The organism is Exiguobacterium aestuarii, assembly GCF_020171655.1.
Lineage (GTDB): Bacteria > Bacillota > Bacilli > Exiguobacteriales > Exiguobacteriaceae > Exiguobacterium > Exiguobacterium aestuarii_A.
The window spans coordinates 56136-112314 of sequence record NZ_JAIVAC010000002.1 but is presented as its reverse complement, the minus strand read 5'-3'; the positions used below and the strand labels follow the sequence as shown (position 1 = coordinate 112314).

Sequence of the window (56179 nt, the reverse complement as noted above, 5' to 3'; positions counted from 1 at the left end):
TAGATCATGTACCAACACATAGGCGACTCGAACAGGACCATGAACACCGACGATGAGGTTCATTTCGATGTCGGCCGAATTCGACGGACCGGAGATGAAATTGACACCGTTCGGGGAATGGAGACCATCTCGATCGAGTGCGGCAAGCTGTTGTGCCGTTTGCGTCATACGTGGAACAAGGACAGATTTCGGGATGATCGCAATATGGTCTTGCGGTAACAGACTGATCGTCCGTGATTTTCCCGGCTTCGCATATTGGACGATTGTTGCACTTTCCGCAAACGCTGCATCTGCGATCGTGATGCCGATGTCGGCACGTGCGGCGAGCTCTCGGCTCGTGTCCGGCTTTGTCGAATCCCACCATGCGAACGTCTCACTCGTGGAGGGAGCCCAAGCGGAAATTCGGTCATCGTTTTCCGCGAGGATCCGTGTTCCTTCGTAACGTTCAATCAAGAGACGGAGCGTATCATCGAGATTCGCAGATTCACATTCCACCAAATCAGTATGGATTCGTGTCGCGACCATGCGAAACGTCTCGAGTAGCTCTTCTTCGCTCGCATCTTTTAACACGTCGTCTTGTGGGCGATGTTTGTACTCGCGTTTCGGTGGGGTGAGGTCGACCTCACGCCCGAGCTGTTTGGCGATGCGTTGTAAAAAGTCTTCACGGTTTGTGATTGTACCAGGATTCATCAGGCGTTCCCCCGTTTCTTGAACCAATCTCGGACAGTTTGTTTATTCGGTTGCGGCAAGTCTTTCGAGTCCGTCCAAGCCGGCAGTCCTTTTTCGATCTGACCGGATGTGGCGAACGGTGATGTCGTAAACGGTGCGACATGTTCCGCTGCTTCGAATAAGAACGGACTTGATGCTGTGACGGCAAAACCTTTCATCGCAATCCGTTCCACGAAAGGTGATTGTTTCTTTTCCTCTACGATGACGCGGCGGTGTTCAATCAACAGCTCGTGTAACGGAATCTTCACGGGGCATGCCTCTGTACAGGCACCACAAAGACTCGACGCATAAGGAAGTTCTTTATAGTTCTCGTATCCATCTAGGAGTGGGGCTAAGACGGCACCAATCGGACCAGGATAGATTGAACCGTACGCATGACCGCCGATGTGACGATAGACAGGACAGACGTTGATACAGGCCGCGCAACGGATGCATTGCAGGACCGATTGGAACTGTGTACCGAGAATGCCAGAACGCTTATTGTCGACGATGACAAGGTGGAATTCCTCAGGACCATCGACTTCACCGACCGCGCGCGTCCCGGCGAATGTCGTGATGTATGACGTGAGGCGTTGACCGACCGCGCTTCGACAAAGCATATTGACGAGTACTTCGAACTCTTCATAAGAAGGGACAACGCGTTCCATCCCCATGACAGAGATGACCGTGTCAGGAAGTGACGTCACCATGCGTCCATTCCCTTCATTGGTCACAAGCCCGACGGCTCCACTCTCTGCAATGGCAAAATTACAGCCGGTGATGCCGACTTCTGCCTTTAAAAAGTCTTTTCGTAGTTCTTTTCGTGCATAGCGCCCGAGTTCAGTCGGATCGTTTGAACCGGCATAGCCGTGAGCGGTGAACGTCTCATGAACAGCGTTGCGGTCTTTGTGCAGGGCGGGGGCGACGATGTGAGACGGTGGATCTTCGTCGAGTTGTAAAATCCATTCCCCAAGGTCGGACTCGACGACGGTACATCCTTCTTCCTGAAGCGCCTCGTTCAAACCGATCTCTTCTGTGACCATCGATTTTGATTTCACGACATGTTTGGCTTGTTTCGAACGAACGACTTCCCGAATGTAACGGTTCGCTTCTTTTGGCGTCTCTGCGAAGAAGACGCTCCCACCTCGTTTTGAGACATTCTCGCTCAATTGATACAAGTAATAGTCGAGATGCTCGAGCACGTGTTGACGAATCTCTTCCGAGTGGTCACGGAACGCTTCCCAGTCTCCGAGTTCACCCGCAGCATCCAACCGTCCATCCCGCAGCCGGTTTTGAGCTGAACTGACGGCTTGCCGCATGAACGCATCCTCAATCCCGTCCTTGCGACGGTCCTGAAACTTCTCATCTAACCGAATCCCCATGCTCATGCTTGCTTCACTCCTTCGTTCAAGACTTCGGCAATATGCATCACTTTAATCGGATGCCCCTGTTTATGAAGGCGTCCGCCGATGTTCATCAGACACGATGCATCTGCCCCAATCAAAACGTCTGCACCGGACTGTAAAATCGATTCGACTTTCTCATCCACCATCTGCACTGACACGTCCGGCATCTTGACGGAGAACGTCCCGCCGAACCCGCAACAGTTATGTACGTTCGCAAGGGGAACCATCGTCAGTCCATCGACGTTTCCTAGCAACTTTCCAGGCGCCGCTTCAATTCCAAGAAGGCGGGTCATATGACAAGACGCATGATAGGTCGCTTTGGCGGGGAATTTGGCGCCGACATCAGTGACTTCGAGCACATCGACGATGAACTGCGTCAGCTCAAACGTTTTGGCGGCATGTGCCTCTGCCCGAGGACCCCATACCGGATCACCTTGGAACAAATGCGGATAGTCGCGCATCATCATGACACATGACCCCGATGGTCCGACAATATATTCCGCATCTGCTTGTTCGAACGTTTCAATCATGTGTTTAGCGATTTTTTTCGTTTCCTCATGATAGCCGCTGTTATAAGCAGGTTGCCCACAACACGTCTGTTCAAAAGGGAACGTCACCTCACACCCTAAATGTTCGAGCAGTTCGACTGTCGCTTGTCCGACGGATGGAAACAACGTATCTGATAAACAAGTGACGAATAAAGCTACATTCGGCATAGCCATTCCTTCTTTCTTCTCATGATAGCGATTTCACCGTCATTATTTCATAATACGTAGGAAAGTGACAGGAAAATGGGGAGGAAAACTGATTAATTTGTAAAATCCTGTCTAATTGATAACGTATCTCACTGAATGATAATTCATCCGTAGTCTGATATAAAACAGCATTCCGCTACGTATAACAGAAAAAGACCCTCGTCACATGACGAGGGTCTTGTATCTAAATTATAGGAAGAACATTTCCAAGATGAAAAGTGCGCCGAACAAGTATATGAGCGGGTGAACCGTCTCTTTGTTCATCGCTTTGAAGATCGGGTACAAGATGAACCCGAATGCGATCCCACGTTCGATACTTCCTGAAAGCGGCATGATCAAAATCGTCATGAAGGCCGGGAAGTATTCGCTAAAGTCGCTCCAGTCGATATAACGGACGTTCGTCAACATGAGCGCCCCGACGATGATAAGTGCAGGAGCTGTGATCGCCGCAACGCCAGAGATGGCACCGATGAGCGGGCTGAAGAAGAGCGTCAATCCGAACAAACCAGCGACGACGGCCGTTGTGAGACCCGTACGTCCACCTTGTGCGACACCGGCTGCAGACTCGATGTATGCCGTCGAAGGACTCGTCCCGACGAGTGAACCACCCATTGTGGCAAGTGAGTCGGCAAAGAGTGCACGGTGACCATTTTCAATCGTTCCGTCTTCTTTTAAGAGACCAGCTTGTTTCCCGACACCGACAAGTGTACCTGTCGTATCGAACAATGTGACGAGGAAGAACGAGAGGACTGCACCGAATAATCCATATTGAATGACATCACTAAATGCTGTTACCGGGTTGACCATGAGTCCTTCTGGAAGTGTCGGCATTGCCGTGACACCGTTGATTTGTAAGATGTCCATGAAGTAAGCCACGATTCCAGTGAGTACCATCCCGATCAATAACGAACCGGGGACATTGCGCGAGAAGAGAAGTGCCGAGACGATTAAACCACCGAGTACGAGTAACACTTCTGGTGAGGATACGTCACCGAGACGCACCAAGTTTGCCTCATCTGCGACGATTAATCCCGATAACTTCAATCCGAGCGAAGCGATGAAGAGACCGATTCCGGTCGTGATCGCATGTTTCAACGAAGTCGGGATCGCCTGAATCAGTTTTGTCCGAATCGGAGAAAGCGACAAGATTAAAAAGAAGACGGACGAGACGAAGACGACGCCGAGTGCGGCGGATGGTGCGATTTGTTCTTGGGCGACGAGCGTGTAAGCGAAGAAAGCGTTGAGACCCATCCCGGGTGCCACAGCAATCGGCAAGTTCGCATAAAATGCCATTAAGCCTGTTCCGATGAGGATGGCGATGATCGTCGCTGTGAAAGCTTGAGCGAACGGGATTCCTGCGTCAGATAGAATCGCCGGGTTGACGACAGAGATGTACGCCATCGTCACGAACGTTGTGATTCCGGCTGTCACTTCTTGTTTAACATTCGTACCATGTTGTTTCAATTGAAAAATATTCATCGATAAAACTCCTTATTTCGGCCTATTTCCGAACATTAATTGAGAAAAATGTATAAATTAACGTTATCAACTTGATGACTATACAAAAATGTTTGATTCCCGTCAATTGTTTTGAGTAAAAAACATGAAAAATGAAAGTTACCAATAAATAATGTTCGGAAATAAACTTTTTTCAAAAAAGACCTTGCTCTGAAACGCGTTTCAGAAGATACGGTATAGACAAAGGGAGGGGAACCGATATGAAACCGACAACGTGGAAGACATGGTGCAGTGGAATCGTATACGAACTCGTCATCAATCAGTTGTATACGCCGTTTGGAAAAATGTTGTGTACCCGTTTCCAGGAAGAGTTTCTTCACTTACCGTTAGAGGAGCGCTTCCGTCTCGTTCAAGCGATTCGAAGTCAAGTCGTCGAAAGAGGTGACAGTCAGCAAGCAGAGTGGGTACACTATATGCAAAGACTGACAAGTTGAGGTGGGGCGAATGGCAAACATTCGAGATATCGCGAAGCACGCTGACGTATCGGTGACGACGGTCTCGCGCGTGTTGAACGAGCATCCGTATGTATCGAAGGAAAAACGGACCCGTGTCCATGCGGCGATGAAAGAACTCGGGTATTTGCGAAATCAACAGGCGTTGACGTTGTCGACGGGGAAAACACAACGCGTCGTCGTCATCTTACCTTATATGGATCATCCGTATTACGGTCTCTTCGTCAACGGGCTTGCGAAAGCGGCCCTCGAGCACGATTATCGACTCGTCATGTGGCAGACGGAGTATAAGCTGAGTGAGGAGCGACAAGCACTCGATTTATTGAAGCATCGCGAAGTCGATGGGGCGATCGTCTTGTCGCACGAAATGTCCTTTAAGGAAATGGAGACGTATCGTGCATACGGACCGATTGCCGTAGCGACCGTCGGCGCACCGGAGACGATCTCATCCATCCATGTCGACCATTATGCATCGTTCGTGTCAGGTATTCATGTGCTACAGGAGCATGGATATGAAGAGATTGGAATCATCTTGTCAAGAAGCCATAGTCCGAGCTCCCTTGCGCGTCAGCAAGCCTATTTCGATGAAGTAGCGCATGCGCGTGAGCAATGGATTTGGACCGGTTATTTGACGAGTGAGGACGGTATTCGGTTAGCAGAAACGTTCCTCTCTCAAAAAGAGCGTCCTCGAGCGCTCTTTTTCTCGTCTGATTATGTCGCTCTTGGATTTTTGGGGGAGATGCAACGACGGAACATCTCCATTCCTGAGGAAGTCGCCATGCTAGGGTTTGACGGACATCCGATTAGTCGGGCATTCGGACTGTCGACGATGCTTTCTCCGAATGAACAGATTGGTCGTCAACTGTTTGAAACGACGCTCGCTGAAATGAACGGAGCCATTCCAGAGATTCACGGGATGACCGTCAGCTATCAAGCGGGAATGACACTTTAGGCAACATCCTCGCTCGACTCTTTTGAAACGTTTAGAATGAAAGAAGTAGTCGAGAGGAGGAAATGTGATGAAGATTCAAGTAACAGAAGAAGCGCTCCAATGGTTTAAAGAAGAAATGGAAGTCGAAGCGGGTCAAACGGTTCGTTTGTTTGCAAAATACGGGGGCTCGACAGACTTGACGCACGGTTTCTCCGTGGGAGTCATCACAGAAGACGTGAACAATGCGGCTGTTGAGACCGAAGAAGACGGCATTCGTTTCGTCGTGGCGGAACAAGATGAGTGGTTGTTCCAAGGACAAGACGTGAAAGTCGAACTTCGCGGAGAAGAAATCGTCTTCGTTCAAGCCTGACGTTTCAGTTTGTTTACGTTTGATGAAATGTCGTTTGACGAAATCTGGCTTGGGGAACAGATTACGACAAGTCGGATTTTCGAAAGGATGACACGATATGTCAGACAAAGAAAAGCGTGAACAAGAAGAAAAAGAGAAGTTGAAACGAGATCAACCGGATATCTCCCACGAAGAAGATTCAAAAGGAAATCATTCCGACCTCGAGGAGACAGATGAAGACGAACAATCTTAAGAGCCGAAACGGCTCTTTTTGTTTGGGGAATTGAAAGAAATGCCGTGGACGTTATAATGGATAAGGGAAAACTATTTAGTGAGGAGAATGAGATATGAGTACAGTACTAGTCTTCGGACATAAAAATCCAGATACCGATACGATCACATCAGCGCTCGCCTATGCCGAGTTGAAAAAGAAATTAGGGATGGACGCAGAAGCGGTCCGTCTTGGCGAAGTGAACGGGGAAACGCAATATGCACTCGATCACTTCCGCGTAAAAGCACCACGTTTGATTGAAAGCGTAAAAGGTGAAGCAGAAGAAGTCATCTTAGTCGACCACAACGAGTTCCAGCAAAGTGCAGACGGCATCGAAGACGTGCGGATCCTTGAAGTCATCGATCACCACCGCATCGCGAACTTCCAAACGGCAGACCCGCTCTACTATCGTGCCGAGCCAGTCGGATGTACAGCGACAATTTTATTGAAGTTGTATAAAGAGCACGGTGTTGAAATCGCAGCGGACATGGCCGGTTTGATGCTTTCAGCCATCATCTCGGACTCACTTCTCTTCAAATCACCGACATGTACGGACGAGGATATCAAAGCAGCGAAAGAACTTGCTGAGATTGCTGGTGTCGATGCAGAAGCATACGGGCTTGAGATGCTCAAAGCCGGTGCAGACCTTAGCCAAAAAACGATTGAAGAACTCATCTCACTCGATGCGAAAGAATTCGCGATGGGCGACTATCGTGTCGAGATCGCGCAAGTGAACACGGTCGATGCGAATGATGTCTTGAACCGTAAAGCGGAAGTCGAAGCGGCGATTACCAACACGGTTGCAGCGAAAAACTTAGACTTGTTCGTATTCGCCATCACGAACATTTTGACGAACGATTCAGAAACCATCGTTGTTGGACCAAAACCAGAACTCTTCGAGCAAGCGTTTAACGTGACGCTCCAAAACGGATTGGCGACACTTCCGGGTGTCGTCTCACGTAAGAAGCAAATCGTGCCATTCTTAACGGAAGCGGCGACAAAATAAAAACTCGAAGCCGTGGCCTCGAGCGGAACTGCAGACGTTCATACGTCTGCAGTTTTAATTTTGTTTGAGAAGAGTCTTTTTCAAATAATATTGTTGATGCTCTACTGTCGGGTGGTGCTCGATCACCCCAACGACTTCATAACCGAGCCCGATATAAAAGTCAGGTGCCTGGAAACTGAACGTGTCGAGTTGTATGAGACCGCACTGATGCTCGATGGCGCACTGTTCAATACGCTTCATCAATTTCGTTCCATATCCTTCTCCCCGAAGCTGTTCGTCCACCCATAAGAAATGAATGTGCATCGTGTACCAAAACACCGTACCAGTCACCCCACCGACAATCTGATCGTCGTCATCTCGAACGATGAAACTCACATGTTCGACGGGGTGCTTCACTTCATCCGGTAATTGAGATGCATTATATTCAATCAATCGCTGTCGAATATATTCGCGATCTTCCTGATTCCACTGTTGAACAATCTTCATCCACTCACCCTTTCCTCATTAAGAACCTGTACTTGCAAAAGCACGCAGTCCAAACAACCAAAATCGATAGGCGATGACGAGTGAGAGGATTGCGACAAGCGGGGTTGCTAGTGCAAACATGGTGAACCCACGTCCTTCAAAGAAGTACATCGCCGGATAAAATGCCGTGAAGCCGAACGGGATAATGTACGTTAAGACGAACATGATCACCTTCGAGTAAATCGTCATCGGGTAACGGGCGAAATCACTCAAACTGAATACGGCGAACACGACGGGCAAACTGTCAATCATCCAAAACGAGAACGTCGCAAAGAACAAGTTGACTGCGATATAAATCATGCCGCTCGCGAGGACCATGATGAGAAGGACAATCACGTCCATCACACTCCACGACATCCCGAGTTCGTTCGATGCGAGCCAGAGTACGCTCCCCCCAATCAAGAGTTGACCGAATCCGTCTTGCTGAACCCGCTCCGCGACGATTTGGAACAGCGGATTCACGGGACGCATTAGAATACGGTCCAAGTTTCCCGTACGGATGTACTGCCAGCCAATCGTCCAAAGATTATCAAAAAAGATATGATGGACAGCCCGACCTAAAAACGCGATGCCATAGATGAACAAAATCTCGTAAAAGCTCCAGCCGTTCAGCGATTCGATATGCTGAAAGACAATCGATAAAAAGAAGAGGGCGGCAAATTGTTGACCGAAGACCGATAACACGCCAATCAAGAAATCCATCCGATATTCCATCATCACTTTGAAGTGATTTTTGGCATAGAGCCAATATAGTTTCGCATATCGTTTCATCCGCCAAACACCGTCACTTTCCGAACCGCATACGCGAATAAGAGTCGTACAAATAGAAAGAAGGCCCCGACCCACGCAAGTTGAATCAGAATCGACGGCCATATACCGGATGCTTGTATGTCACCTGTATAGATGGCGACGGGCACATAGACGAGTGAGGCGAACGGTAAATACAAGCTGATCGTCTGGAACCAGTCAGGGAAGAGTGTCAGCGGGATGATTGCCCCGGACATGATGGTAATGATCGCCTCCTGTAAAACAGAAAGTCCCCATACGTTCACCGTATAAAAGGACAACACGCCGACGAGCAAATCAATCAGTGTCGCAAGTAGAATCGCGAGTACGACGCTGATTGAGAAGGCGAACACACTCTCGAGGGACGTCGGAGGGTCAACCCCGATAAACAGCATCGCAATGACGAGGAGCGGCAGTGTCGATCGGAAAAATGTCGACGTTTTCGTCCCGATATCTTGAGCGAGTAACTTATCCAGTAAATGATAGGGGCGGAGCAGTTCGACGGCGACACCACCGTGTTTGATGAGGTGAGCAAGTTCACGTCCGGCACCGCCACGGAATTGATCGAGCATCGTCGCAAGTACTGCATACGTCAACATCATTGAAAGCGAGATGCCTGATACATCGGTCTTATTTTCGTAAACCGCTTGCCAAAAGAAATATAAAATGAACAGGCGCATCGTCACCGAGAACATGCTCGCCCAGTACCAAGCCGTATAGGCCATATCGACTTTGATTTGTGAGGCGGCGAGCGCTACATATTTTTGAAGCCTCATGCGCTCACCTCAGGCTGATAAAGGTTTCGGATTAACGTCTCCATTTTCGGTACGACAACGGATAAGTCTTTCACTTGATTGCAGTTCACGATTTCACGAATCAACTGTCCGCTTGAAATCTCATGGTGGTTAAATGCCAGTTGAATCGAATCTGTCTCTGAAGCGAGTTCCGTGACGAGTCCTGTCACCGATGGCGGAATGACGAATGTCGTTCCTTCGTCGAGTGTGATTTCAAGCGTGCGTTCATTGTTGAACGTCTGCTTGAGCGTCTCAATGCGGTCATCATAAATGATTCGTCCCTCATCCAGGACGATGACTCGATCACACACTTCTTCGATATCCTGCATATCGTGTGTCGTCAAAATGACCGTCGTGCCCCAAGCATCACTGATTTCCCGAATGAACGCCCGAATCGTCTCTTTAATGTCAATATCGAGACCGATTGTCGGCTCATCCAAATACACGACACGAGGACGGTGCAAGAAGGCCGCTGCGAGCTCACATCGCATTTTTTGTCCGAGTGATAATTGACGGACAGGCACGTCGAGAAGAGGTTCCAGCTGGAGTTGTTCGATAAACCAGGCAATGGTTTCCTCGAACTCTGAACGCGGCACTTCATAGATTTCCCGAAGTAAGTCGAATGACTCCCGAACAGGAATATCCCAAAACAATTGCGTCCGTTGACCAAAGACCGCTCCGATTTGACGGGCGTTTTGGATTCGGTTTTCGTGTGGATCGATGCCAAAGACACGGACGGATCCGGCATCCGGACGAAGGACGCCGGCAAGCATTTTAATCGTTGTCGATTTTCCAGCACCGTTAAAGCCGATGTATCCAACGCGTTCGCCTGGAGCGATGGACAAGTCGATTCCTTTCACGGCTTCTTTGATACGATACTTTCTTGAAAATAGGGCTTTAATGGCGCCTTTTAAGCCGGCATCACGTTCTAAAATTTGATAGTGTTTCACGAGATCGCGGACCTCGATGGCTGTCTGTGACATACGTTCCTCCTTATTCGTGCAAGCGTTTTCCTTCATCAGAATAGCATGTGAATCTGGGATTTCCTACCTGTACAAAAAAAGACCGGACGATGAAGTCCGATCTTAGGATGATTTTGTTTGTCTTCCATACGTCCCTAAGCGCCATAGCTTCTCAAATGGTCCGTAACGGTGATTCTTCAGCCACCACATCGAGAAGAATGCCTGGACAATCAAGATTGCGATACTGAGGAATAACCCTTCGGTTAAAGAGAGCGCCCCGTATGCACCGAGTGCGATCACCGGTAAGAACACGATCAGCGTATGCGTCAAATAATTCGTGAGTGCCATCCGTCCGAGCGCTTGAAGCGGCGCGAACGTACGACCTTTACGAACGGCTACCGTGAACAGACAGACGTAAGTCGTGGCGAGTAACTTCCCGGAAATCAAGACGGCGAACAAGTTCAGCCAGAAGTATGGATACCCTTCACCGTAATGATGCCAAATGATCACGCCGAAGAATGGAAGGGCGAGGACGGCACAGATGATGGCCGTACGCATCAAGCTTTCTAAACGCCACGTCAGAAGTTTTCGTTCACGTCCGATATACAGTCCGAATAAGAATAGACTGAGAATCTCGAAACCGACCGCGAACGAGTTGGAGAAGGCGTTAAAGATTTCGATGGAATATCGATAATCGAACCAGGCACCGAAGCCTTGATTGAATACATCGGGGAACGGGATGCCGCCATAATAACTTCCACCCATGCGCCATTCACTCAACGCGGAAGTTCCATACAACAGAAGGATACTGCCGATTAACAAGCTCCATGCCCACGTCAGAATGGCACGGTTGCTCAACTTATAGAAAAGGGGAAGCAATAAGCCCCACATCGCGTACGTATGGAGGATATCACCTGACCAAATCGCCAAGTGTGCGAGACCGAACAAGAAGAGAATCAAAATCCGGCGTATGTAACGACTGACCGATTCGCCCCGAGCGTAAGAACGCTCGAGGAAAATCGAAAAGCCGATCCCGAATAAAAGGGAGAAAATCGTATAAAACTTCGTCTGCACGAACAAGTCAAAGAGCGTGCGGACAAACAAGTCGCTCCCATAATAATCGGGGCGACCGAATATCCAGTCGCTCCCGAGCATACTCGGGATATTGACGAGGAAAATGCCGCAGAGGGCAAACCCTCGGATAATATCATACAAAATAATCCGTTCATTCGTTTGAATTGGGGTCGCCATACGACACGTCCTTTACTGAATTAGAATACTTTCGTCGTCCACGACTCACAGTTCCAGACGTCTGTGACGATATCCTCATAGAATTCTGGTTCGTGACTGATGAGGAGGACACTTCCTTTGTACTCTTTCAACGCACGCTTCAACTCTTCCTTCGCATCGACGTCCAAGTGGTTCGTCGGCTCATCGAGTAAGAGAAGGTTTGTTTCGTTGTTGAGGAGTTTACAAAGACGAACTTTCGCTTTTTCACCACCACTGAGGACGGAGATCTTACTTTCGATGTGTTTCGTCATGAGTCCGCACTTCGCGAGCATCGCGCGTACTTGTTGTTGGTTGAGTGATGGGAACTCGCTCCAAATCTCTTCGATACATGTGTTGTTGCTCGTTGCTGCTTCTTGTTCGAAGTAACCCATCTCCAGAAACTCACCGCGCTCAACGGTTCCTTCAAGCGGATTGATCAATCCAAGCAAGCTCTTTAAGAGCGTCGTCTTCCCGATTCCGTTCGCTCCGACGAGGGCAATCTTTTGACCGCGCTCCATCTGAAGGTCGAGCGGACGTGAGAGCGGCTCGTCGTATCCGATGACGAGACCTTTGGCATCAAAGATGAGTCGTCCCGATGTACGGGCCTGCAGGAAGCGGAATTCCGGTTTCGGACGCTCTGCACTCAATTCGATGACATCCATCTTATCGAGTTTCTTCTGACGTGACATCGCCATGTTTCGTGTCGAGACGCGCGCCTTGTTCCGGGCGACGAAATCTTTCAAGTCGGCAATCTCAGCTTGTTGACGCTTATAGGCTGCTTCAAGCTGCGAGCGTTTCATCTCGTACACTTCCATGAACTTGTCATAGTCTCCGACGTAGCGGTTCAACTCTTGGTTCTCCATATGGTAGACCAAGTTGATGACACTATTTAAGAACGGGATATCGTGTGAGATCAAAATGAAGGCATTGTCATAGTTTTGGAGGTAGCGTTTCAACCACTCGATATGAACTTCATCCAAATAGTTGGTCGGCTCATCGAGGAGCAAGATATCTGGCTTCTCGAGAAGCAACTTCGCAAGCAATACTTTCGTACGCTGCCCACCTGACAAGTCCGTGACGTCCCGGTCGAGACCGACATCTAAAATACCGAGACCGCGTGCGACTTCTTCTACTTTCGCATCGATGATATAAAAGTCGTTCGAGTCGAGCGTCTCTTGAAGTTCACCGACTTCAGCGAGCATGTCTTCCATCTGTTCAGGTGTCGCGTCACCCATCTCCATGTAGAGTTCGCCGATGCGCGTCTCCATGTCAATCAAGTATTGGAAAGCACCTTTTAAGACGTCACGAATCGTCATCCCGCGCTCGAGCACCGCATGTTGATCGAGGTAACCGACACGGACATTTTTCGCCCATTCGATTTTCCCTTCATCCGGTTGCAGTTTGCGTGTGATGATGTTCATGAACGTTGATTTTCCTTCACCGTTCGCTCCGACGAGACCGATGTGTTCCCCCTTTAAGAGGCGGAAAGAGACATCGTTCAAAATAGCGCGGTCACCAAAGCCGTGGCTCAAGTTTTGTACCGTTAATATACTCATAATTCGTTTTCGTTCCTTTCAAAGTAAACTACCCGATATTGTAGCATGAATCCAATCAAATTAGTACGCCAGTCCGACTGACTCCCGTACATGTTCATTCTCTTCGATGGCGTGAAGCATGAACTGGGCGACATCTGCCCGTGAGATGTGTTTCCCGTTATCCGGTACCTCATCGATGGCCGTACGATAAGTCGAGGTGCGAGGACCGTCCGTCAATTGCATCGGTCGTACAATCGTATAATCGAATGACGAGTTGCGCCACAGGTCCACGGCTGCCCGATGATCACGGAGCGGTTTTCGGAGCATGAACGTAATGGCTTTCCCTGCAAGTCCCGGTATCTCATTGTCGATTCCAGCTGAGGCCAAATAGACGACGCGTGAGATGCCATTCGTCTTCATCGCAGGGACGAGCTTGTCCGTGACACTCGCTAAAAAGTCCGGATTGCTCAAATCCGTTCCGAGACAGCTGATGACCGCATCATGACCATGCATCGCTTCTGTTAACGCATCGATGTCATATAAGTCGCCTTCGATGATTTCAAGTTGTGGGGTCCGAATCAACTTTTTCTGTTCACGTACGAACGCGGTGACGTCATGACCGTGCTCGATGGCTTGGTCGATGAATTGATGTCCGGTCCGACCGGTTGCGCCTAATACGAATAACTTCATAAGGGCAAGGCTCCTCTCTCATATCCAATACATACAGTATACAGCAGTTTCAGAAAAATCGAACATTTCACCGTTTGATTCCAACCTATTGCATTTCTCGTCAGCTCGTCTACAATAAAGTTTATCTTATATAAATAGATTCGCACTCGTATATCAGCGGAAATATGGTCCGCAAGTCTCTACCGAACTACCGTAAATGGTTCGACTACGGGTGGCGCTTGTCGTATGCTGTCGTTGATTTCCATGCGGTTCGTTGCCTCCCGATGAGGGGTGACGAATCGCATTTTTTAATGGAGGGAACAACAATGAAGCAGTTAGAAGACAAAATCCGTGAAGAGGGTCGGGCCTTATCCGACCAAGTGTTGAAAGTTGACGCCTTCTTGAATCATCAAGTCGACCCCGTGCTCATGCAAGCCATCGGCAAAGAGTTCGCAGAACGCTTCAAAGACGCTCAAATAGACCGAATCGTCACACTCGAATCGAGCGGGATTGCGCCAGCGATGATGACGGCGCTTGAGATGGGCATCCCGTTCGTATTCGCGCGTAAGCGGAAATCGCTGACGCTCCAAGACGACCTCGTCGAAGCGGATGTTTATTCGTTCACGAAACAGGAGACGAACCGCATCAGCTTGAGCCGACGTTTCGTCTTACCAGGCGAACGCGTTCTCGTCATCGATGACTTCCTCGCGAACGGGGAAGCGGCGCTCGGACTGACACAACTCGTCGAAGCGGCAGGTGCAGAAGTCGCAGGTGTTGGAATCGTCATCGAAAAATCGTTCCAACCAGGCCGCGATAAACTGATTGAGCGTGGTTATCGCGTCGAATCGTTGGCACGTATCGCGAAATTAGAGAAAGACCACATCTCATTCGTGGAGGTCGTTCGATGAATACATTTAAGACGGCAAGTCTCGGGTTTCAGCATCTGCTCGCCATGTACACGGGAGCAGCCATCGTCCCGCTCATCGTCGGTGGTGCCATCGGACTTGGTCCAACCGAGCTCGCCTATCTCGTGGCAATTGATTTATTCATGTGTGGGGTGGCGACGCTTTTACAAGTATGGACGACACGCTTCACGGGTGTCGGATTGCCAGTCGTCCTCGGATGTACGTTCACGGCGGTCGGTCCGATGATCGCCATCGGAAGCTCAAATGGGATTACGGCCATTTATGGCGCTTTGATTGCCAGTGGGTTCATCGTCATCCTCATTTCCGGATTTGTCGGGAAGCTCGCACGTTTCTTCCCGCCGGTCGTCCTCGGTTCGGTCGTGACGATCATCGGTCTCTCACTGATTCCGGTCGCCATCAATGACATCGGTGGCGGGATGCCAGGTGAGCCTGGATTCGCATCGATGCAGAATCTCGGATTAGGTGGTTTGACGATTTTACTCATTCTCATTTTGAACCGTGTTGGTACTGTCTTCACCCGCGCCGCTGCTGTCCTCTTTGCCGTCCTCATCGGAACAGGGGTTGCTGCTTCGCTCGGTCTCGTGGACTTCAGTCCTGTCCGTGAAGCGGGATGGTTCCAAATGGTTCAACCGTTCTACTTTGGGATGCCGACATTCGATGTGTCTGCCATCCTCGTCATGACGCTCGTCGCCATTATTTCGATGATTGAATCGACAGGTGTATTCTTGGCGCTCAGCGATATCACGAAAAAACCGATCGGTGCAAAAGAATTGACGAAAGGGTATCGTGCGGAAGGCGTCGCAACGATTCTCGGAGGAATTTTCAACAGCTTCCCATACACGACGTTCAGTCAAAATGTCGGACTTGTTCAATTGTCAGGTGTAAAATCGCGCCGTGTCATCTTCTGGACAGGTGGGTTACTCATCTTGCTCGGATTCCTTCCGAAAGTCGCCACATTCACGACATTGATTCCAAAGCCTGTGTTAGGTGGAGCGATGCTCGTCATGTTCGGAACGGTCGCCGCTTCCGGCATTCGAATTCTGAGTCAGGTCGATTTTTCGAAAAACGAGAATTTGATTACGATCGCACTCTCGATTGGTGTCGGACTCGGCATCACCGCTAACCCGGCGATTGTCGCCAACATGCCGGAATGGCTTCAATTGTTCACAGATAGTGCCATCGTGGCAGGTTCGTTCACAGCGCTCCTGTTGAACGGATTTTTCCGTATGATGGACCGCTTCCGTCCCGCGGCGATTATTGCCGAAGAACGACAAGTCAGCTAGACTGAAGGAAATAGTAGTCTAGGAGGAGTCACGAATGGGGAAAACTGCACTTGTCGTAGGCGCGACCGGCTTGATTGGTCGCGAATTGGTGGAACAGTTGTTAGAGAGTGACCGTTATGAGTCGGTCTGGATTGTCGTCCGTCGCTCGAAGCGATGGAGTCATCCGAAACTACACGAGGTCGTCGGATTCGAGGAGATGGATGCGGCACTTCCACACATCGATGACGTGTATTGTGCACTCGGCACAACGATTGCGGTCGCTGGCTCACAAGAAGCATTCAAACAAGTCGATTTAGAGCTGCCGCTTGAAGTCGCTCGTATCGCCAAGGCACATGGTGCGACACGCTATGCGGTCGTATCGGCACAAGGCGCATCATTACGTTCTTCTTTCTTTTACAACCAGGTAAAAGGGGAGCTTGAAAACGGATTGCGCATCTTCAACTTCGATCATCTCATTATCGCGCGTCCTTCGTTGTTACTCGGCGAGCGTGATTCATTCCGACTCGGGGAAAAAGCGGCTGAGGTCATCAGTCGCCCGTTCCAGTCGCTGCTGGTGGAAAAGGCACCAGAAGTCGCACCGATTCAAGCGCTGCATGTCGCACGTGCGTTGATCATGGCGTCTGAAGAAGGCGAAGGAATCGAAGTGTTGACGTCGGGTATGATGCAGAGGATGAGCCGATGAATCCATTGACGAAGAAACGAACGAAAGCGGTCTTAATTGACAGTGTCATCGCAGGGCTCGTCAGCTATGGCGTGGAGCAACTCGTGCGCAAGAAAGTGAAGAGCGAGTTCGTGCATGCAGTCGTCACACCGACACTGCTCACATACGCGATGGAAGCTTGCCAAATGAGTCGAGGCGGACAAACCATTGGCTATAAGTTGATGGGGCTCGAGTTGAAAAATGATGACGGCACAGCTGTCACGGCGAAACAGGCGCTACAGCGTGCTCTTTACCGTGATACGTTGTCAGGGGTGCGATACTGGAAAGACCGTGCGCATTTTGAACAAGAAGAAGGCGCCGTGTTACCGCACGATGCCCGTTATCATATGCATGTACGTGAAAAGAACTGACCGTTATTATGGTCAGTTCTTTTTTCAATCCTTGATTTTACTTAAGATAGCTGTCGTCAAAGCGACGATCGTTCCGAGGACGAGTCCGTTTGAGAAGACGGTCGCAAGGAGCGGCGGCAAATCATTCATCGAACCAGGTGGCAAGAGCATCGCCCCGGCACCGATGACGAGCGGGAGACCGACCGTAAGAGAAGCCGTCGATTGTTTTAATTCGAAGGCAGCCTCATTGATTCCGATGATGATCATCGTTGCGATAAGTGGTGTCACGATCGCATAGCCGACAGCGGCTGGGATACTCGCAATCAACGAGACGAATGGTCCGATGAGTGCTAATCCCATCATGAGGGCATGGGCAATCAAGTGAGGAGCGCGCTGGACGCTCTCCGTCGAAGAGAGGAATCCGGCCGTCCCGGAGATTGCGACAGGACCTGGTGTTCCGAACAGACCAGCCACGATTTGACTGACCCCACTTGCAACACCAGACGCGGGAACGTTCCCTTTGATTTCACGTTTTTCACGAGAGCTGACGATACGTTCAATCAACTTGATGTTCGCGAGGACGTTCGTCATGAGAAGCAAGGTGATAACGAAAGCCGTCGGCAACAAGTTCCAATCCCACACCCAACTTCCGAAGGGAAGAAGTTCCGGTACGAGGAAGAACGATTCTGAGCGGACGATTGGATTTCCAAGGTCGAGCAAGTGGAATAAACCGAACCCGACGAAAAGCGTCATGACGAGTCCATATTGTTTAAAGCGACTTTGTTCAAGCGTGAGTGCAAACAAGACGAGACCAGCCGTTGCGACGGCTTGAACGATATTGATTCCGTCTTCCGTCACCCCGAAGCCACCTTTAATGACGGCTCCTGACAATTGGAGGACGAGTAAAATCATATAGACACCGAGTACTTGAGGTGTAAACAGGGCAAGCATGCGTCTTAAGATACCGGTGACGGTCAGCAACACGCCAAGGATCCCACTCAAGAACAACATAAATCCAAGTGCCTGCAACGTCTCTTGTTGACTTCCGTATAAGGCGGGTCCGATGGATGCGTATAAGGTGAAGACGCCCCACCAAATGCCGGCGGGTCCTTCAAGTATCGGGAGGCGATGTCCGAGCAACGTCTGGATGATGCTAAAGAGTGCGAAGATGAAGAGTGAGCGGGATATGAAGGTCATCGTCTCATCTGGTGACAGTTCAAACAAGGCGGCGATGGAGAGTGGTGGTACAATATTTGTAGCTAAAATAAAAATAAACCACTGAATCGTCGTGGTTACATTACTTCTGGTCATGGTGTCCCCCTGATCATGCTTTTTCTTATTAGTGTAACGCTATGAGGAAGTGGATGCAAATGGAGGCTATATAATGAAGAAATTCTTCAAGTGGGCCGCACTCTCAGTCGTAGGGTTGCTTGTTGTCGCGGTAGCAGGCTTTTTGATTTGGACACAGTTCACGTATGGACCAACCGATGAAGCGACACAGTATGCCGAAGAGGGGAAAGTGGTCGACAACCGTCTCGAGTTTGGAGATACGACGAGTGAGGTCGGCGTCATTCTCTATCCAGGGGCGAAAGTCGAGAAAGAGGCGTATGCCTATTACGGAACACAATTAGCGGAAGAGGGTGTCTTTGTCGCGATTCCATCGCTTCGTCTCAATTTAGGCATTTTAGATATCGATGCGGCAGCTCCAATCATCGAGGCACATCCGGAGATTGAACGCTGGATTGTGGCCGGTCATTCACTCGGAGGTTCGGCGGCATCGGGGTATGCACTTGAGCATCAAGAATTAGTGGGGGGTGTCATTTTCCTCGCTTCGTATCCGATCAGTTCGATGGTCGATAGCGACTTACGTGTACTATCGATTTCCGGTGAATTGGATGGATTGGCTGTCCCAGAAGACATCGAGGCGAGTCGAAGCGACCTCCCTGAAGATAGCCAATTCGTACAAATTGAAGGCGGGAATCATGCAAACTTCGGAATGTATGGTCCACAAAAAGGAGATCAGGAAAGCCCGCTCACATCGAAAGAACAATTGGACGAAGTCCTATCAGCGATTCTCGAATGGTTATAAAAAACGTGTGCACCTCGATGAAGGTGCACACGTTTTAGCGTTGATCAAGCGAATAACTGACTGCGGTCAACGCGGCTGTAACGAGGGCGACCAGACCGCCGACAAGTGCGAGCGTCATGATGGGGCTCGTCGCATAGACGACACCACCGAGAGCGGAACCGAGTCCAATCCCGACATTACTCGCCACGGGCATAAGTGACGAGGCGAGACCTTTGGCATTCGGATTGAACTTCTCTGCCAAATCGATCAAATAAATCTGAGTCGATGTCGTCAATAAGATTGCCATGAACGACATAAGTGCGATATTGAGAAGACCGAGCGTCACATTCGACGTTGTCACGAATAGCGCGGCCAAGACGAACGCCTGGACGAGAAAGACGAACCGTAAGCGTCCGATTGGATTGTGACTAGCAATCTTTCCGGCAGCGATATTACTGAAAATCGAAATGAATCCGTAGGCGAATAAAATCGGACTGACCCAAGCGACCGGTACACCGAGTACATCTTTTAAAATCGGCACGAGATACGTATATACGACATACGTTGCCCCGAAACCGAACGCCGGAATCAGGAATGCGATCAAGATGCGCGGATTCGTCAGCAATGTCAATTGTTCACGAAGTGATGCTTTTTCTTGAGACAATTGGTTCGGCAAGACGCGGTAAATGGCAATCCAGGCGACTGCACCGAGTGCAGTCGTTAATATAAATGTGGATTCCCAACCTGCCTGTTGTCCGATGAATGTCCCGATTGGAACGCCGAACACGTTCGCCATCGTGAATCCACCAAAAATAAAGGATACGGCGACCCCACGCTTTGTCGGTGGGACACTCTCGCTGGCGACAAGCATGGCAAGTGAAATCAAGACACCTGTGACGACGGCCGTCAACATGCGCAAGACGAGTAACCACTCATACATCGGTGCCAGGCTGCTCAACAAGTTAAGGATAGTGAACAGGATGGTCAGACCAAGCATCAATTTGCGTTTAGGAAGATGGCTCGTCAAGGACATGGTGATTGGTGTGCCGACGGCAAAGCTGATGGCGAATGCCGATACGAGACTCCCGGCCGTCGCGATCGAGATGGATAATCCGTTTGCGATATCAGGTAAAATCCCGACGATGACAAATTCACTCGTTCCGAGAACGAAGGTTAATAAGGATAAGGATAAAACTAAAGTCCAGTCGCTTCGACTGAGCGAGCTTGTCTTCATATTCAAACACTTCTTTCTATCTCATTCATTAGTAGTTAGACATCAGTCTTCTATCACGTTACAAGATTTTCTCCAAAAGAAAAACCCTTTTCTCCCAAGTAAGGAGAAAAAGGCGAATTAGCGCCAAAATACAGTTGCTTCGACACCGGCGTGGTCGGAGACAATCGGTCCGTTCTCGCCATCAAAGACGACCGCGTGGCGAGAAACGTGAATCGGGGCATTCGTTAACATCAAATCAATGCGAAGTGATTTTTTGTTTTCGTCCCACCCGGCGATTTTCCCTTGTACCGTCGCATCGCCTTCACGTTCTGTTGCGAGGTGGAACAAATCTTGGAGTCCATTCTCCATCAAGTAATCGTATCCTTCTCCTCGAATGAAGGCATCGTTATTGAAGTCGCCGAGTAGAAGGGCATGGTCGTCATGCTCGACGCGACGAATCAGTTCATCGAGTTGGTGTTTCACCGGCTCCTCTTCATCATGCCACCATCCGAGATGACACGAGTAAATGGTCGTTGGAGCATCTGCGCCTGCAATCATGGCTTTGACGATCTTACGAGACTTGTAGTTGTCTGGGTCCATTGTCTTCGATACGAAGAACGATTCTGTTGATAGGAACGGTGTGCGCGACAGGATGGCGACGCCTTCCTCGTAAATATCGTATCCATAATGGGCAAAGTCCCATGTCATGTGATAGTGGACGTCCAACTCTTTTAAGCGCTCGACGAGGACGTGGGCGAAGTTGTTCTCACGGATGTTTCCGTAGATCAGTGGGGCCTCTTTATGTTGATTGACTTCTTGAAGCGCGATGAGGTCGTACTCTTCACTCGCGATGCGTTCGACGATGGCGTCAATCTTTTCTTGTTGACGGTCTTCTAACCAGGCGTGACAATTAAGCGTTAAAATATTCACGATAGTCCTCCTTTAGAAAAAAGGCCAACTCTTGAGCGAGTTGGCCAGTAGATTATGCACCGATGACGTCTTGAATGTCTGATTTCAATACGTCGGCTTTCGGGCCATAGATGGCTTGGACTCCACGGTCTTTTACGATGAGACCCATGGCGCCATTTTTCTTCCAATCTTGTTCGTCAGAGACGAGTGTAACGTCTTTAACGGTCACACGAAGACGAGTCATACATGCATCGACATCTTCAATGTTTTCTTCCCCACCGAGAAGGGCGATAATCCCCATGACTTGTTCGTTACCTGCCACAGATGACTTCTCTGTCGTCTCTTCCATGTAGTTTCCGTTACGTCCTGGTGTCGGCAAGTTCATCTTCTTGATGAAGAAATTGAACACACCGAAGTTGAGGAAGAAGAATGCTACAGAGACGAGAACGAAGTTGATCAAGTCTTGAAGTAGTCCCGCTTTGACAATCATCGGGATGCGCGTCAAGAGTTCGATTGCACCAAAAGCATGGACGCGTAGGTCGATGATATCTGCCAATGCGAATGCAGCACCTGCCATAAGCGCGTAAACCACATAAAGGACTGGCGCGACGAACATGAACATGAACTCGATTGGTTCTGTGACACCTGTCAAGAAGACAGCGAGTCCAGCTGACAAGAACATCGGCTTGTATTGTGCTTTCTTCTCAGCGTCGACGTTACGGTACATCGCATATGCGGCACCGATCAAAGCAGCGAATGACAAGATGACTTGACCGACTTTGAAGCGGGCCGGAACGACATCAGCGAGAAGGGCGTTGTATGCAGCTGTATCACCAGCGGCACGCAAGTTGACGAGGTCTGTTACCCATGCCAACCAGAGCGGGTCTTGTCCGGCAACGACTGACCCAGCTGTCGCGCCTGTTAAAATTGTGTACGTTCCACCAAGTTCCGTGTAGTTCATTGGAACAGTGAGCATGTGGTGTAAACCGAACGGCAAGAGGAGACGCTCGAGCGCACCATAAATGAACGGAGCGAGGACTGGAGCCGTGTTGCGTGATGTGGCAATCCACTCACCAAAACTGTTGAGCGCACCTTGAATCGTTGGCCATACAATCGATAGAACGATGGCAGCAACGACTGAACCAAGGATGACGACGAATGGTACGAAGCGCTTCCCGTTGAAGAACGAGAGGGCATTCGGCAATTTGTTGAAGTTGTAGAAACGGTTGTATAGTGCACCACCAAGGAAACCGGCGATGATCCCGACAAACACACCCATGTTGAGGGCAGGTGAGCCGAGTACAGATGTGAAGTAGTCAGCGACGACAAGGTTTGCACCGAAGAGTGACTCGATTGTCGCTTCCGGATCTTGAAGCATGGCACCGTTGACACCGAAGATGGCACCTGTGACACGGTTGATCAAGATGAAGGCGAGAAGTGCTGCGAACGCACCACCTGCACGATCTTTTGCCCACGAACCACCAATCGCAACTGCGAAGAGGATATGTAAGTTGACGATGATGCCCCAACCTAAATCTTCAATGATGCGAGCTGTTGTTAATAAAATACCGACATCTCCGGCTGACATTCCAATCAATTTACCGATGGAAATCATTAAACCGGCAGCTGGCATAACGGCGATGACGACCATCAAGGCCTTACCGAGTTTTTGCCAGAAATCGAATGAGATCAATTGTTTCATGCTATACGCTTCCTTCCTGTGAGGGAGTTTTATCTATTTTTGTGTTTGCCAATAGTGCAATCGCTTGCATAAATGATTGTAATCGATTGCATAAATTCATGCAACCGTTTTCGCTATTTTCATTTGTTTTCATTTTCAAAGCGACAATGGAAGATGTTAGGTGAACTTGTCAGTCGAATCGAATCTAGCTACAATATGATAGGTTGAAGGGAGCGAGAAAGATGGGTTGGAGACAGACCACATCTGCTTTGACGAAGGACGAGCAGATTGAATTAAAAGAAGAGTTATTGCAGAAGGGTGTATTGCAGGAGGACGACCTTCCTCTGTATGAAATGCTCATGCCAGATCGCATCAAACGGATGTATGAAGTATTGAATACACGAACGAACCATATCACGATTTTGACGGAAGGTGTGGACGATCCGCACAATCAATCCGCTGTGTTGCGTTCAGCCGATGCGTTCGGGGTGCAAACGTTACATGTCGTCGAAGGGCGGGCAAAGTTCAAACCGAACTCGATTATCGCCAAAAGCGCCGATCGCTGGGTGGACGTCGTGGAGCACGGTTCGATTGAAGAAGCGATTGACGCTTTAAAAGAAAGTGGTTACCAAGTATATGCGACGGCGCTAAGCGAGGAAGCGATCCCGCTCGAGGAGGTAGATGTGTCAAAGCCGACCGTTCTTCTATTCGGGAATGAACATAGCGGTGTCTCGGAAGCCGCGCTCAACAAAGCGGACGGGAACTTTGTCATTCCGATGCAAGGATACGTACAAAGTTTGAACATCTCGGTGGCGGCTGCAATTTCTTTGTATGATGTCACGACACGGTCACGTCATATCGTGACGGATGGCTATGAACTGCCTGTCGAAGATCAAGCGCGCATCTTCAAAGACTGGATGGTCAAGAGCTTACCGAAGCGTACGCTCGGACTATATAAACAAAAAGGTGTAACAGCTTTCGAACGGGAGACAGGAAATTCGGAATGAACGGCGAAAAGAACAGACGTACGGAATCTTTGTCCAGAAACTGAAAGGGGATGGCACGATGAGTACGACGAGTTCATTTATCGTAAAAGATGTGACGAACAACTTTAAAGATTTTGAAGAGGACTTCTTCCGGCTGTACCGCACGTTATATGGTGACCTCGATCAGCTGCGATTTAAAGAGCGCCTGTATCGACACGCCAATCCGTTGGTGCTCTTAGCATTCTCAGAGGAGCAGCTGGTCGGTTTTAAAATCGGTTATGAGGCAGAGCCTTATCGGTTTTATAGCTGGGCGGGCGGCGTACACCCAGACTTTCAAAAGCATGGCATTGGTCGCAAGCTGATGGACACGCAACTTGAGTGGGTCGAAGCGCAAGGTTTTCATTCGATTCGTACGAAAGCGCGGAATACGAACAAAGGGGTCATCATCTTGAACCTCCTTTGCGGATATGACATCATGGGCGCCTACACCGAAGACGGCGAGCCACGTATCATGATGGAGAAACAATTGAACAGTTGAATGGATGCCGCGGTCGAATGATCGCGGTTTTTTTGATGAAACCGATTCGACTGAATGAACGTACATAAAGAAAAAGGGGGGGATTTGAAATGACAGTGTTTGGATTTGGCGGAGATCCGTTTAGTGACTCCATGGGGGACTCATTCTTTACCGGAATTGTGTCGATATTTCCTATCGTGTTCATGGTTGTGTTCGGTCTGATTATTTTTGCGTTCGTAAAAACGATTTTTCAGCATTCCAAAACATCGAGCACGTTGAAGGACTTACAACAATTCGCCTCGCAACTCGCCGATGATCCGGACGATGACACGGCCGAGCGATTGGCCGAGTATTTACGAAGTGTCGATTCCTTCTCGATTGAACGGACACGGATGGAACCGTTCCGTGTCGCACTCGGGTGCTATCAATTGGTGATGGAGTCAAGATCCGTTCGCGAGGAGACGAAAGAGCGAGTCGATCGCCAATACAAGCGTCTCGGCATTTTAGACGGGGAAAAATTTGCCGATGAGGCTCCACCACGTCACCGTTCTTCTTCATCGAACCATCATGATATCCACCACAACCACCATGACCATATGTAAAAAAGCGAAGGGACTCCTTCGCTTCAGCTTGTTGACAAATAACATGTTCGAACTCGTCCTTCCGGCGCCCACGCTTTCCTCAGGCAATCCCGGAGCCGCATCGCGACCTAAGTCGCTGCTGGGTCTCCGTCGGATTGCTTTCCTGCAGGAGTCGGGGCGCCGTCGGGCGAGCAGCGCAAACGGTCGTCATCTGGCGGCCGTTTGTCTTTTTCTAAGGCCCCGACGGCCGAAGAAAAAGCTCGGTACTTACTTCGAATCGATGTATTAGGGGAAAGGGAAAACGCCGAGCCCACCCGTCATCGATCCCGAGATCATCCTCCTCGGGCCGCTGTTCAACATCCGTTCCGTTTGTCAGACCGTGAAGGATGGATTGTGTCGACTTGTTGATCATCAAATCCGCCCCTGTGTGTTCTTCTCACACCATTATATTTGGGATGAAGGACAACAGGTGACCAAGAACGGGCAGGCGAGACTCCTGAGGGAATAGCAAGCAAAGGGAGACCCAGCAGTGACGCAGTCGCGATGCGGCTCCCTGCTTGCCCCTAGGAAAGCGAGCCGTGTCCGGATTGGGCATAAAAAAGACATTAGACCTATACTTTGTCTACAGTCTGAAGCGAAGGGACCTTACATATATCGTGAAGCATCAAAGTCGATATCGGTCTGATAGCGGACGGCCTGGATGGCACTTTCGATTCGAATGGCTCGTCTCTTAATATCGCGTGCTTTCAAGCGATATAGCTCCGGGTCATATAAGGCGTGTTTGATCACGGAAACCCCGTGCACGTATTCCTTTTTCGGACGTAATGACAATTTCTCATAAAGACGTGCTTGGACACGTAACTGAATGGCGAGTTCGATTGCCTCTACGAGCGGGAGCGGACCGTCATGCGTTTCAACGACGGCTTGGACGTTCGCTTCTTGAATGAGGCGGTCGAGCTGACGTAAGTCCAGACGGATGTGCTCAAGTTCCATCTCGATATCTTGAAGGGAGCGAGACTGAATCGTCGGAATGGAATCATTCACTTCGAGCGAGATGAATGCCACGTGCTCAATCTCTTCGGTCAATGTATCGATTTGCTCATGGAGCAACTGTTTTAATGTTAGGGCATCTGCAAGGTTCATATCGATTTCCTCCTTCTGCTTTCTCTAACCGTAACACATCGAGGTGGCTGAAAAAAGATGGATGACATCTCGGATTGCGGGAATAAAACCAAATAGGAAGGAGGGAGGACGATGAAAAAATGGAAGGTACAGTGGATGATTGCACTCGTCCTACTCCTGTTCGGGACAGCGACGTTTCTCTATCAATGGATTGATGTAAGTCCAGGAGACATCCGGGACTATATCATCCAATTTGGTTGGTTGGCCCCTTTGATTTATATCCTCTTGTTCACTGTTCGTCCGCTCATCCTGTTTCCGACGTCCGTCTTATCGGTCGCCGGCGGTTTGGCGTTCGGGATGTTACCGGGTGTCGTCTATACCGTCATCGGGGCGACACTGAGTGCTCTCGTCGCTTATTATGTGGCTATCTATTTCGGCGACCATTTCTTGCATCACTTTGAATCGAAGAATTATGAAGCCATTCAGCACAAAATCGAAGAGGACGGATTCTTTTATGTACTCATCTTACGTCTCATTCCGCTCGTCAATTTCGATTTGGTAAGTTATGCTTCCGGTTTGGCAAAAGTAAAAGTACCAGCGTATCTGTTTGCGACCGTTGTCGGTATGATTCCTGGCGCGTTCGCGAATAATTTTCTCGGAAGCAGTATCGCGAGCGGGGATTGGAAGCTGATTGCGTTGGCGTTCGGGATCATGCTCGTATTGACGCTCATCGCGACCGTGTTCCGTGAACCAATCAAGCGACAGATCCATCGCTTTCAAAAAAAGTAGGCGACTCCAATGGAGCGCCTACTTTTTAATTAACGGTTGTCGACCGTCTCAGGGTAGAGGTCATGGTTGAACAAACGATGCTCCGCCATTTTTTCGTACTTCGTACCCGGTTTTCCGTAGTTGTAATACGGATCAATCGAGATACCGCCACGCGGTGTGAATTTGCCCCACACTTCGAGATAGCGTGGCTCCATCAATTTGACGAGGTCCTTCCCGATGACGTTGATGCAGTTCTCATGGAAGTCACCGTGGTTACGGAAACTGAACAAGTACAACTTCAACGATTTCGACTCAACGAGTTTCTCATCCGGGATATACGAGATGTAGATCGTCGCGAAGTCGGGTTGGTTTGTGATTGGGCACAGGGACGTGAATTCCGGCGCATTGAATTTGACGAAGTAGTCGTTCTCCGGGTGACGGTTCGGGAACGCCTCGAGGACGTCAGGTGTGTATTCAAAAATATAAGGGACGCTCTTCTGTCCGAGGAGCGAGAGGTCTTGTAAGTCTTCTGGTCTCATGTTTATTCTCCTTAGACGCCACGTTCGTTGGCGTACAGTAATGTGTGTAGTTGTGGTAGGACGCGGACGCTTTGCCATGAAGGGTCGCGTGCGACGTCTTCCCACAATTGTTTTAAACGACGGAGCTGGGCATCGGTGATATCACCGTCAGCACCTGGCTCGGGGTTACCGGCAGATAAATACATGACGTCCGGTGCATAGCGTTGTTGTACTTCTTTCGCGTAAGCGAGGTCCACTTCATCAAAGACAGCAACTTTGAATGTCGTCTGCTCCGGGCGCAACCGTTCGACGATGGCGTCGAGTTGTTCCCAGTTTGTCTTCATGCCAGATGAAGGAGGCTTCGGGCTGAGGGTCACGTCATCGATCTGTGTGAGCCACTCTTGATAGCGGCTACCTTGCGTCTCGACGGCGAGTGTGACGCCACGCTCTTTCAATTTCACGACGAGGTTCTCCATGGCCGCGATGAGGAGCGGGTTTCCACCCGAGATGGTGACGTAATCGTACGCACCGAGTGCGTCAAGGCGAACGATGACCTCGTCCGCCGTCAGCATGTCCGGCTTTTCTGAACCGTCCCATGTGAAGGCAGAATCGCACCACGAACAGCGATAATCGCAACCGGCGGTCCGGACGAACATCGTTTTCTGTCCAATGGCACGTCCTTCTCCTTGGAAGGTCGGTCCGAACACTTCTAAAACAGGGATTTTCACGATTCCACCAACCATTCACGGCGGAACTCAGCGTACGACGTCGGCGTTTCATACAAACGGACGAATTCGACGCGCACGTCGCGTTCATTTGGCAAGTGTGTCGCCAGTTGTTCAAAAATCCAATAGCACATGTTTTCTGCAGTTGTATTCATATAAGGGAGTGACTCGTTCAAATAGCGATGGTCGAGATATGGCTCAAGCTCTTCTTTGAAGATTTTTTTCAAGTCACCAAAGTCGAGCGTCATCCCGCGATTGTCGAGAAAACCGCTGACACCCATCTGGAGCTTATATGTGTGACCATGAAGGGCGCGACATTTGCCATCATAATCAAATAAGTGGTGTGCCGCGTCGAACGTCACTTCTTTGACGATTTGAACACGATGCGGGCAGTAGATGAGCGACCCTTCTTGCTTCGATTCGACACTGGTCGGGGCGAGGAATGGAGCATGTTTCATACGCGCACCTCCTCGTAAGCTGTGAGCCCGTTTTGGCGAAGCTTACACGCCGGACATTCTCCACAGCCTGAACCGATGACACCGTTGTAGCAAGTGAGCGTACGTTCTTTGACGTAGTCGAAGGCACCGAGCTCGTCCGCGAGTGCCCACGTCTCTTTTTTATCGAGCCACATGAGCGGAGTGTCGATGACGAATGGATAATCCATCGCTAAATTAAGTGTCACGTTGAGTGATTTAATGAATTGGTCTCGGCAATCCGGGTAACCTGAAAAGTCCGTTTCACATACACCGGTCACGATGTGATGCATACCGAGTTGTTTGGCCATGACAGCCGCAAATGATAAGAATAGATGGTTGCGTCCATCGACGAACGTGTTTGGGACGTCCGCATTGTCGATGTCAAGATCGTGTCTCGTGAGCGCATTTGATGTGAGTTGTCCGAGTAGGGACAAGTCGAGGATGTGGTGTGGGACATCGAGTTCTGCCGCGATTTCTTTTGCGACCTCGATTTCCGCATCATGGCGTTGACCATATGCGAACGTCACCGCTTCCACATGGGAGAATTGTTGTTTTGCCCAAAATAGGCAAGTGGTTGAATCTTGGCCACCACTGAAGACGACCAATGCTTTTTCGTGTTGCATGAAGCACACTTCCTTTTCGCTAGTTTTGATGTCGGAGGAGGTTACGAACTCCGGAGGTCACCCTCAAGCATATAATTTATCATAAAAAGACGTTTGACAGGGAGAAAGGAAGCGAGTATAGTAAAAAACATCACTGACGTGCTTTTGTGCATAAAAGCGTTTAAGCGGTTAGGTGAAATAATAAATAATTAGGATATAACGAAAGGAGGGGACGTCGATGCAGATGAAAGGAAAAGAAGCTGTATTCGTCGTGTTGATGAGCGGGATCACCTTGCTCGCACTGATGTTTTTGGCCAAAGCGACGCCGCATATGGCGATTTTTGGCACAATGGTAATAGTAGGTGGATACGCGTATTATCGTTCACGCGACTTCAAACAGATTGAGACGGCGATGATCAACGGGATTCGTGAAGCTATCATGCCGGTATTGATTTTGTTATTGATCGGGATGCTCATCGGAGTATGGCAAATGTCCGGGACGGTCGCGACGATCCTCTCCATCGGATTAAATACAATCTCTGCTGAATGGTTCTTACCAAGTGTCTTATTGATTACGATGATCGTCTCAACATTCACAGGAAGTGCGTTTACTACAGTCGGAACGGTCGGTGTCGCCTTGTTCGGAATCGGGACGGCACTAGACATCTCGCCAGCTCTCGCTGCAGGTGCCATCGTATCGGGTGCGCTTTTCGGAGACAAGATGAGCCCGTTGTCGGACACGACAAACTTTGCGCCAGCAGTGGCTGGTGTCAAACTATTCGACCACATTCGCTTCATGATGGGGACGACGATTCCAGCGTTCATCATCACACTGATTTTATTCACGTTCCTCGGACGTAGCGGTCAAACTGCTGATACGACTCAAATCGCGGAAGCACAAGTTGCGCTCAGCGGACGTTTCGACCTTTCTTGGCTCACATTAATTGCCCCTGTGCTCGTCGCAGTGCTTGCGTTCCGCCGCATGCCAGTTTTGCCGACGATGCTCATCGGGATGTTCGCTGGTGTGTTGACGGCAGGGTTTGTTCAAGGCAACTGGAGCATCTCGAACTGGCTCGGTGTCATGCAGTCTGGATTCAAGTCAGGTGTCGAGAATGAGACGATTGCGACGGTACTCGATCGTGGTGGTCTCGAATCGATGCTTTGGTCGGTCAGCCTCGTCTTGATCGCCCTTGCATTCGGAGGACTGTTACGTGAACTCGGTGTGTTCCAAGCGATCGTTGAATCGTTGCTCGAGCGCTTGAAGTCACCAGGAAGTTCGGTTCTATCGGTCGTCCTCAGCTCGATCGGTGTCAACTTGCTCGCAGGGGAACAGTACTTGTCGATTCTCTTGCCAGGACAGGCGTTCAAACAAGGGTTCATCGATCGCGGGATCGATCCACGCTACTTGTCACGTGCGCTTGAGGATGGCGGGACTGTGATTAACCCGCTCATTCCGTGGGGTGTCTCCGGAGCGTTCTTCGCAGCGACACTCGGTGTGCCTGTATTGGAATACGCCCCATTTGCGTTCTTCCTTTGGCTCAGCCCGGTCTTCTCCATCATTTTGGGATACGTCCGATTGGGGAAGCAACGTGAATCACTTAAAATCGCATCGTAATATCGAGGTGTCCTGCCATGCAGGGCATCTTTTTTGTGTGCAGGACATGACTTTTGAGAAAATAGGAGAAAGGGAGGTGGAACGATGAAGCGACTCGATCTAGCATTTTATGAACAACCGACACTCGAATTGGCACGCGCCTTACTCGGCCAATATTTGGTGCGGCGACACCCAGAAGGTGACATCATCGCGAAGATTGTCGAGACAGAGGCTTACCTCGGTGCCATCGACCGGGCGGCACATAGTTTCGGAGGGCGTCGAACGAAACGGACGGAAGTCATGTTCGGACAGCCTGGGCATGTATACACGTATCAAATGCATACACATACGCTCCTGAACGTGGTCAGTGGTTCGGTTGGTACACCGGAAGCCGTGTTGATTCGAGCCGTCGAACCGATTCAAGGACATGAATGGATTGCTTCGAACCGTCCTGGGGTGAAACGATATGACCAAACGAACGGACCAGGGAAGTTGACGAAAGCACTCGGGATCACGATGGACTTATATGGTCACTCGTTCCAACAAGACCCGCTCTATCTTGCTGAAGGTGAGACGGGAATGGTGATTGAGGCGGGTCCACGCATCGGGATTCCAAACACGGGCGAGGCGCGTGACTACCCGTATCGCTTCTTTGAACGCGACAATCCGTACGTCTCGAAGTTCCGTTGAATGCATGCAATGATGTTTAAGTGATTCGTGCCAGTGGAACAGTCCCTATGTGCATAAAACAAACAGAGGGAGTGTTTAGAACATGGCAAAAGTAGCAACGCTCATTACAGATATGTTTGAAGATGTAGAATTCACGGGTCCCCGTGACGCATTGGTGGATGCGGGACATGACGTCGTGACGATCGAGAAGAAAGCAGGCAACACGGTAGAAGGGAAGCAAGGAGAGGCGAAAGTGAACATCGATCAATCGATTGACGATGTATCACCAGAAGATTTTGACGCCCTTCTCTTACCAGGCGGATTCTCTCCTGACTTGTTGCGTGAGGACGAACGTTTCGTTTCGTTCGCGAAAGCCTTCATGGATGCGAAAAAACCTGTCTTTGCCATCTGTCACGGACCACAGCTGTTGATTACGGCGAAGACGTTAGAAGGTCGTGACGCGACCGGCTACAAATCGATTAAAGTCGACATGGAGTATGCCGGTGCCAAATATGCGGATAAAGAAGTCGTCGTCTGTCAGAACCAGCTCGTGACGAGCCGTCAACCGGACGATATTCCGGCATTCAATCGCGAGATTCTCAACTTATTGAAATAACACGTCAACCACGAGAGGAATCTCGTGGTTTTTTTGTGTTTTCGGGAATAGACAAGTAAGGAGGAGATTCAAATGAGAAAACGAGCACGTTCACCTAGTTAAGTTCGTCGAAACGTTGTCCGATTAGGATGGATTCGTTGGTTTGAAGGCTTGATTCCCGCATACGTGATTGAACGGCTGTTCTGGGAGTCACGGGGCATCTCCATTCAGGAAGTCGTTTATTTAGAGATGGTATATGCGCTCATCATCGTTCTGTTCGAAGTACCGACTGGTGTATGGGCGGACCATACGGCACGGCGTCGACTTGTCCAAATCGGTGTCGCGTTAGAATGGCTGTCGTTTATCGTCATTTTGTATTCGTTCACGTTCACGGGTTTCTTTGTCGCAATCAGCTGTTCGGCCGTTGGGTCGGTCATTCGAAGTGGGGCAGAGAATGCGCTGCTATACGAGTCCTTACAGGAAAGTCACGAAGCGTCGTCATTCGAACGGGTTCTTGGGAAGCTGAACGCGATTGGGATTGTGGCTGCTGTGGTGGCAGCATTGAGTGGTAGTATGTTGGCTCAGTACCTTCCCTTGGAGTGGAACTATGGAATCTCGATTTTGAGTTTGATGATGGCGACACTATGTAGTGTATTTCTCGTGGAACCGACTCATCGAGAGCGGGAGGAACGTTTGACGTGGCAGCATTTGTTCAAAGGGTTCCGATTCATTTGGTCAAACCGACAACTTCGTTATGTCACAATCAGTTTTTTGGCAGCGGTATCCGCTTTTAACTTCATCGATGAATTTTGGCAACTGTACGCTCGCGATGTGTCCGTTCCGATTTATTGGTTCGGTGTCATTTCAAGTGGGTTGCTCTTGATCCAGTTACCTGGACAACTGTTCGCAGGTACCATCGTGCGTGTTGCGCCTTCGGAACGTTGGTTGAAGCGATTCGGTTGGATGATAGGTGGCGGGTTTCTCTTCATTGGTTTATTTCCGAGTCCAATCGGAATTGGTGTCATGGGATTGTTGGCACTTCTATATGGGGCGATGGAGCCGCTCTATTATGGACTTTTACACCATCAAGTTCCTTCATCCATTCGAGCGACGACGGAATCATCTGTCTCGATGCTGTGGCATCTTGGCATTCTCGGATTAGGGATTGTCTTTATTATAGGGACGACAGCGTCGCTATTTTTGGCGTTTTCAATGATTGGACTTGTTGTGTGGGTCGTTCATGCGACTGCACGATAATTCTCACAGGCATGGGCCATAAGCCATGCCTGTTTTTACGTCTTAAGACGGACGCAAGATGGTGAGGAGAAGTGTATGATGAGAACAATCTAAAGAGTTACAGGAGAGACATCGTGGAATGGTATGAGTTATTCGTAGGCTTTTTGTTAGGGGTCGTTGAGGGACTGACCGAATTTGCTCCGGTCTCGTCGACGGGTCACATGATTCTCGTGGACGGGCTTTGGTTGAACTCGAGTCAGTTTTTAGGTCAGGAAGTGGCGAACACGTTTAAAATCGTCATTCAATTAGGTTCGATTTTAGCGGTCGTTGTCGTCTTTCGAAACCGATTCAAAGCGTTACTGAACCCGAAGTCGCTGTTCACACTAAGACAAAACGAGGCAGTACGCCAATTAAACCTGATACATATTTTGATTGGACTGCTTCCGGCTGGCGTCCTCGGTGTATTGTTCGAAGATTACATCGATACACACCTCTTCTCGGTCAAGACGGTGTTGATTGGGTTAGTGATTGGGGCTTTCTTTATGATTGCCGCAGATTTATCAGGTGTGAAACGACAAACGACTGCAACGCTCGATGACATCACGTATAAGCAAGCGCTTGGTGTCGGATTGATTCAATGCTTCTCGTTATGGCCAGGATTCTCGCGGTCGGGCTCGACGATTTCTGGTGGCGTCCTCCTCGGGATGAGTCACCGGGCAGCGGCAGATTTTACGTTCATCATGGCGGTACCGATCATGTTCGGCGCGAGCGCCTTGTCACTCTACAGCAAATGGACGTACTTTACGCTCGATACATTGCCGGTGTTTATCGTCGGGTTCATCAGTGCGTTTCTGTTCGCGCTTATTTCGATTAAGTTCTTTTTGAAGTTGATCAACAAAGTGAAATTGATGCCGTTTGCGGTCTATCGAATCGTATTGGCCATCGTGATTTACGTTCTGTATTTCTAAAAAAACACGTGCGAATGGCACGTGTTTGAAACCAATGAATGAAATTGTTCGTACAGTCTAGAAGAGGTGAAAACATGGGACAAATCGTTGTAGTATTCGGAACGTTAATCGGTCTTGGGACCGTTGGGGCATTGCTTTATATGACTCGTCTAGCCTATGAATCATGAGAACGGATAATGATAGAAGCGCTCACGTTGGAGTAACTCCATGACGTGGGCGTTTTCTGCGTTGTCGATCGCGCGAAGTAGACCTTCCGTCTGAGAACGATGGGCAAAGAGGGAGTCTTTTTTCTGCTCGCTCTCTTCCGTCACATCGACGATCACGTGAGGTTGTCCGAGTTCTTCTTCTGTGCGACGATCGAAGGCGACACCTAAAAACTCAGGGCGTGACTCTCCCATCTCCTGAAGTGCTCGTACGACAGCACGAGCTGTCGCTTCATGGTCCGGGTGGACGGCATATCCTGGATAGAACGAGATGACCGTTTCCGGCTTCACCTCGTCAATCAAGGCGCGGAAGCGACCAGCGAGCTCTGCCTCATCCTCAAATTCAACGGTTTTATCACGAAGTCCCCACATGCGCAGGTCTTCGATGCCCATCATCCGACAAGCTTCTTCAAGTTCATGCTTTCGAATTTTAGGGAGCTCCTCACGCGTCGTAAAGATTGGGGAACCCATGTTGCGTCCCATTTCGCCTAGTGTTAAGCAGACATACGTGACCGGGAGTCCTTTTTGACGATGTTGGATGATCGTTCCGGCCGAGCTGAACGCTTCATCGTCCGGGTGTGGGAAAATGACGAGTAATGGTCCATTCATTGATTCTCCACCTCCGATGCTCCTTGTGGGAGCGGTTTGATATCGATATGCAGCGCACACGCCAGTCGACCGAGACGATCGTGACCAGCGAGTAGTAACTGTTCGCCGTGCACCTCATAGTCGGTCAATCCTTCAACATAGAGCCAGCCGTGATCAAGTTTTAAGCCAACACGGTAAGGTCCATTTCCTTTGATTTGACCGATGCTATATTCGATTTTGGCATTACGGATAAACATCCCGGCGTTATGGAAGTCCGGGTCGTTATGTGTCGCATAGGCACCGTTTGTCGTCTCGACATGGACGAAAAGTGGTGTTGCGACATGATTGTCTAAATATTGCTGAATGTGATCAGGTTGAATCGCTTTCACGTCTGTCCCTCCAATGGAAAGGATGACCCGAAACGTCACGTTCCGGGTCATCTGTTTACGATTGTGTTGCTACTTTTTTACGGTATCCCGTATGGTTCGTCGGTCCGACATATTGGTTGAGACGGAATGAGTGACGAACTGCTTCTGTGATAAATTCTTTTCCGATTTCAATCGCTTCTTCGACCGTATGGCCGTTTGCGAGAGAAGCCGCGATGGCAGAAGAGAACGTGCATCCACCGCCGTGTGTGAACGCAGGCTCGATTTTTTCACTTTCAAGTAGACGGAATTCGTTTCCGTCATACAAGACGTCGAATGCTGTGTCGAAACCAAGTTTGCCACCGACTTTGACGATGACGATTTCAGCGCCAAGCTCATGGATGAGACGAGCCGCTTCTTTGATTTCGTCCATCGTCGATGGTGTTTTATCGAGGCCAGCGAGCATACGCGCCTCGAATAAGTTTGGAGTGATGATTTTTGCAACTGGTACGAGATGTTGACGCATCGCGACCGCAACGTTCGGGTCAAGAATCTCATCCGCACCTTTACATGCCATGACCGGGTCGACGACGGCATTCTCGATTCCGTATTCTTTAATCTTACGTGCTGCGAGTTCGATGATTTCAGGTGTCGGGAGCATTCCCGTCTTCACTGCATCGACTCCGATCCCAGCGAGCACCGTATCGATTTGTTTCTCAATCAATGTCGTGTCGATTGGAAAGACTTCGTGGTTCCATGCGTTATGTGGATCTTGTGCCACAATGACAGTCAAAGCTGTCATACCGTACACACCGAGTTCTTCCATCGTTTTGAGGTCGGCTTGGATACCCGCGCCGCCGCTCGTATCAGAACCGGCAATCGTCAATGCTTTTTTCATCGTCATAATCGTCCATCCCCTTTGTCTGTTTGGATAGTTTCACTATAACGACTTTTTCGTATTCCGACAAATGCAAGGATTACAAGAAGTGTTCATAACTTTTCAGAAAAAGTATGCAGGATGTTCATCATATTTGGGGAATAATAATGAATAGGGTGTAGACCACTTTATTATTGGCTGGGAGGAAAACGCATGTTAGTGCATAGCTTATGTATCCCGAAGAAAGATGTTGTCACGATCAGTGAAAAGGCAACATTGCGGGAAGCGCTTCATACGCTTGAAGAAACAGGATATCGTTGTGTGCCTGTTTTAGACGAGACGGGGAAATTTTTCCGCGGTAACATTTATAAGATGCATATTTATCGTCATGGAATGAACGGGGAAAACATGGACGATAATGTGATGACGCTCATTAAAAATACGCAAAAATACGTTCATGAATCCGACGGCTTCTTCGAAGTCTTTTTCTCGATCAAAGAATTGCCATACATTGCTGTATTGAAAGATGAGAGCAATGAGTTTTATGGTATTCTTCCGCACGGGAAGATGCTTGGGATGCTCGAGGAGGCATGGAGTCGTGACACAGGTAGCTACGTCTTGACGATTGCCTTGAGCGAACAGGCAGGAGCGCTCGAGAAGATTACAAAAATCGTGAACAAGTATACGTCAATCGCAAGCTTGATGACGCTTGATGCAAAAAGTAAGGTGTTGCGTCGCGTACTCGTGACGTTACCACCGGATTGCGAAGAAGACATGAAGAACAAAGTTGTTGCCAAGCTTGAACAAAAAGGCTTCCGAATCGTCGAAGTCGAGAACTTGAACAACTAAGTCAAAGCCCTTTCACGTGACGTGAAAGGGCTTTTTAGTTGAGTCGTTTTTCCATCCGGATGTCGGACCAGAATTGACCGTCCCAGTAAGTGAAGTGCTCGATTCGTCCGATTTCTTGATAACCGAGTTTCGAATAGAGACGATGGGCCGCGTGATTGAAGGCGAACACGCCGAGCTCCATGCGAGGAGTCCCCTGCGCCCGCAGTTTCTCCTCCAGCAAACGAAGGGACTCCGTGCCCACGCCTTTGCCACGTCCTACGGATTCCCCGATAACAAATCCGAGCCATGCCGTACCAGGTTCTTGGCGGTACAGATGAGGAGGGTCATACATGACGTTCATTTCGCCGACGAGATGGTCGTCTGCATAAATGAGAAAAATATCATGTGTCAGAAGACGATCCTCTAAATCTTCGACCGTCATCTCATAATGAGCGGTCAATTCTTCTTCAGACCGACTCGGACGAATCAAATGCACGATTTGTGGGTCATTATTCCAGCGATTGAATGTCTCGACGATTTCGTCGGATGCTGTTGTAAGTGGAACAAGCGAGATGTTGATAGGTCATTCTCCTTTCTCGCTTGTTAACATTCGGTTTCGTTCATAAAAGTCCTTCTCTTATACGGGCTTCAATACGTTTAAATGACTCGGTAAAATTTCAAATGTAAATGGCAACGTTCCACCAGTGTCACCGTCTGCATTTACAGGAAGGGATTCAGGCGAGTTGACGCTCACCCGTGTCGTACAGAATGACGTGACACTGTCCGTTTCCTTTAATTTTCCTGTGAACAGGGCAGGCGTTAATTGAAGTGCGTCTTTTAGACCGAGTTCTTCAAAAATATAGACGTGCAATAGACCGTCATTCAGTCGCGCGTCCGGTTCGAAATTCTCAAATCCTCCGACCGAGTTCGTCAAGGCGATGACGACGAGATAAGCTTCGCCATCAAATTGACCGTCCTCACTTTCAATCGACAACGCATAAGGACTATGTTCGCGGAACGCCTTCACGCCTTCAATTAGATATGCGAATGGCCCCCACTTTGTCTTTTCTTCCACGCTAACTTCATCGACCGCCTCGGCAATGAGACCAATGGCAATGACGTTCATAAAATAGCCGTTCTCATATTTTCCGATATCCATCGGTGTCGGTTCAGCATCACGAAGAGCTTCAATCGCTTTTTTAGGATCATTTGGTACACCAAGTGCGCGGGCGAGGTCATTGACCGTACCGAGCGGGATGAGTCCAAAATCAGGACGATGAGGCGCTTCCGCAAGTCCGGTGACCGCTTCGTTCAACGTCCCGTCTCCACCCATCGCAATGACGGCTTTATATTGTTTTTCCGCTGCTTCTCGTGCAAAGTTCGTCGCATCCTGTTCTTTCTCCGTGAAGCGGACATCGACGTGTCCATATCGTTCACGCAACACTTCCTCGGCATGTGTCGCGTGTTGTTCCCCCAATTCTTTTCCTGAGGATGGATTGACGATTAACATGACTGTGTCCATTCCAACATATCTCCTTTTCGGTTCGAATACTGTCCTTTATTCCCGTCTGCGAAATCGATTACTCCTAAAAAATCCCCATGATCGTCAGCACTTTCGGCTGATCTTCATGGGGATTGGAACATGTCGTTCGTTTAATAATGACGGAATGCGGACATATCTAAATGACTCGCTTCAGACTCATCCACTGCGAGTTCGATACGCAGATGTTCATGAAACGGAGAAACGAGGGCGCCCATGCAGGCGACCGGTTCATGGTCAGGGACCGGTGATTTACGTTTCGTTTTGACGAATAAATAATCCGATCGCTTCAACGTCAACAAGAAACGTTCCACGGCGTGCGGTTCACGGGTCACGTTTGGCCAAGGTAAATGATTGAACAATAAAAAGACCGCGCCTTCCTTTTCGAGCGCATAGTCCGGTGCGATGCCTTCCCGATTCAACAAATCGATGACAGCATGCAAAAACTCCCGTTTAATCGTCAATGAAATTTCGTAATACTCACGCATACGGTCCACCCTTTCTTAAAATCACAATACTACCATTCTAAACGTTTCCGACATACGCGACAATGAAGAAGTTCCTTGACGAAGTATTTTTCCCGGCTTATACTGCATAAGTCCTGCTATACTAGTGATATATGATGAACGAATTGAGGTGAAACCGACATGATTGAATCCCTTGAATTGAAGGCATGGGTCGTTCTCGCACGAACGATGGATGCCATCAGCGATCGTGTGAAAGAAGATTTACGACGCCACCAGTTAAATTCAACAGAGTTCGGTGTTTTATCCGTTTTGTATAAACGAGGAGATACCCCGTTACAACAAATCGGGGACCAGATTTTGATTACGAGTGGTAGCGTGACATACGTGATCGACAAGTTGGAAAAGCGTGGGCTGATTGAACGAATCGCCTGTCCGTCCGACCGTCGCGTCACATACGCCTCGTTAACAGAGGATGGGAAGGCGCTCATGGATGTCGTCTATCCACAGCACATCGAAATCTTTAAAGATATATACGGACCGTTAAGCGATGAAGAGACGGAACAATTGATTTCGTTATTGAAACGAGTCGGTTATAACGCAGCGGGCAAATAAAGCCCGTTGCTTTTTTCATTAATATCTTGAAGTTAAAATAATTGACGATGAGATATACAGATGATATAGTTCTAACTGTTATTGAAAAAAATTAGAGATTACCAAATGGAGGATTACACGATGACTAAAGTATTATATGTATCGGCTAACCCGAAACCAACTGAACTTTCATACAGCAAACAAGTTGCAGAAACATTCGTATCAACGCTCAAGGCTGAAAACGCATCAATCGAAGTAGAAGCGATCGAACTCTACGATGTCGATGTACAAGAAATCGATGGAGACGTGCTCAGCGCATGGGGCAAATTCGCATCAGGCGAAGCACTCACTGACGTAGAAGCGAAAAAAGTAGGCACAATGAGCGGCATGCTCGAGAAGTTCATGGAAGCGGACCTTTATGTATTCGCGACGCCAATGTGGAACTTCTTCTTCCCGGCACGCATGAAAATGTTCCTCGACAGCGTCCTCATGGCAGGTAAAACGTTCCGTTACACAGAGCAAGGTCCTGTCGGCTTACTTGAAAACAAACAAGCGATCCACATCCAAGGAACAGGTGGGATCTACACAGGAACTGACCTTAACTTTGCAGATGCATACCTCCGTCAAGCGCTCGCGTTCGTCGGTGTGTCTGAAGTGACGACGGTAGCGGTTGAAGGGATGAACCAATACCCAGACAAAATCGAAGAAATCGTTGCGGACGCGAAAGCGAAAGCAGAAGCACTTGCGAAAGAAGTTGCAGGCGCAGTAACAGTATAATGCGAAAGACGAGTCGATCGACTCGTCTTTTTGTATGCACTCATTTTGGGTATCATACAAAGGGAAAGGGGAGTATGCAATGGGAGAGCAGTTATCGAGTCGATTACTTGGGGATTGGACAGACATCATCCAAGACGAGATGAGTCAACCTTATTTCCAACAGTTGAAGCAATTCGTCGATCAAGCGTATGAAGAGACGACGGTGTATCCGAACCGTGAAGACATTTGGAACGCTTTTATCTATACCAAATTCAGTGACGTGAAATGCGTGATCTTAGGGCAAGACCCGTATCATGGACCAAACCAAGCGCATGGCCTCAGTTTTTCTGTACAGGATGGGGTGCGTTTTCCGCCATCGTTACGAAATATTTTTCAAGAACTAAAGGATGACGTCGGATGTGACATTCCGAAGAGTGGGAATTTAGAAAAGTGGGCGAAACAAGGAGTCCTCCTCTTGAACACAGCGCTGACGGTCGAAGCGGGAAAGGCGGGTTCGCATCGTGGGAAAGGGTGGGAACAGTTCACCGACTCGGTGATTGAGCGGCTTGGGAGTCGTGAAGAGCCGATTGTATTTATCCTGTGGGGGAATGACGCCAAGAAGAAAATGAAATGGATTGGGGAGCAGCATAAAGTGCTCACGTCCGTTCATCCGAGTCCATTGTCATCCCACCGAGGATTCTTTGGTTCGAAGCCGTTTTCTCAAGTGAATGACGCTTTAAACGAGTGGGGACAGTCCCCGATCGATTGGTGTCTTTGACAGTCTACGAAAATTCGTAGACTGTTTTTTGTTGACGCATCGAAAAACCTTTGGTACAGTAACTAACAAGACGTCACTTTAGTGCTTAAAAGCATATATGCATAACAGCATAACTGTACAAAAGATAGAGAAATGAATACGTATTAGATGCGAAGAAGGAACCGAAGTAGAGACATCTTCCCTGGCTCAGAGAGCGTGTGGTGCTGCGAACACGCCCAAAAGATGAATCGAATTACAGTTCCCGAGCTCTCATGATTGAGCGGTCCCCCGTTATCGGAATAAGCGGCTAGATATTCTCTAGCAACCAGGGTGGTACCGCGGCTTTGTCGTCCCTATCGATTGAATCGATAGGGATTTTTTGACTTTAAAGGAGGACTTCACATGTTGACACAATCGATTCCAGCACATCTTGCCCCACATATTTCACCGCAGTTTTACAATGAATACACACCAACGGATCACGCCGTCTGGCGCTTCGTTTTAAGCTTGAATCTGCATACGTTAGAAGGAAAGGCGCACCCGTTTTACATCGAAGGTTTAAAACGGACGGGAATGGGACCAGACCGATTACCGAACGTCGAACAGATGACGGATGAGATGCGGGCAGCGGGATGGTCGACGGTCGCAGTGGATGGACTCATTCCAGGCGTTGCCTTTTTTGATTTCCAAGGGAACGGAATGCTGCCGGTCGCGACGGACATTCGAAAAGTCGAGAATATTTTATACAGTCCAGCACCTGATATCATTCATGAGGCGGCAGGTCACGCGCCGATGCTGATGGACCCGACGTTCTCGGAAATCGTCAAACGTTTCGGACAACTAGGAGCGAAGGCGTTCATGAACCGAGAAGAGCATGCTTCGTTCGCGGCGTTGAAACGCTTGACGATCGTGAAAGAGAACGCCAACTCAACGGAACAAGACATCGAGGCGGCAGAACGAGCGGTACACGAAGCGAAAGCGCAAGTGACCGGTTTTTCAGAGGCACAACAAGTCGCACGCATCTTTTGGTGGACAGTTGAATTTGGATTGATTGGTGACCTTGAGAATCCGATGATTTACGGGGCGGGCCTCTTGTCATCTGTCGGTGAAAGCCGTCACTGTCTGACCGATGCGGTCGTCAAACATCCATTTGATTTGGAGCATGCGCTACAGACGAAGCAAGACGTGACGAATATGCAAAAAGAACTATTCGTCATTCCAGACTTTGAGACGCTTTCTTCCGTTTTAGATGAATTAGAGGGGAGAATGGCCATTCGAAAAGGTGGGGTTGAATCGGTCACAAAAGCATTGGCGTCGGGAAGTCAATCGACGATTCGACTCGAGGACGGTTCAGAACGTGTCGGCATCGTTCGCCACATGACAGAATCGAAGGAACATACGCTCATCCAATGGGATGAGTGCACAGTCGTAAAAAATGGTCAGTTGACGAAACGAGAACGTCACGGACTTCTCATTGTCCATGACACGGAATCGGCGCTAGACCGCGATGATCTCCTCGAGGACGGAATGACCCTTCGTCAAGCATGTGCATCGGACATGCTCGAAGGGGTGACCGTTCAACTAGAAGGACGGACGATCTCACTCGATTCACTCGAAGTACGCGTCGATTCACTTCCATCGGTCTTCCCTGGGACGACGGTGGAAGAATTGACGATCATTGAAAAACCGGTGATCATCGAACGGGATGAACGTGTATGGACGAAAGATGACCCGATGTTCAATCGCATTCACCTCATGCGTGAACGCGGGGAATCGATTGATGGTCTCGTTCCAGACATTTTATCCGAGCACCCGGATGCGTGGTTGTTACACATTGAATGTCTGGAGTTAGTAGAAGACGAGGAATTGAAGCAGGCCTTGATTGACCGACTTGAAGCACTTCGTCATACATCTCCTTCTCGAAATGAATTGATTGGACGCGCGTTCGAACTGTTACGCTAACGAAAATAAGCGACGCTCTCTGAACAGAGAACGTCGCTTATTTTTATACGGATTGATTCGTCGTTTCACGTAAGAACGTGATCAGACGGCGATACGTCGAATTTGCCGCCGGGCGGTCCATTTCGAAGTAATAGTTATGACCGAGTTCGTGTTCGTTCCGGTCATAAAATACAGTCGTCACATCCGTTCGACCTGAGAGAATTGTTGCAAATTCTTTCGCCTGATCTTCAAACGAATGGTCGTTTCCGTCAGCGATAAACGTCGGAACGAATGTGGCAGGTACGTTGACGAGCGGCGAAGCTTCAGCGACGACCGGGAGTGTTTCCCAGTTGTATGTGCCGAAATAAGCCCAACCGATGCGTTTGAACAAGAAGCGGTTCACAGATTTCGATGATTCGAGCCATGAACGTTTCAAGTCGAATGGTGCAGACAATAAGATGGTTCCAAGGATAGACGATTTCGGTACAACTTGTCTGACTTCGGCTGAAGGCGAGTAGTCGTCATTCAACTGAATCCCGACAAACTGTGCAACGAGCTGTCCACCGTTCGAATCACCCGCGAAAAAGACGCGGTCCAAATCGAGACGGAATCGATCGTTGTTTTCAGCGATGAATGTATACGCTTCTTCCATTTGCTGAAGTGGTGTCGGATACGTTACATCTGGCGCAAGCGCGTAGTTGATACTGACGACGTTGTAGCCGTTACTCGCAATCGAGGTGGCGTATTTTAAGACGTCAGATTTATCACCACCGACGAACGAACCACCATGCACCCAAAAGATTGTTGGGACAGGTTTTCGGTCGCCTTCATAGCGAATCAAATCAAACGTCCCGTTGTCATAAGAAGACAAGTAGTCGATGTCTTTTCGGACAGACGTCTTTTGAACGACTTCCTCGAATCCCTTCATCTCCACTTCGTTCCCCCCTGCGAACGAAGTTTTGATTAAACGTGTTGCTGGTTTAGGTGAAAGGAACACATAAGCCGCTCCCGCGACCGCTGTTCCAATCAGCCCGACTCCAGCGCGTTTCAACCCTTTATTCATCTTACTTCCTCCCTTTCTACAACCAGAAGCTTATTGCGTGACGAGTACGTCCGCCATGTATGTCTCGATGACATGCGCAATTCCGTCTTCGTTGTTTGACTTCGTAATGAAGTCCGCTTTCCCTTTGACTGTCGTATTGGCGTTACCCATCGCAACACCGAGACCTGCCCATTCAATCATCGTCAAGTCATTGTTTCCATCACCGCAAGCGATGACTTCTTTCTGGGCGATGCCGAGTTGATCTGCTAGGAAAGCAAGGCTTGTCCCTTTTGTGACACCGGCTTCCGTGAACTCTAGGAAGAACGGTTTTGAACGAGCGACGGCCAATTTTCCAGCCAACTCTTCTTGTAGCTTCGTCTCGATCGGAGCAAGGGTGTCACCATCGGCAAGCATCAAACATTTGACGACAGGTGCTGTTACGGCTTCTTTAAAGTCGTTGACATGAACGACCGGCATACCTGTCAATTCACCTTCGATATCCGTATACGGATTCGGGCGATCGGTTACGATTTCGTTACCGACGTACGTATGAATCGCGATTCCTTCCCGTTCACTGATATCATGGAGATGAGCGACTGTGTCCGGTTGAAGCGTGCTCGAGAAAATTTCCTCGTTCGTCGCGCAATTGATGACCGAGGCACCGTTGAACGATAAGATGAAGCTACCGTACTTCGCAAGTTCTAATTCACGGGCTGCATCCCACATTGCAAACGTTGGGCGGCCACTTGCGAGCACGACTTTATAGCCGCGCTCTTGCGCATCGAGAAGTGCTTCTTTTGTTTTAGGGGAAATCGTATGGTCGCTCGTGAGGAGCGTATCATCCATATCCAATACAATCATCTTGTAACTCATAGTAGTAGGGGGTCCTCCTTCAGAATCTAATGACTCCATCCTAAACCTTTTTAAGGTCAATTGACAACCTTGTCGCAAAAACGTAACTATAATGTAGAGAAGTGAACTCTAGAAGAGGTGTAAATATGAATCGAATTTTAGTAGCTGAGGACGAGCATGCGATTCGCAGCTTCATTATTGTGAATTTAAAACGAGCCGGTTTCGATGTGTTCGAAGCGACGAATGGACGAGAGGCGGTCACCGCATTTGACCGTGAACCGTTCGATGTTGTCTTATTAGACGTTATGATGCCGGAGATGGACGGGTTCGAGGCATGTGCGGCCATTCGAGATATCGATGAAAACGTCGGGATTATCATGTTGACGGCACGGACGCTCGAAGAAGATAAAATCGAAGGACTCGGAAAAGGGGCGGACGATTATATCGCCAAACCGTTCAGTCCAGGCGAATTGGTAGCACGCATTCAAGCGTTGCTGCGACGCGTGGAAAAAGTGAAACGAAAAGACTCGAAGCGGTTGAAGTCAGGCCCATTCGCGATTGATCTTGCGGCGAAGCAAGTGACGAAGTACGGTCAATCGATCGATTTGACGCCGACCGAGTATGACTTGATTTGTCATCTTGTTCAAAATGAGGAAATTGTTTTATCGCGTGATGCACTACTCGATGCCGTATGGGGCGTCAACTACTTCGGTGACCGCAAGACCGTCGACGTTAACATTCGTCGCTTGCGTCAAAAAATCGAAGATGACCCGAGTCATCCGATTTATATTGAAACATTATGGGGTCACGGATATAAATGGCGGAGACATGAAGCATGAAACAACAGTTAGTTATTCGCATGATGATTGTCGTGACGATCGTCTTGCTTTTACTCGTCAGTGTCTTGTCTTACGGGACATATCGATACTATTACGAGTATGAGTCGGAAGCGTTACTCAGTCATGCGACTACGAGTGCATATTTATATCCTCAAGCCCAAGTCGGGTTTGAGACGCCGAGTGCCTTTTCCGTTCTCGTCCGGACATTCGGATATCCCGGAACCGATTTGACGATTGTCGACCAGAGCGGTTCAATCGTCAAGACGACCGGTCAACGGACGAGGCAGGCATCTTTTTCACAAGAACAATTGCAAGAGCTGTCACGAGGTGAGTCGGTCGTTCAGGACTATGACGTCGGTGACGAGCATTACTTATCGGTCACCAGTCCGATTATGACGAACGATACGTCAGAGTTCGCGATTAGTTTTACACGCCCGCTTGAAGACCTAGATACGCTGATTCGTGAGATTTGGATGACCGTCGTCATGATTGGTGTCCTCATCTGGTTACTCGCACTCTATACGGTCATTCGCATTGCTGATCGTTTCGTCCGTCCGATTCGTCAAATCATCGAAACGGCGGATGAGATGGCTCAAGGTGATTTCGACGTCGCTGTGGAGTCGAATGAGAAACATGAGCTTGGGGCATTGGCTCGGACACTTACGTATTTAGGTGCGAAAGTACAGCAGCACCAGTCGACACGTAATGAGTTTCTCTCGAGCGTCTCCCATGAATTGCGGACACCGCTCACATCGATTAAAGGATGGACGGAGACAATTCGAGGTGGCGATGAGAAGTTGTCTGAAGAAACGGAGCTTGGTCTGAGTATCATTCATTCGGAAACAGAGCGCATGATTGGTCTTGTAGAGCAGCTTCTCGATTACACGAAGATTGAAGAGAGTCGATTGGTCTTGTATCGTCAGGAACTCGATTTAGTCTCCTTGTTGCGAAAAGTGACGTTGCAGTTAAAGCAGTCGCTCGAAGACAAAGGCATTACACTCATCGAACGTTATCCTCAAAAGTCAGTCGGGCTATTTGATGAGAATCGATTGAAACAAGTGTTCCTGAACATTCTTGAGAATGCGATTCGCTTTTCACCGGATGGCGGGACATTGACTATCCGTTTCGTTCAATCAGAACGTGTCGCCTTCATCTCGATCATCGATGAAGGTCCTGGCATCTCACGTGAGCATTTGCAGCGTATCACCGAAATGTTTTATCAAGCCCATGTGACGGAAGGGAGTAGCGGTCTCGGACTCGCCATCTCCAAAGAGTTGATTGAGGCACATGAAGGAAAACTCGTCATCGAGAGTGAGGTCGGACACGGGACGACCGTGACGGTTTTATTACCTCTCGACCCGAGCGAACTACATTAATAGGGTTAAACCTCCCGAATTCAGGCTACATATATAGATGTATGTAGAATGAGGGAGGTTTTTGTTATGGCCAATCAGTCATTGAAGCCGTTAAAAGGAAGTCCAAACGCCGTCTCGACGCAAACCTCGATTGAAGAGTTGCGTATGTCTCCGCTCCCATATGCGGGGAGTCGCGGTCAATCAATTGAAGCAATCAAGATGGCAATGAACCAATTGCCACGGGCCGAACTGATCAAAGAAACAGATGAGGGCCTTCATTATGTGGTGACCTCGAAAGTGATGCGTTTTAAAGATGATGTGAATTTTCTATTTGATGATTCCACTCAACAAGTCGAGTTTCGGTCTGCGTCACGTGTCGGCTATTCAGACTTTGGCGTGAATCGGAAGCGGATGGAAGATGTGAGTGAACGATACCGGAGGTTGATTCGATGAAGGACTATCAGTTGATTGTCATCGGCGGTGGTGCCGCTGGGATGACGGTAGCAGCAGGAGCAGCGAACTTAGGCGCGAAGGTCGCGCTTGTTGAAAAGAACAAACATTTAGGTGGCGACTGTCTGCACGTCGGATGTGTCCCGTCGAAAGCATTGATTGCAGCCTCGAAAGAAGCGAATGCGATGATGCGCGCGGCGCGTGTTCTCGGAACAGAATTCAATGGAGGCGAGCATTATCAAATGTCGAAAGCACGAGTCGACAAGGCACGCGCTATTATCCAAGACCATGATGGGACAGAACGTTTTGAAAAGATTGGGGTCGACGTTTACATCGGAGAGGCTTCTTTCCAAAGCCCGACAGAATTGAAAGTCGGTGACGATTTATTGATTGGGAAAAAATTCGTCATCTCGACCGGCTCAAAACCGACAGTCCCTCCAATCGACGGATTGGATCAAGTCACATACTTAACGAACGAGACGGTTTTTGAAGAAGAGACGCTTCCGGAAAGCCTCATTGTCATCGGTGCCGGGACAGTCGGCCTCGAGCTAGCACAATCGTTTGTTCGACTCGGCTCGCAAGTTACGGTACTCGAGGCACAGGATGCGTTCTTGCCAAAAGAAGATGAGGACGTCTCAACTTACCTAAAATCTCAACTCGAGATGGCGATGCGCTTAAAAATCGGCGTGAAGGTCAACCGGGTCGATGAAGTCGACGGTCGCATTCGTGTCACGACAGAGGTGGACGGCGAGACAGTCGAATATGAAGCAGATAAACTGCTCATGGCGACAGGGCGTGTGCCACGCATCGACGCGCTTCGTCTCGATCGTGCAAACGTTCAAGTGACGAAAGGATACATCGATGTCTCCTCTTCGTATCGGACGTCACAGCCGCATATCTTTGCGATTGGCGATACGATCAAGACGTTACCGTTCACACACGCGGCTGGCGAAGAAGGGAAAGCCGTTGTTGCGAACGCACTGTTTGGACTATGGAACAAGGTAGATTACAGTAAGCTTCCTTGGATCACGTTCACAGATCCCGAAGTATTTCACGTTGGGATGACGGAGAAAGAAGCGCGTGAGCGTTACGGGGATGACATCGAGACATATGAAGCGAAACTGTCGGAAGTGGACCGTTTCATCGCCGAACGCCAAGAGGCGGGCTTTGTCAAAGTCATCACGAAGAAAAATGGAAAGATTATCGGGGCACATGCGGTTGGTGAATCAGCTGGCGACTGGATGCAAATCGTCGTCTATGCGATGCAACGCGGCGATAAGATTGGGAAGTTGTCACGCATGATTTACCCTTATCCATCGCGCAGTGAAGCGGTGAAGAAAGTGACGGATCTCTACTGGCGGAAACGCTTGTTTGAAAGTCCGCTCACAGAACTAGCGAGACGTTACTTCAAATTGACGCAATAACACAAATCACCCACTCGTTTGAGTGGGTGATTTTAGTTCGGTAAGGTGATTGTTTCAATCATTTTCGGTTCGCCCTCCGATAAGTCGACGAGCGGTTTAATCAACACTTCGACGCGTCGGTTTTTCGAACGACCTTCTTCTGTATCGTTCGTGGCGATTGGTTTGAATTCCCCGTAACTTGCGAGTGTAAACTGAGCCGGGTTCAGTGCATCATTCGTCAATAATCCACGCATGAATGCCGTTGCACGTGCTGAACTGAGTTCCCAGTTTGATGGGAAGCGGGCCGTGTTAATGGGGATGTTATCCGTATGACCAGAGACGACAATTTCTCGCTTTCCAGCCTTCTCTAAGATTTGACTGATGTTTTGAGCCACATTTTGAGCATCGGCATCAAGTGTCGCCTCTCCTAAGTTGAAGAGGGCGCGGTCTTGAATCGTTAAGACGAGACCGCTCGAGTTGATGGTCGCTTTAATTTGGCTCTCTAACCCGTTCTTCTTAATGTATTGGTTCACATCTTCTTTCAACTCATCGAGCTGAGCGAGTTCGTACGTGCGTGGGTTGGCGGTCGTGTTGGTTTTATCCGTTCGACTGATGTCGCTGTTTGAGGCGGTCGAAGCTTGAAAGACACTGACACCTCCAGAGAATACTTGGTTGAACGAACGCGACATTTTCTCGAGCTTCGTCTGGTCGATGTTACTCGATGCGAACAATACGATGAAGAGCGCGAGTAAGAGCGTCAATAAGTCGGCATAAGGAATGAGCCAACCTTCTGGAATGTGTTCTTCATGATCATGCTTCTTTTTGCGTTTCATAGTCAGCTCGCTCCTTTGGAGACAAATACACAGACAGCTTATCTTCTAACGTTTTTGGAGATTCACCGCTTTGAATCGATAAAATCCCTTCAATCATCATTTCTTTGATGACGACTTCGCTCTTCGAATACTGCTTTAATTTATTGGCAAACGGGAACCAAAGTACGTACCCGGTGAAAATCCCGAATAGTGTCGCGACGAAGGCCGCCGAAATGGCGTGTCCGAGTTTTTCGATATCCGACAAATCTTTCAGGGCGGCAATCAATCCGATAACGGCTCCGAGTACCCCGAGCGTCGGCGCATATGTCCCGGCCTGGGTGAAGATGTCGGCGTTCGCCTTATGACGCTGTTCCATGTTTTCGATGTCACGTGACATGACTTCCGCAATATACTCAGAAGGTTGACCGTCGATGACCATCATCATACCTTGGCGTAAAAATGGTTCTTCGACTTGTTCGAGTGCTGTTTCAAGAGATAATAGACCCTCTTTCCGAGCTTGCGTCGATAAATCGACAAATTGTGTAAGCAATCCAGATTTACTTGGGAGTTCTTGTTTTTTGAACAAGATTTTAAATAACTTCGGTACATTTTGAAGCTGTTCTTTCGATACGGCGATACTGACCGCAGCAGCTGTACCGACGAAAATGATAACGATTGCGGCAGGGTTGATCAGCGGTGCGATACCCGCTCCTTTTAATAACATTCCACCAACGAGGGTGAGGAACCCGAGTATGAGCCCGACTAACGTAACGACATCCATGTCTTTGTTTTCCACCTTTCCGAAATAAATCAGGACAAAAAAAGCGAGAGACGCTACTCGTCTCCCGCAACATGCGTTCCCGATGATTAAGCGCCGTTTTCATCAATCAGCATTTGAATGCTGATGTTTCGTTCTTCACGCTCTATATCGGTTAATACGTCGTATTTTTTTAACAATGCGTACAATTGATTCACGACTTCTTGCTCAAGTGACCAATTGAGTAACTCTTCTAGCTGAAAATAAAGGTGAGCGGGCATACATTGTGATTGGCGCTCCAACCTTCGCGAGACATCCTCTATCGAATGATCTACCGTACTAGGGTCCACGGTTTCATTCAACCTCCTCAACATTCTTAAAGTCTATCTCCCATAATACCAAAAATTCGAGGAAAGCGTTAGAGATACATTTTCTTGTTGGCATTTAGAAAGGCGAGGAGTAACATGAGGCTTAGAATAACAGAAGTGAAGGGGATGTCGTGATGCGACATAGACTGTCAGCGCGTGAGATGCGCTTGAAGCGAATCGAGGTACTTTATCGAGTCGTGTTTGAAAAACCTGCTCGCTTTATCGCGGGAGGATTTTTACTTGCGATTTTTATCGGGGCAACACTTTTATATATGCCATTTGCTCAAGAAGAACCAGTGTCTTGGATTGATTGTCTATTTATCGCGACTTCCGCGGGTACCGTGACCGGATTGTCGACAGTCGACATCGGATCGTCGTTCAATCTGTTTGGGGAATTGGTGATTGTCGCCCTCATTCAAATCGGGGGTCTCGGGTTCATGACGATTGCGTTGATGCTCCTCAGTGTATTAGGGAAGAAAATTGGATTGAAACAACGGATTCTCTTGCAAGAGTCGTTAAACTTAGCCGGCCCCGGTGGAACGGTTCGTCTCGTGCGAAATATCGTCTTCACGACGGTCATTGTTCAATTTATCGGGATGCTGTTTTTGACGTTCGAGCTATATAGTACAGAGAGTTATTCTTTTGGTGCGGCACTTTACTACGGCTTTTTCCATGCCGTCTCTGCCTTTAACAATGCAGGCTTCGCGTTGTTCCCGGACAGTCTGATGTCATTTGAACAAAACACGGCGATTGTCGTGACCATCGCCCTCATGATCATGATTGGGGGTCTCGGGTTCACGACGATTGCTGATGCGACAGAAGTGCGAGGGTGGAAGCGTCTCGCCCTCCATTCGAAGATTATGATTCTGTCCCTTTTGGTCATCAATGGGGTGGCATGGTTCGTGCTCATGATGTTTGAGTGGGTATCAAACGAAGGTTCTCTCTATGGGCGGTCCATCGGTGAGGCACTACACGTAACCTTTTTCCAAGCCGTGACGACACGTACGGCCGGTTTCAATACGATTGATATCGCAACGATGGCACCTGCCTCAATCGGCTTGATTTTAATTTTGATGTATATCGGGGCCGGGGCAGCTTCGACGGGGTCAGGGATTAAAGTGACGACGCTAGCGGTCATCTTCGCGGACATGTGGGCGTTCATTGCAGGTAAGAAAGAAACGGTCATTATGGAGCGGACGATTGATGCGTTTCAAATCAAAAAGGCATACGTTGTCGCCATCTCGAGCTTCTTCTTCATCCTGATTATCACGACACTCGTCATTTTGACGAACGGTCATATTCCAGCGAGCGCCATTCTGTTTGAGACGGTGTCGGCGTTCGGGACGGTCGGGTTATCATTAGGCATTACCGCTGATTTGAATGCTGCCGGCAAAGGGTTCATCATGTTCATGATGCTCCTTGGACGTGTCGGATCGTTGACGATTCTCTTTACGGTCGCACGACAAGCCGACCGGAAGATTCGCTATCCGAAAGAGAAGATTTTGATTGGTTAAAAAAGAGCGTATGAAGAAAGAACGTATTTGGCTGCAATCCATGCATAGGGGATTGTAGCCTTTTTTAGGTCTATACTAATCAGAAGGCGAAATCGTTTTTTATCAGCTTTTATCCCATTTAATCATTGGTATATAATGGATTTAAAAATGAGTAATCTGTCTGAATCGATTAAGGGGGTTTTAACTTGTTATCTTGGCTAGGTATAACAAAAGGAGAGGAAGAAGGACGTCCATTCTTCGGGGATGTATCAAAAAGAGCGGTGACGCTTGTTTTGCTCACCTCACTGATACTGATGAATGTGGTGAAGTCACTATTCCTTTACCTGATTCCAAAAATATATTTGGAGGATGCACTCATTGCTGTTCTCCCTGGTATAATCGGTCTTCTCGTGGCGTTGGTCTATATCCTCGTTCTCGAGCGTCTGCTACACGAACAAGCGATTTCTCATAAAAAAATGGATCAAGTATAAAAAAACGAGTGTACTCTCGTTAAGGAGTACACTCGCATTCGACTTGTTGATCCCAATCATTCAGTTCATTATAGTTGAAGCCCTGAACGCATTCAGGGCTTTTCGTGTGTCATGAAATAACGGACGACCTCCGGTAGGTAATCTTGAAGATCCGGACAGACTATTCCAGTCCCATCGAGCGCACGAATTGTTTGCGTCGTATCGAAATGGACAGGATGTTTGAAATAGTCTAGCAGTTCGTGCGGAACATCCAGTTGTGCGGCGTTTTCCAAGTCGTGAATGCGACATCTGCAACAGCATGGGGAACCGTGCCGCGAGGAGGACGGTGGAACATCGTTTCATGTAGCATCCGATACACTTCACGCGCACCATGCGGGAAAGGGTCCGTCAAATGAAAGGTCCGCTTCGACCCGACTGGCGAGTGTGCTAAGAAGGCGGTCGCTTCCACGACGTAATCATAAGGAACTAGATTCACTTCGACGTTCGCGCGCCCGATATAAGGAAGCGGTCGCATCTGTTGAAGTTGCGCCATCAATTTCAACACAAAATAGACACCGTCAAACTTCTTCGTTTCACCTGTTTGACTATGCCCAATCACAATACCAGGACGAATAATGGTGATTGGCATTGTGCCCATCTCGCGGGAGACGAGTGCTTCCGCTTCGTATTTGGTCGCTTCATAATGATTTTTAAATCGAGCCCGATGCCAGAGTTCGTTCTCATAGACGGTCCCTTGCCTGCGACCGGCAATGTAGGCCGTACTGAAATAGACGTACCGCTTTAACTGTTTCGACCGTTTAGCGAACGCCGTGACGTGTTTCGTACCGAGGATATTGATTCGATACCCGAGGTCATACGGAATGCTCAAATCGTAAGCGGCAGCCAGATGAAAGACGTAATGCACGTCGCGCTCGATGACAGAGCGCATAATCGGATCGAGAATCACTTCCGGTAACGTGATGTCCGCCTCCACTAAGACGAGCTGACGAGGCTCAAGGGATGTCGTAGACAGCAACGTATCTCGTAGTTCTTCCGCTTCACGCTGTTGGTTAGGGAGATGAAGCGCATAGATTGTTCCGATTTGATGAGGCAACGACGCAAGATGTTCGATTAACTTTCCAGCTAAAAATCCAGGGAATCCGGTAAAGGCATAATCGTTCATGATAGTTCCTCCGCTAAGTCTAGTGTGAATGTAAACGTCGATCCTTTTCCGACAGTCGATTCCACTTCGATGCTGCCGCCATGGGATTCGATGATTTCTTTACAGATGGACAAGCCAAGGCCGGTCCCACCAATTTTACGTGTATCGGAGTTATCGACCCGATAAAACTTTGTAAAAAGTTTCTCGAAGGCGTGTTCAGGAATACCGATTCCGAAGTCACGAATAGAGACGTGGGCCTGATTGTGGTCATGCCGGACCCGTACTTCAATTTCTTGTTCGTTCGGCGAATACTTGATGGCATTCGAAATTAAGTTAACGAGTACTTGTTCAATGCGGTCCCGGTCAGCAATCAAGCGTAGGTCTTCATCAGCGTTATCGAAATGAATGGCATGGTCATTCGTTTCACGGAAGCGCTCAACTACATCTAAGACGAGTTCATTCAACGAGAAATGATCTTGCTTGTATTCCTGATGACCACCCTCCATGCGTTGAATGTCTAAGAAGTCATTGAGTAACGCCGTTAACCGTGACGCTTCCCGTGACATCGTCTTCAAGAAACGTTCTCGCTTATCAGGCGTCAAATCGCGAGCGAGCATCAACTCGATGTAACCAGATAATGAAGAAAGGGGTGTCCGCAGTTCATGCGAGACCGTACTCACTAGCTCATTTTTAATCTGGTCCATCCGCTCCTCTTCCGTCCGGTTACGGAATACGAATAAGAAGCCGCTGTCCATTCCGATTTGTCGTTTCGTATCCATTGTCGTGCCGTACATCTCGTAATATTCCTCATCTCGGTCGTTCGGTTGTGGGATGGAGAAACGCATGGACACTTCCCGAGCCGTTCCGTCTAACAGTTGATCCATCTTACGTAGCATCTCGCTTCGGTCACGTGGACGGAACGTGGAGAGGAGGGGGATCCGCTCTTGTATTTTATTCGGGGCGATCCCAGGTAAGTCCATGAGGCGTCGCGCATGGACGTTCATGAACAAGACACTCCCGTTCGACTCGGTCAAGACGAATGCTTCGTTTGACGCTTGTAAAATCGATTGAATGATGTCACGTTGGCGGGCAATCGCATTTTTCTCTCGTTCGAGCATGCGTTCTATTTTTTTTCGGTCGCTAATGTCACGCATGACGGCGACTCGTAACGTTTGGCCAAGATACGTCACTTCTTTCGGGTAAACCTCCATCTCTAGAAACGTGCCGTCCGCTCGTCGTCCAATCACTTCATATGGCGTTTGGATATGATTGCGAATCCGTCTTAACACATCTGCCCGATATCCTTCGGCAATAAATTCAACCGTTTGCCGACCGACCATTTGTTCAGCTGGGATTTTGAAGATGGATTCCGCTGCTTTGTTCGCGTCAAGAATCATCCCGTCTTCGTGGAATAGGACCGCCTCGATGACAGATTCGGCAAACATGCGATAGCGTTGTTCCTTATAACGAAGTTCTCGTTTTAGTTCAATCTCAGAACTCACGTCAAATACGAAGAAAAAGAATCCGATGAGTTGCTCTTGTTCATAGACCGGGTGCATAAAGAGTTTTCCGATAAAATGTGTCCGGTCTTTACATTGAAATTTCCACTCACGGTCTCCTTTGTCGAGTGCGAGGCGTAACATTTGTTCGAACGAAAGCAACCGTTCCGTTTCATCTTGATAGGCAGAACGTTTTTCGCTCAGTTCCCTTGACTCAAACAAAGCGAATGGGGTCATTTCGTATAACACTTCATGGGGCGCGTAGCCGAACAGTTCCGTCGCACCTTGATTGAATCGAGTGATCAACATATTGGCATCCGTCATGATCATCGCCATGTCGA

At 48.9% G+C, this 56179-nt stretch carries 63 protein-coding genes, 1 riboswitch and 1 other annotated feature (2 of these 65 only partly in view); of the genes, 30 read left to right on the top strand and 33 right to left on the bottom strand.

From position 1 onward, the window contains the following. From LCM29_RS11560 to LCM29_RS11545, 4 genes are all read right to left on the bottom strand, one after another. Positions 1 to 690 carry the 5' portion of a LutC/YkgG family protein gene (locus LCM29_RS11560; protein WP_224862957.1) on the bottom strand. 3 nt of this gene lie to the left of the window's left edge, so the window shows 690 of its 693 coding nt (coding positions 1-690); it begins with the start codon at positions 688 to 690; the stop codon falls past the left edge of the window. Then, positions 690 to 2090: a LutB/LldF family L-lactate oxidation iron-sulfur protein gene (locus tag LCM29_RS11555; RefSeq protein ID WP_318247832.1), complete on the bottom strand. Its 1401-nt coding sequence runs from the start codon at positions 2088 to 2090 to the stop codon at positions 690 to 692. The genes LCM29_RS11560 and LCM29_RS11555 overlap by 1 nt, the downstream gene beginning before the upstream one ends. Before the next feature lie 2 nt (positions 2091 to 2092). Further along, positions 2093 to 2830 (bottom strand): (Fe-S)-binding protein, encoded by a 738-nt coding sequence (locus tag LCM29_RS11550; RefSeq protein WP_214876281.1) that lies wholly within the window; start codon positions 2828 to 2830, stop codon positions 2093 to 2095. A 228-nt stretch (positions 2831 to 3058) separates the two neighbouring features. After that, positions 3059 to 4342: an NCS2 family permease gene (locus LCM29_RS11545; protein WP_224863196.1), complete on the bottom strand. Its 1284-nt coding sequence runs from the start codon at positions 4340 to 4342 to the stop codon at positions 3059 to 3061. Positions 4343 to 4587: 245 nt separating this feature from the next. On the opposite strand from LCM29_RS11545, the gene LCM29_RS11540 reads away from it, so the two are divergent. From LCM29_RS11540 to LCM29_RS11525, 5 genes are all read left to right on the top strand, one after another. Then, positions 4588 to 4821 carry a hypothetical protein gene (locus LCM29_RS11540; RefSeq protein WP_214876283.1) on the top strand — a complete coding sequence of 78 codons (234 nt, stop codon included), beginning with the start codon at positions 4588 to 4590 and terminating at the stop codon, positions 4819 to 4821. Positions 4822 to 4831: 10 nt separating this feature from the next. Beyond that, positions 4832 to 5791 carry a LacI family DNA-binding transcriptional regulator gene (locus tag LCM29_RS11535; protein WP_214695838.1) on the top strand — a complete coding sequence of 320 codons (960 nt, stop codon included), beginning with the start codon at positions 4832 to 4834 and terminating at the stop codon, positions 5789 to 5791. A gap of 67 nt (positions 5792 to 5858) precedes the next feature. Further along, positions 5859 to 6140 carry a HesB/YadR/YfhF family protein gene (locus tag LCM29_RS11530; RefSeq protein ID WP_074034990.1) on the top strand — a complete coding sequence of 94 codons (282 nt, stop codon included), beginning with the start codon at positions 5859 to 5861 and terminating at the stop codon, positions 6138 to 6140. A gap of 97 nt (positions 6141 to 6237) precedes the next feature. Next, positions 6238 to 6372, top strand: coding sequence for a hypothetical protein (locus LCM29_RS15220; RefSeq protein WP_263600848.1), 135 nt, complete (start codon positions 6238 to 6240; stop codon positions 6370 to 6372). Between the two features lie 94 nt (positions 6373 to 6466). Further along, on the top strand, positions 6467 to 7396 hold the full coding sequence (locus tag LCM29_RS11525) for a manganese-dependent inorganic pyrophosphatase (protein WP_224862953.1): 930 nt from the start codon (positions 6467 to 6469) through the stop codon (positions 7394 to 7396). Positions 7397 to 7450: 54 nt separating this feature from the next. On the opposite strand, the gene LCM29_RS11520 is transcribed toward LCM29_RS11525, so the two are convergent. From LCM29_RS11520 to LCM29_RS11490, 7 genes are all read right to left on the bottom strand, one after another. Beyond that, a complete protein-coding gene (locus LCM29_RS11520; RefSeq protein WP_224862951.1) occupies positions 7451 to 7882 on the bottom strand; it encodes a GNAT family N-acetyltransferase in 432 nt (143 codons plus the stop codon). 18 nt (positions 7883 to 7900) lie between these two features. Continuing rightward, positions 7901 to 8692 (bottom strand): ABC transporter permease, encoded by a 792-nt coding sequence (locus LCM29_RS11515; protein WP_224862949.1) that lies wholly within the window; start codon positions 8690 to 8692, stop codon positions 7901 to 7903. Next, positions 8689 to 9483 carry an ABC transporter permease gene (locus tag LCM29_RS11510; RefSeq protein WP_224862947.1) on the bottom strand — a complete coding sequence of 265 codons (795 nt, stop codon included), beginning with the start codon at positions 9481 to 9483 and terminating at the stop codon, positions 8689 to 8691. The genes LCM29_RS11515 and LCM29_RS11510 overlap by 4 nt, the downstream gene beginning before the upstream one ends. Further along, positions 9480 to 10484 (bottom strand): ATP-binding cassette domain-containing protein, encoded by a 1005-nt coding sequence (locus LCM29_RS11505; RefSeq protein ID WP_224862945.1) that lies wholly within the window; start codon positions 10482 to 10484, stop codon positions 9480 to 9482. Before LCM29_RS11505 ends, LCM29_RS11510 begins: the two co-directional genes overlap by 4 nt. Positions 10485 to 10586: 102 nt before the next feature. Next, positions 10587 to 11714, bottom strand: a complete 1128-nt coding sequence (locus tag LCM29_RS11500; protein WP_224862943.1) for a DUF418 domain-containing protein — start codon at positions 11712 to 11714, stop codon at positions 10587 to 10589. A 20-nt stretch (positions 11715 to 11734) separates the two neighbouring features. After that, positions 11735 to 13288, bottom strand: a complete 1554-nt coding sequence (locus LCM29_RS11495) for an ABC-F family ATP-binding cassette domain-containing protein (protein ID WP_074034179.1) — start codon at positions 13286 to 13288, stop codon at positions 11735 to 11737. A gap of 60 nt (positions 13289 to 13348) precedes the next feature. Next, positions 13349 to 13957 carry an NAD(P)-dependent oxidoreductase gene (locus LCM29_RS11490; RefSeq protein WP_224862941.1) on the bottom strand — a complete coding sequence of 203 codons (609 nt, stop codon included), beginning with the start codon at positions 13955 to 13957 and terminating at the stop codon, positions 13349 to 13351. Positions 13958 to 14083: 126 nt separating this feature from the next. Beyond that, positions 14084 to 14185, top strand: a riboswitch (purine riboswitch). Between the two features lie 77 nt (positions 14186 to 14262). Here LCM29_RS11490 and LCM29_RS11485 point away from each other — a divergent pair. Genes LCM29_RS11485 through LCM29_RS11470 form a run of 4 tightly spaced genes read left to right on the top strand, consistent with a single transcriptional unit; the run spans position 14263 to position 17216 of the window. Continuing rightward, entirely contained in the window at positions 14263 to 14844 is a 582-nt protein-coding gene (locus LCM29_RS11485) for a xanthine phosphoribosyltransferase (protein ID WP_159563328.1), read from the top strand. Beyond that, entirely contained in the window at positions 14841 to 16145 is a 1305-nt protein-coding gene (locus LCM29_RS11480) for a nucleobase:cation symporter-2 family protein (RefSeq protein WP_224862939.1), read from the top strand. The genes LCM29_RS11485 and LCM29_RS11480 overlap by 4 nt, the downstream gene beginning before the upstream one ends. Before the next feature lie 34 nt (positions 16146 to 16179). Then, positions 16180 to 16827: an NAD(P)H-binding protein gene (locus LCM29_RS11475; protein WP_224862937.1), complete on the top strand. Its 648-nt coding sequence runs from the start codon at positions 16180 to 16182 to the stop codon at positions 16825 to 16827. Then, positions 16824 to 17216: an RDD family protein gene (locus LCM29_RS11470; RefSeq protein ID WP_214876296.1), complete on the top strand. Its 393-nt coding sequence runs from the start codon at positions 16824 to 16826 to the stop codon at positions 17214 to 17216. Before LCM29_RS11475 ends, LCM29_RS11470 begins: the two co-directional genes overlap by 4 nt. Before the next feature lie 24 nt (positions 17217 to 17240). Here the strand turns inward: LCM29_RS11470 and LCM29_RS11465 are convergent, their stop codons facing one another. Then, positions 17241 to 18506 (bottom strand): purine/pyrimidine permease, encoded by a 1266-nt coding sequence (locus tag LCM29_RS11465; protein WP_224862935.1) that lies wholly within the window; start codon positions 18504 to 18506, stop codon positions 17241 to 17243. Between the two features lie 73 nt (positions 18507 to 18579). Here LCM29_RS11465 and LCM29_RS11460 point away from each other — a divergent pair, with 73 nt between their 5' ends. Then, the gene (locus tag LCM29_RS11460) at positions 18580 to 19284 is read left to right on the top strand and encodes an alpha/beta hydrolase (protein WP_224862933.1); all 705 of its coding nucleotides are present in this window, start codon (positions 18580 to 18582) and stop codon (positions 19282 to 19284) included. Positions 19285 to 19318: 34 nt separating this feature from the next. Here LCM29_RS11460 and LCM29_RS11455 read toward each other — a convergent pair whose 3' ends face one another. From LCM29_RS11455 to LCM29_RS11445, 3 genes are all read right to left on the bottom strand, one after another. Then, positions 19319 to 20497 carry an MFS transporter gene (locus LCM29_RS11455; RefSeq protein ID WP_214785590.1) on the bottom strand — a complete coding sequence of 393 codons (1179 nt, stop codon included), beginning with the start codon at positions 20495 to 20497 and terminating at the stop codon, positions 19319 to 19321. A gap of 117 nt (positions 20498 to 20614) precedes the next feature. Further along, positions 20615 to 21406, bottom strand: coding sequence for an endonuclease/exonuclease/phosphatase family protein (locus LCM29_RS11450; protein ID WP_224862931.1), 792 nt, complete (start codon positions 21404 to 21406; stop codon positions 20615 to 20617). A gap of 52 nt (positions 21407 to 21458) precedes the next feature. Further along, on the bottom strand, positions 21459 to 23087 hold the full coding sequence (locus LCM29_RS11445; protein WP_214785592.1) for a PTS transporter subunit IIBC: 1629 nt from the start codon (positions 23085 to 23087) through the stop codon (positions 21459 to 21461). 221 nt (positions 23088 to 23308) lie between these two features. Between LCM29_RS11445 and LCM29_RS11440 the strand changes: the two genes are divergently transcribed. The 3 genes from LCM29_RS11440 to LCM29_RS11430 all read left to right on the top strand — a co-directional run bounded on the left by LCM29_RS11440 (position 23309) and on the right by LCM29_RS11430 (position 25171). Continuing rightward, complete coding sequence (locus tag LCM29_RS11440; RefSeq protein WP_214785593.1) at positions 23309 to 24073, top strand: TrmH family RNA methyltransferase; 765 nt, start codon at positions 23309 to 23311, stop codon at positions 24071 to 24073. Next, a complete protein-coding gene (locus LCM29_RS11435) occupies positions 24063 to 24590 on the top strand; it encodes a GNAT family N-acetyltransferase (RefSeq protein ID WP_214876434.1) in 528 nt (175 codons plus the stop codon). Before LCM29_RS11440 ends, LCM29_RS11435 begins: the two co-directional genes overlap by 11 nt. 89 nt (positions 24591 to 24679) lie before the next feature. Next, a complete protein-coding gene (locus LCM29_RS11430; RefSeq protein ID WP_224862929.1) occupies positions 24680 to 25171 on the top strand; it encodes a hypothetical protein in 492 nt (163 codons plus the stop codon). 624 nt (positions 25172 to 25795) lie between these two features. Here the strand turns inward: LCM29_RS11430 and LCM29_RS11425 are convergent. Continuing rightward, complete coding sequence (locus LCM29_RS11425; RefSeq protein ID WP_224862926.1) at positions 25796 to 26293, bottom strand: hypothetical protein; 498 nt, start codon at positions 26291 to 26293, stop codon at positions 25796 to 25798. 111 nt (positions 26294 to 26404) lie between these two features. On the opposite strand from LCM29_RS11425, the gene LCM29_RS11420 reads away from it, so the two are divergent. After that, the gene (locus LCM29_RS11420) at positions 26405 to 27061 is read left to right on the top strand and encodes a TVP38/TMEM64 family protein (RefSeq protein ID WP_224862924.1); all 657 of its coding nucleotides are present in this window, start codon (positions 26405 to 26407) and stop codon (positions 27059 to 27061) included. Positions 27062 to 27090: 29 nt separating this feature from the next. Here LCM29_RS11420 and queF read toward each other — a convergent pair whose 3' ends face one another. The 4 genes from queF to queC are packed head-to-tail and all read right to left on the bottom strand — an operon-like array spanning position 27091 to position 29382. Further along, a complete protein-coding gene (queF, locus tag LCM29_RS11415) occupies positions 27091 to 27579 on the bottom strand; it encodes a preQ(1) synthase (RefSeq protein ID WP_015880473.1) in 489 nt (162 codons plus the stop codon). 11 nt (positions 27580 to 27590) lie between these two features. After that, a complete protein-coding gene (gene queE, locus LCM29_RS11410; RefSeq protein ID WP_224862922.1) occupies positions 27591 to 28301 on the bottom strand; it encodes a 7-carboxy-7-deazaguanine synthase QueE in 711 nt (236 codons plus the stop codon). Then, on the bottom strand, positions 28283 to 28741 hold the full coding sequence (gene queD / locus LCM29_RS11405) for a 6-carboxytetrahydropterin synthase QueD (protein ID WP_015880475.1): 459 nt from the start codon (positions 28739 to 28741) through the stop codon (positions 28283 to 28285). Before queD ends, queE begins: the two co-directional genes overlap by 19 nt. Continuing rightward, positions 28738 to 29382, bottom strand: a complete 645-nt coding sequence (gene queC / locus LCM29_RS11400) for a 7-cyano-7-deazaguanine synthase QueC (protein WP_015880476.1) — start codon at positions 29380 to 29382, stop codon at positions 28738 to 28740. Before queC ends, queD begins: the two co-directional genes overlap by 4 nt. Before the next feature lie 217 nt (positions 29383 to 29599). Here queC and nhaC point away from each other — a divergent pair, with 217 nt between their 5' ends. From nhaC to LCM29_RS11375, 5 genes are all read left to right on the top strand, one after another. Then, positions 29600 to 30976, top strand: a complete 1377-nt coding sequence (gene nhaC, locus LCM29_RS11395) for a Na+/H+ antiporter NhaC (protein ID WP_224862920.1) — start codon at positions 29600 to 29602, stop codon at positions 30974 to 30976. Between the two features lie 84 nt (positions 30977 to 31060). Continuing rightward, positions 31061 to 31645: a DNA-3-methyladenine glycosylase gene (locus LCM29_RS11390; protein WP_224862918.1), complete on the top strand. Its 585-nt coding sequence runs from the start codon at positions 31061 to 31063 to the stop codon at positions 31643 to 31645. Positions 31646 to 31727: 82 nt separating this feature from the next. After that, entirely contained in the window at positions 31728 to 32240 is a 513-nt protein-coding gene (locus tag LCM29_RS11385; RefSeq protein WP_026824537.1) for a type 1 glutamine amidotransferase domain-containing protein, read from the top strand. A 165-nt stretch (positions 32241 to 32405) separates the two neighbouring features. Next, entirely contained in the window at positions 32406 to 33476 is a 1071-nt protein-coding gene (locus tag LCM29_RS11380) for an MFS transporter (RefSeq protein WP_224862916.1), read from the top strand. Positions 33477 to 33589: 113 nt separating this feature from the next. Continuing rightward, positions 33590 to 34423: an undecaprenyl-diphosphate phosphatase gene (locus tag LCM29_RS11375; RefSeq protein ID WP_224862914.1), complete on the top strand. Its 834-nt coding sequence runs from the start codon at positions 33590 to 33592 to the stop codon at positions 34421 to 34423. A 161-nt stretch (positions 34424 to 34584) separates the two neighbouring features. Here the strand turns inward: LCM29_RS11375 and bshB2 are convergent, their stop codons facing one another. The 3 genes from bshB2 to pdxK are packed head-to-tail and all read right to left on the bottom strand — an operon-like array spanning position 34585 to position 36483. Beyond that, a complete protein-coding gene (gene bshB2, locus LCM29_RS11370; RefSeq protein ID WP_074034220.1) occupies positions 34585 to 35235 on the bottom strand; it encodes a bacillithiol biosynthesis deacetylase BshB2 in 651 nt (216 codons plus the stop codon). Beyond that, positions 35232 to 35603, bottom strand: coding sequence for a YojF family protein (locus tag LCM29_RS11365; RefSeq protein WP_214695888.1), 372 nt, complete (start codon positions 35601 to 35603; stop codon positions 35232 to 35234). Before LCM29_RS11365 ends, bshB2 begins: the two co-directional genes overlap by 4 nt. A gap of 55 nt (positions 35604 to 35658) precedes the next feature. Continuing rightward, positions 35659 to 36483: a pyridoxine/pyridoxal/pyridoxamine kinase gene (gene pdxK, locus LCM29_RS11360; protein WP_214785603.1), complete on the bottom strand. Its 825-nt coding sequence runs from the start codon at positions 36481 to 36483 to the stop codon at positions 35659 to 35661. Positions 36484 to 36669: 186 nt separating this feature from the next. Here pdxK and cbpA point away from each other — a divergent pair, with 186 nt between their 5' ends. Then, positions 36670 to 37305, top strand: coding sequence for a cyclic di-AMP binding protein CbpA (gene cbpA, locus LCM29_RS11355; protein ID WP_214695898.1), 636 nt, complete (start codon positions 36670 to 36672; stop codon positions 37303 to 37305). A gap of 34 nt (positions 37306 to 37339) precedes the next feature. Here the strand turns inward: cbpA and LCM29_RS11350 are convergent, their stop codons facing one another. From LCM29_RS11350 to LCM29_RS11340, 3 genes are all read right to left on the bottom strand, one after another. Further along, positions 37340 to 37822 carry a GNAT family protein gene (locus tag LCM29_RS11350; protein WP_318247831.1) on the bottom strand — a complete coding sequence of 161 codons (483 nt, stop codon included), beginning with the start codon at positions 37820 to 37822 and terminating at the stop codon, positions 37340 to 37342. A 99-nt stretch (positions 37823 to 37921) separates the two neighbouring features. Continuing rightward, positions 37922 to 38806, bottom strand: coding sequence for a diacylglycerol/lipid kinase family protein (locus LCM29_RS11345; protein ID WP_224862912.1), 885 nt, complete (start codon positions 38804 to 38806; stop codon positions 37922 to 37924). Positions 38807 to 38937: 131 nt separating this feature from the next. After that, entirely contained in the window at positions 38938 to 39312 is a 375-nt protein-coding gene (locus LCM29_RS11340; RefSeq protein WP_074034233.1) for a hypothetical protein, read from the bottom strand. A 159-nt stretch (positions 39313 to 39471) separates the two neighbouring features. On the opposite strand from LCM29_RS11340, the gene LCM29_RS11335 reads away from it, so the two are divergent. From LCM29_RS11335 to LCM29_RS11320, 4 genes are all read left to right on the top strand, one after another. Further along, complete coding sequence (locus LCM29_RS11335; RefSeq protein ID WP_214746962.1) at positions 39472 to 39903, top strand: MarR family winged helix-turn-helix transcriptional regulator; 432 nt, start codon at positions 39472 to 39474, stop codon at positions 39901 to 39903. A 120-nt stretch (positions 39904 to 40023) separates the two neighbouring features. Then, positions 40024 to 40659 (top strand): FMN-dependent NADH-azoreductase, encoded by a 636-nt coding sequence (locus LCM29_RS11330; RefSeq protein WP_015880490.1) that lies wholly within the window; start codon positions 40024 to 40026, stop codon positions 40657 to 40659. Between the two features lie 79 nt (positions 40660 to 40738). Further along, positions 40739 to 41416 carry a uracil-DNA glycosylase gene (locus tag LCM29_RS11325; RefSeq protein ID WP_214876438.1) on the top strand — a complete coding sequence of 226 codons (678 nt, stop codon included), beginning with the start codon at positions 40739 to 40741 and terminating at the stop codon, positions 41414 to 41416. A 143-nt stretch (positions 41417 to 41559) separates the two neighbouring features. Beyond that, positions 41560 to 41753, top strand: a binding site (T-box leader). 44 nt (positions 41754 to 41797) lie between these two features. Beyond that, on the top strand, positions 41798 to 43357 hold the full coding sequence (locus LCM29_RS11320) for an aromatic amino acid hydroxylase (RefSeq protein ID WP_224862910.1): 1560 nt from the start codon (positions 41798 to 41800) through the stop codon (positions 43355 to 43357). Between the two features lie 43 nt (positions 43358 to 43400). Here the strand turns inward: LCM29_RS11320 and LCM29_RS11315 are convergent, their stop codons facing one another. Both LCM29_RS11315 and LCM29_RS11310 read right to left on the bottom strand, forming a co-directional pair. Continuing rightward, positions 43401 to 44399, bottom strand: coding sequence for an alpha/beta hydrolase (locus tag LCM29_RS11315; protein WP_224862908.1), 999 nt, complete (start codon positions 44397 to 44399; stop codon positions 43401 to 43403). Positions 44400 to 44429: 30 nt separating this feature from the next. After that, positions 44430 to 45251 (bottom strand): Cof-type HAD-IIB family hydrolase, encoded by an 822-nt coding sequence (locus LCM29_RS11310; protein ID WP_214876331.1) that lies wholly within the window; start codon positions 45249 to 45251, stop codon positions 44430 to 44432. A gap of 125 nt (positions 45252 to 45376) precedes the next feature. Here LCM29_RS11310 and LCM29_RS11305 point away from each other — a divergent pair, with 125 nt between their 5' ends. The 4 genes from LCM29_RS11305 to LCM29_RS11290 all read left to right on the top strand — a co-directional run bounded on the left by LCM29_RS11305 (position 45377) and on the right by LCM29_RS11290 (position 49298). After that, entirely contained in the window at positions 45377 to 46069 is a 693-nt protein-coding gene (locus LCM29_RS11305; protein ID WP_026824524.1) for a response regulator transcription factor, read from the top strand. Next, a complete protein-coding gene (locus LCM29_RS11300) occupies positions 46066 to 47445 on the top strand; it encodes a sensor histidine kinase (protein WP_214695920.1) in 1380 nt (459 codons plus the stop codon). The genes LCM29_RS11305 and LCM29_RS11300 overlap by 4 nt, the downstream gene beginning before the upstream one ends. A gap of 66 nt (positions 47446 to 47511) precedes the next feature. Next, positions 47512 to 47877 (top strand): DUF1499 domain-containing protein, encoded by a 366-nt coding sequence (locus LCM29_RS11295; RefSeq protein ID WP_214695922.1) that lies wholly within the window; start codon positions 47512 to 47514, stop codon positions 47875 to 47877. Beyond that, the gene (locus tag LCM29_RS11290) at positions 47874 to 49298 is read left to right on the top strand and encodes a dihydrolipoyl dehydrogenase family protein (protein ID WP_224862905.1); all 1425 of its coding nucleotides are present in this window, start codon (positions 47874 to 47876) and stop codon (positions 49296 to 49298) included. The genes LCM29_RS11295 and LCM29_RS11290 overlap by 4 nt, the downstream gene beginning before the upstream one ends. A gap of 32 nt (positions 49299 to 49330) precedes the next feature. Here the strand turns inward: LCM29_RS11290 and LCM29_RS11285 are convergent, their stop codons facing one another. The 3 genes from LCM29_RS11285 to LCM29_RS11275 all read right to left on the bottom strand — a co-directional run bounded on the left by LCM29_RS11285 (position 49331) and on the right by LCM29_RS11275 (position 51148). Further along, positions 49331 to 50110 (bottom strand): flagellar motor protein MotB, encoded by a 780-nt coding sequence (locus LCM29_RS11285; RefSeq protein ID WP_214746984.1) that lies wholly within the window; start codon positions 50108 to 50110, stop codon positions 49331 to 49333. Beyond that, entirely contained in the window at positions 50088 to 50870 is a 783-nt protein-coding gene (gene motA, locus LCM29_RS11280; RefSeq protein WP_074034258.1) for a flagellar motor stator protein MotA, read from the bottom strand. Before motA ends, LCM29_RS11285 begins: the two co-directional genes overlap by 23 nt. A gap of 86 nt (positions 50871 to 50956) precedes the next feature. Next, positions 50957 to 51148 carry a hypothetical protein gene (locus LCM29_RS11275; RefSeq protein ID WP_224862903.1) on the bottom strand — a complete coding sequence of 64 codons (192 nt, stop codon included), beginning with the start codon at positions 51146 to 51148 and terminating at the stop codon, positions 50957 to 50959. A 200-nt stretch (positions 51149 to 51348) separates the two neighbouring features. Here LCM29_RS11275 and LCM29_RS11270 point away from each other — a divergent pair, with 200 nt between their 5' ends. Together LCM29_RS11270 and LCM29_RS11265 are read left to right on the top strand one after the other, a co-directional pair. Next, on the top strand, positions 51349 to 52728 hold the full coding sequence (locus LCM29_RS11270) for a TrkH family potassium uptake protein (RefSeq protein WP_214695929.1): 1380 nt from the start codon (positions 51349 to 51351) through the stop codon (positions 52726 to 52728). A 185-nt stretch (positions 52729 to 52913) separates the two neighbouring features. Further along, on the top strand, positions 52914 to 53198 hold the full coding sequence (locus LCM29_RS11265) for a hypothetical protein (RefSeq protein WP_224862901.1): 285 nt from the start codon (positions 52914 to 52916) through the stop codon (positions 53196 to 53198). Between the two features lie 229 nt (positions 53199 to 53427). On the opposite strand, the gene LCM29_RS11260 is transcribed toward LCM29_RS11265, so the two are convergent. Together LCM29_RS11260 and LCM29_RS11255 are read right to left on the bottom strand one after the other, a co-directional pair. Beyond that, positions 53428 to 54360, bottom strand: coding sequence for an SDR family oxidoreductase (locus LCM29_RS11260; RefSeq protein WP_224862899.1), 933 nt, complete (start codon positions 54358 to 54360; stop codon positions 53428 to 53430). Further along, positions 54357 to 56179, bottom strand: partial view of an ATP-binding protein gene (locus LCM29_RS11255; RefSeq protein ID WP_224862897.1) — the 3' portion only. The gene runs 352 nt beyond the window's last position; only the last 1823 of its 2175 coding nucleotides appear in the window; its start codon lies beyond the right edge, outside the window — the gene reads right to left on this strand; the stop codon is at positions 54357 to 54359. The genes LCM29_RS11260 and LCM29_RS11255 overlap by 4 nt, the downstream gene beginning before the upstream one ends.

Coding starts and splice junctions, on each gene's coding strand:
- LCM29_RS11480 (WP_224862939.1), top strand. CDS start 14,841: ATGAATACATTTAAGACGGCAAGTCTCGGGTTTCAGCATCTGCTCGCC.
- LCM29_RS11440 (WP_214785593.1), top strand. CDS start 23,309: ATGGGTTGGAGACAGACCACATCTGCTTTGACGAAGGACGAGCAGATT.
- LCM29_RS11300 (WP_214695920.1), top strand. CDS start 46,066: ATGAAACAACAGTTAGTTATTCGCATGATGATTGTCGTGACGATCGTC.
- LCM29_RS11345 (WP_224862912.1), bottom strand. CDS start 38,806: ATGGACACAGTCATGTTAATCGTCAATCCATCCTCAGGAAAAGAATTG.
- queF (WP_015880473.1), bottom strand. CDS start 27,579: ATGAGACCAGAAGACTTACAAGACCTCTCGCTCCTCGGACAGAAGAGC.
- LCM29_RS11490 (WP_224862941.1), bottom strand. CDS start 13,957: ATGAAGTTATTCGTATTAGGCGCAACCGGTCGGACCGGACATCAATTC.
- nhaC (WP_224862920.1), top strand. CDS start 29,600: ATGCAGATGAAAGGAAAAGAAGCTGTATTCGTCGTGTTGATGAGCGGG.
- LCM29_RS11425 (WP_224862926.1), bottom strand. CDS start 26,293: ATGAACCTTGCAGATGCCCTAACATTAAAACAGTTGCTCCATGAGCAA.
- LCM29_RS11540 (WP_214876283.1), top strand. CDS start 4,588: ATGAAACCGACAACGTGGAAGACATGGTGCAGTGGAATCGTATACGAA.
- motA (WP_074034258.1), bottom strand. CDS start 50,870: ATGGATGTCGTTACGTTAGTCGGGCTCATACTCGGGTTCCTCACCCTC.
- LCM29_RS11295 (WP_214695922.1), top strand. CDS start 47,512: ATGGCCAATCAGTCATTGAAGCCGTTAAAAGGAAGTCCAAACGCCGTC.
- cbpA (WP_214695898.1), top strand. CDS start 36,670: ATGTTAGTGCATAGCTTATGTATCCCGAAGAAAGATGTTGTCACGATC.
- LCM29_RS11455 (WP_214785590.1), bottom strand. CDS start 20,497: ATGAAGACAAGCTCGCTCAGTCGAAGCGACTGGACTTTAGTTTTATCC.
- LCM29_RS11500 (WP_224862943.1), bottom strand. CDS start 11,714: ATGGCGACCCCAATTCAAACGAATGAACGGATTATTTTGTATGATATT.
- LCM29_RS11270 (WP_214695929.1), top strand. CDS start 51,349: ATGCGACATAGACTGTCAGCGCGTGAGATGCGCTTGAAGCGAATCGAG.
- LCM29_RS11260 (WP_224862899.1), bottom strand. CDS start 54,360: ATGAACGATTATGCCTTTACCGGATTCCCTGGATTTTTAGCTGGAAAG.
- LCM29_RS11505 (WP_224862945.1), bottom strand. CDS start 10,484: ATGTCACAGACAGCCATCGAGGTCCGCGATCTCGTGAAACACTATCAA.
- LCM29_RS11390 (WP_224862918.1), top strand. CDS start 31,061: ATGAAGCGACTCGATCTAGCATTTTATGAACAACCGACACTCGAATTG.
- LCM29_RS11325 (WP_214876438.1), top strand. CDS start 40,739: ATGGGAGAGCAGTTATCGAGTCGATTACTTGGGGATTGGACAGACATC.
- LCM29_RS11330 (WP_015880490.1), top strand. CDS start 40,024: ATGACTAAAGTATTATATGTATCGGCTAACCCGAAACCAACTGAACTT.
- LCM29_RS11520 (WP_224862951.1), bottom strand. CDS start 7,882: ATGAAGATTGTTCAACAGTGGAATCAGGAAGATCGCGAATATATTCGA.
- LCM29_RS11385 (WP_026824537.1), top strand. CDS start 31,728: ATGGCAAAAGTAGCAACGCTCATTACAGATATGTTTGAAGATGTAGAA.
- LCM29_RS11340 (WP_074034233.1), bottom strand. CDS start 39,312: ATGCGTGAGTATTACGAAATTTCATTGACGATTAAACGGGAGTTTTTG.
- LCM29_RS11320 (WP_224862910.1), top strand. CDS start 41,798: ATGTTGACACAATCGATTCCAGCACATCTTGCCCCACATATTTCACCG.
- LCM29_RS11290 (WP_224862905.1), top strand. CDS start 47,874: ATGAAGGACTATCAGTTGATTGTCATCGGCGGTGGTGCCGCTGGGATG.
- LCM29_RS11475 (WP_224862937.1), top strand. CDS start 16,180: ATGGGGAAAACTGCACTTGTCGTAGGCGCGACCGGCTTGATTGGTCGC.
- LCM29_RS11525 (WP_224862953.1), top strand. CDS start 6,467: ATGAGTACAGTACTAGTCTTCGGACATAAAAATCCAGATACCGATACG.
- LCM29_RS11510 (WP_224862947.1), bottom strand. CDS start 9,483: ATGAGGCTTCAAAAATATGTAGCGCTCGCCGCCTCACAAATCAAAGTC.
- queC (WP_015880476.1), bottom strand. CDS start 29,382: ATGCAACACGAAAAAGCATTGGTCGTCTTCAGTGGTGGCCAAGATTCA.
- LCM29_RS11485 (WP_159563328.1), top strand. CDS start 14,263: ATGAAGCAGTTAGAAGACAAAATCCGTGAAGAGGGTCGGGCCTTATCC.
- queE (WP_224862922.1), bottom strand. CDS start 28,301: ATGGTTGGTGGAATCGTGAAAATCCCTGTTTTAGAAGTGTTCGGACCG.
- LCM29_RS11335 (WP_214746962.1), top strand. CDS start 39,472: ATGATTGAATCCCTTGAATTGAAGGCATGGGTCGTTCTCGCACGAACG.
- LCM29_RS15220 (WP_263600848.1), top strand. CDS start 6,238: ATGTCAGACAAAGAAAAGCGTGAACAAGAAGAAAAAGAGAAGTTGAAA.
- LCM29_RS11465 (WP_224862935.1), bottom strand. CDS start 18,506: ATGACCAGAAGTAATGTAACCACGACGATTCAGTGGTTTATTTTTATT.
- LCM29_RS11550 (WP_214876281.1), bottom strand. CDS start 2,830: ATGCCGAATGTAGCTTTATTCGTCACTTGTTTATCAGATACGTTGTTT.
- LCM29_RS11445 (WP_214785592.1), bottom strand. CDS start 23,087: ATGAAACAATTGATCTCATTCGATTTCTGGCAAAAACTCGGTAAGGCC.
- LCM29_RS11460 (WP_224862933.1), top strand. CDS start 18,580: ATGAAGAAATTCTTCAAGTGGGCCGCACTCTCAGTCGTAGGGTTGCTT.
- LCM29_RS11535 (WP_214695838.1), top strand. CDS start 4,832: ATGGCAAACATTCGAGATATCGCGAAGCACGCTGACGTATCGGTGACG.
- LCM29_RS11285 (WP_214746984.1), bottom strand. CDS start 50,110: ATGAAACGCAAAAAGAAGCATGATCATGAAGAACACATTCCAGAAGGT.
- LCM29_RS11530 (WP_074034990.1), top strand. CDS start 5,859: ATGAAGATTCAAGTAACAGAAGAAGCGCTCCAATGGTTTAAAGAAGAA.
- LCM29_RS11310 (WP_214876331.1), bottom strand. CDS start 45,251: ATGAGTTACAAGATGATTGTATTGGATATGGATGATACGCTCCTCACG.
- LCM29_RS11430 (WP_224862929.1), top strand. CDS start 24,680: ATGACAGTGTTTGGATTTGGCGGAGATCCGTTTAGTGACTCCATGGGG.
- LCM29_RS11495 (WP_074034179.1), bottom strand. CDS start 13,288: ATGAGTATATTAACGGTACAAAACTTGAGCCACGGCTTTGGTGACCGC.
- pdxK (WP_214785603.1), bottom strand. CDS start 36,483: ATGACGATGAAAAAAGCATTGACGATTGCCGGTTCTGATACGAGCGGC.
- LCM29_RS11315 (WP_224862908.1), bottom strand. CDS start 44,399: ATGAATAAAGGGTTGAAACGCGCTGGAGTCGGGCTGATTGGAACAGCG.
- queD (WP_015880475.1), bottom strand. CDS start 28,741: ATGAAACATGCTCCATTCCTCGCCCCGACCAGTGTCGAATCGAAGCAA.
- LCM29_RS11420 (WP_224862924.1), top strand. CDS start 26,405: ATGAAAAAATGGAAGGTACAGTGGATGATTGCACTCGTCCTACTCCTG.
- LCM29_RS11515 (WP_224862949.1), bottom strand. CDS start 8,692: ATGAAACGATATGCGAAACTATATTGGCTCTATGCCAAAAATCACTTC.
- LCM29_RS11305 (WP_026824524.1), top strand. CDS start 45,377: ATGAATCGAATTTTAGTAGCTGAGGACGAGCATGCGATTCGCAGCTTC.
- bshB2 (WP_074034220.1), bottom strand. CDS start 35,235: ATGAATGGACCATTACTCGTCATTTTCCCACACCCGGACGATGAAGCG.
- LCM29_RS11555 (WP_318247832.1), bottom strand. CDS start 2,090: ATGGGGATTCGGTTAGATGAGAAGTTTCAGGACCGTCGCAAGGACGGG.
- LCM29_RS11470 (WP_214876296.1), top strand. CDS start 16,824: ATGAATCCATTGACGAAGAAACGAACGAAAGCGGTCTTAATTGACAGT.